59 protein-coding genes (1 of these 59 cut by a window edge) are annotated in these 55,685 nt (G+C 45.3%); 29 read left to right on the forward strand and 30 right to left on the reverse strand.

Features of this window, described 5'->3' with window-relative positions:
• Positions 1-1,001 carry the 5' portion of a microcin C ABC transporter permease YejB gene (locus tag ICN19_RS09820; RefSeq protein WP_205627523.1) on the reverse strand. It extends 64 nt beyond the left edge of the window, so the window shows 1,001 of its 1,065 coding nt (coding positions 1-1,001); it begins with the start codon at positions 999-1,001; the stop codon falls past the left edge of the window.
• 11 nt (positions 1,002-1,012) lie between these two features.
• Positions 1,013-2,881, reverse strand: a complete 1,869-nt coding sequence (locus tag ICN19_RS09825) for an extracellular solute-binding protein (RefSeq protein ID WP_216247524.1) — start codon at positions 2,879-2,881, stop codon at positions 1,013-1,015.
• A 50-nt stretch (positions 2,882-2,931) separates the two neighbouring features.
• Between ICN19_RS09825 and fabI the strand changes: the two genes are divergently transcribed.
• From fabI to ICN19_RS09855, 6 genes are all read left to right on the forward strand, one after another.
• Complete coding sequence (gene fabI, locus ICN19_RS09830; RefSeq protein WP_216247527.1) at positions 2,932-3,717, forward strand: enoyl-ACP reductase FabI; 786 nt, start codon at positions 2,932-2,934, stop codon at positions 3,715-3,717.
• Positions 3,714-5,042, forward strand: a complete 1,329-nt coding sequence (chrA, locus tag ICN19_RS09835; protein WP_216247529.1) for a chromate efflux transporter — start codon at positions 3,714-3,716, stop codon at positions 5,040-5,042. The genes fabI and chrA overlap by 4 nt, the downstream gene beginning before the upstream one ends.
• Positions 5,043-5,062: 20 nt before the next feature.
• On the forward strand, positions 5,063-5,947 hold the full coding sequence (locus ICN19_RS09840; protein WP_216247531.1) for a MaoC family dehydratase N-terminal domain-containing protein: 885 nt from the start codon (positions 5,063-5,065) through the stop codon (positions 5,945-5,947).
• A 17-nt stretch (positions 5,948-5,964) separates the two neighbouring features.
• A complete protein-coding gene (locus ICN19_RS09845; RefSeq protein WP_216247533.1) occupies positions 5,965-7,341 on the forward strand; it encodes an MmgE/PrpD family protein in 1,377 nt (458 codons plus the stop codon).
• A gap of 14 nt (positions 7,342-7,355) precedes the next feature.
• Entirely contained in the window at positions 7,356-8,201 is an 846-nt protein-coding gene (locus ICN19_RS09850; RefSeq protein ID WP_216247536.1) for a CoA ester lyase, read from the forward strand.
• A 68-nt stretch (positions 8,202-8,269) separates the two neighbouring features.
• Positions 8,270-9,259, forward strand: coding sequence for a tripartite tricarboxylate transporter substrate binding protein BugD (locus tag ICN19_RS09855; protein WP_216247538.1), 990 nt, complete (start codon positions 8,270-8,272; stop codon positions 9,257-9,259).
• A gap of 60 nt (positions 9,260-9,319) precedes the next feature.
• Here ICN19_RS09855 and ICN19_RS09860 read toward each other — a convergent pair whose 3' ends face one another.
• The 5 genes from ICN19_RS09860 to ICN19_RS09880 form a co-directional block, all read right to left on the reverse strand.
• Positions 9,320-9,688: a Rap1a/Tai family immunity protein gene (locus ICN19_RS09860; RefSeq protein WP_216247540.1), complete on the reverse strand. Its 369-nt coding sequence runs from the start codon at positions 9,686-9,688 to the stop codon at positions 9,320-9,322.
• A 22-nt stretch (positions 9,689-9,710) separates the two neighbouring features.
• Positions 9,711-10,937 (reverse strand): DUF3300 domain-containing protein, encoded by a 1,227-nt coding sequence (locus ICN19_RS09865; protein ID WP_216247541.1) that lies wholly within the window; start codon positions 10,935-10,937, stop codon positions 9,711-9,713.
• Positions 10,938-11,012: 75 nt separating this feature from the next.
• Positions 11,013-11,633 (reverse strand): hypothetical protein, encoded by a 621-nt coding sequence (locus ICN19_RS09870; RefSeq protein ID WP_216247543.1) that lies wholly within the window; start codon positions 11,631-11,633, stop codon positions 11,013-11,015.
• Positions 11,633-12,877, reverse strand: coding sequence for an exo-alpha-sialidase (locus ICN19_RS09875; RefSeq protein ID WP_216247544.1), 1,245 nt, complete (start codon positions 12,875-12,877; stop codon positions 11,633-11,635). The genes ICN19_RS09870 and ICN19_RS09875 overlap by 1 nt, the downstream gene beginning before the upstream one ends.
• Positions 12,874-14,595, reverse strand: a complete 1,722-nt coding sequence (locus ICN19_RS09880) for a glycosyltransferase family 39 protein (RefSeq protein ID WP_216247546.1) — start codon at positions 14,593-14,595, stop codon at positions 12,874-12,876. The genes ICN19_RS09875 and ICN19_RS09880 overlap by 4 nt, the downstream gene beginning before the upstream one ends.
• 181 nt (positions 14,596-14,776) lie before the next feature.
• Here ICN19_RS09880 and ICN19_RS09885 point away from each other — a divergent pair, with 181 nt between their 5' ends.
• Both ICN19_RS09885 and ICN19_RS09890 read left to right on the forward strand, forming a co-directional pair.
• On the forward strand, positions 14,777-15,109 hold the full coding sequence (locus ICN19_RS09885) for a c-type cytochrome (RefSeq protein WP_216247549.1): 333 nt from the start codon (positions 14,777-14,779) through the stop codon (positions 15,107-15,109).
• A gap of 14 nt (positions 15,110-15,123) precedes the next feature.
• Positions 15,124-16,398, forward strand: a complete 1,275-nt coding sequence (locus ICN19_RS09890) for an NAD(P)/FAD-dependent oxidoreductase (RefSeq protein WP_216247552.1) — start codon at positions 15,124-15,126, stop codon at positions 16,396-16,398.
• 70 nt (positions 16,399-16,468) lie between these two features.
• Here ICN19_RS09890 and ICN19_RS09895 read toward each other — a convergent pair whose 3' ends face one another.
• Positions 16,469-17,803: a DUF3422 domain-containing protein gene (locus tag ICN19_RS09895; RefSeq protein ID WP_216247554.1), complete on the reverse strand. Its 1,335-nt coding sequence runs from the start codon at positions 17,801-17,803 to the stop codon at positions 16,469-16,471.
• Between the two features lie 64 nt (positions 17,804-17,867).
• Complete coding sequence (locus ICN19_RS09900) at positions 17,868-19,283, reverse strand: TAXI family TRAP transporter solute-binding subunit (protein WP_216247556.1); 1,416 nt, start codon at positions 19,281-19,283, stop codon at positions 17,868-17,870.
• Between the two features lie 86 nt (positions 19,284-19,369).
• On the opposite strand from ICN19_RS09900, the gene ICN19_RS09905 reads away from it, so the two are divergent.
• The 4 genes from ICN19_RS09905 (at position 19,370) to ICN19_RS09920 (ending at position 23,023) form a co-directional block, all read left to right on the forward strand.
• A complete protein-coding gene (locus ICN19_RS09905) occupies positions 19,370-20,071 on the forward strand; it encodes a pirin family protein (protein ID WP_216247558.1) in 702 nt (233 codons plus the stop codon).
• Between the two features lie 54 nt (positions 20,072-20,125).
• Positions 20,126-21,673: a UxaA family hydrolase gene (locus ICN19_RS09910; RefSeq protein ID WP_216247559.1), complete on the forward strand. Its 1,548-nt coding sequence runs from the start codon at positions 20,126-20,128 to the stop codon at positions 21,671-21,673.
• A 61-nt stretch (positions 21,674-21,734) separates the two neighbouring features.
• The gene (locus tag ICN19_RS09915; RefSeq protein WP_216247560.1) at positions 21,735-22,715 is read left to right on the forward strand and encodes a DnaJ C-terminal domain-containing protein; all 981 of its coding nucleotides are present in this window, start codon (positions 21,735-21,737) and stop codon (positions 22,713-22,715) included.
• Between the two features lie 5 nt (positions 22,716-22,720).
• Positions 22,721-23,023, forward strand: a complete 303-nt coding sequence (locus ICN19_RS09920; RefSeq protein WP_216247561.1) for a chaperone modulator CbpM — start codon at positions 22,721-22,723, stop codon at positions 23,021-23,023.
• Between the two features lie 21 nt (positions 23,024-23,044).
• Here ICN19_RS09920 and ICN19_RS09925 read toward each other — a convergent pair whose 3' ends face one another.
• Positions 23,045-24,973: an ATP-binding cassette domain-containing protein gene (locus ICN19_RS09925; protein WP_216247562.1), complete on the reverse strand. Its 1,929-nt coding sequence runs from the start codon at positions 24,971-24,973 to the stop codon at positions 23,045-23,047.
• A gap of 67 nt (positions 24,974-25,040) precedes the next feature.
• On the opposite strand from ICN19_RS09925, the gene ICN19_RS09930 reads away from it, so the two are divergent.
• The gene (locus tag ICN19_RS09930; RefSeq protein WP_216247563.1) at positions 25,041-25,637 is read left to right on the forward strand and encodes an AAA family ATPase; all 597 of its coding nucleotides are present in this window, start codon (positions 25,041-25,043) and stop codon (positions 25,635-25,637) included.
• Between the two features lie 62 nt (positions 25,638-25,699).
• Here ICN19_RS09930 and ICN19_RS09935 read toward each other — a convergent pair whose 3' ends face one another.
• The 3 genes from ICN19_RS09935 to ICN19_RS09945 all read right to left on the reverse strand — a co-directional run bounded on the left by ICN19_RS09935 (position 25,700) and on the right by ICN19_RS09945 (position 29,541).
• The gene (locus tag ICN19_RS09935) at positions 25,700-26,326 is read right to left on the reverse strand and encodes an OmpW family protein (protein WP_216247565.1); all 627 of its coding nucleotides are present in this window, start codon (positions 26,324-26,326) and stop codon (positions 25,700-25,702) included.
• Between the two features lie 168 nt (positions 26,327-26,494).
• Positions 26,495-27,910, reverse strand: a complete 1,416-nt coding sequence (gene hemN / locus ICN19_RS09940) for an oxygen-independent coproporphyrinogen III oxidase (RefSeq protein WP_216247566.1) — start codon at positions 27,908-27,910, stop codon at positions 26,495-26,497.
• A gap of 17 nt (positions 27,911-27,927) precedes the next feature.
• Positions 27,928-29,541, reverse strand: coding sequence for an NAD(P)/FAD-dependent oxidoreductase (locus ICN19_RS09945; RefSeq protein ID WP_216247568.1), 1,614 nt, complete (start codon positions 29,539-29,541; stop codon positions 27,928-27,930).
• Between the two features lie 121 nt (positions 29,542-29,662).
• Between ICN19_RS09945 and ICN19_RS09950 the strand changes: the two genes are divergently transcribed.
• Both ICN19_RS09950 and ICN19_RS09955 read left to right on the forward strand, forming a co-directional pair.
• A complete protein-coding gene (locus tag ICN19_RS09950) occupies positions 29,663-30,208 on the forward strand; it encodes a YaeQ family protein (protein ID WP_216247570.1) in 546 nt (181 codons plus the stop codon).
• 9 nt (positions 30,209-30,217) lie between these two features.
• Positions 30,218-30,634 carry a putative toxin-antitoxin system toxin component, PIN family gene (locus tag ICN19_RS09955; protein ID WP_216247572.1) on the forward strand — a complete coding sequence of 139 codons (417 nt, stop codon included), beginning with the start codon at positions 30,218-30,220 and terminating at the stop codon, positions 30,632-30,634.
• Here the strand turns inward: ICN19_RS09955 and ICN19_RS09960 are convergent.
• A complete protein-coding gene (locus ICN19_RS09960) occupies positions 30,629-31,627 on the reverse strand; it encodes an LLM class flavin-dependent oxidoreductase (RefSeq protein ID WP_216247574.1) in 999 nt (332 codons plus the stop codon). The two genes, ICN19_RS09955 and ICN19_RS09960, sit on opposite strands and share 6 nt — an antisense overlap.
• 33 nt (positions 31,628-31,660) lie before the next feature.
• On the opposite strand from ICN19_RS09960, the gene ICN19_RS09965 reads away from it, so the two are divergent.
• Genes ICN19_RS09965 through ICN19_RS09975 form a run of 3 tightly spaced genes read left to right on the forward strand, consistent with a single transcriptional unit; the run spans position 31,661 to position 32,506 of the window.
• A complete protein-coding gene (locus tag ICN19_RS09965) occupies positions 31,661-31,882 on the forward strand; it encodes a hypothetical protein (protein ID WP_216247575.1) in 222 nt (73 codons plus the stop codon).
• Between the two features lie 15 nt (positions 31,883-31,897).
• Positions 31,898-32,098: a SlyX family protein gene (locus ICN19_RS09970; protein WP_216153793.1), complete on the forward strand. Its 201-nt coding sequence runs from the start codon at positions 31,898-31,900 to the stop codon at positions 32,096-32,098.
• 60 nt (positions 32,099-32,158) lie between these two features.
• Positions 32,159-32,506 carry a phage holin family protein gene (locus ICN19_RS09975; protein WP_068323482.1) on the forward strand — a complete coding sequence of 116 codons (348 nt, stop codon included), beginning with the start codon at positions 32,159-32,161 and terminating at the stop codon, positions 32,504-32,506.
• Between the two features lie 27 nt (positions 32,507-32,533).
• Here ICN19_RS09975 and ICN19_RS09980 read toward each other — a convergent pair whose 3' ends face one another.
• Positions 32,534-34,345: an AsmA family protein gene (locus tag ICN19_RS09980; RefSeq protein WP_216247577.1), complete on the reverse strand. Its 1,812-nt coding sequence runs from the start codon at positions 34,343-34,345 to the stop codon at positions 32,534-32,536.
• Between the two features lie 66 nt (positions 34,346-34,411).
• Here ICN19_RS09980 and ICN19_RS09985 point away from each other — a divergent pair, with 66 nt between their 5' ends.
• A complete protein-coding gene (locus ICN19_RS09985) occupies positions 34,412-34,756 on the forward strand; it encodes a zinc ribbon domain-containing protein YjdM (protein ID WP_216247579.1) in 345 nt (114 codons plus the stop codon).
• Between the two features lie 36 nt (positions 34,757-34,792).
• Here ICN19_RS09985 and ICN19_RS09990 read toward each other — a convergent pair whose 3' ends face one another.
• Positions 34,793-35,008, reverse strand: coding sequence for a YdcH family protein (locus ICN19_RS09990; protein ID WP_216247581.1), 216 nt, complete (start codon positions 35,006-35,008; stop codon positions 34,793-34,795).
• 218 nt (positions 35,009-35,226) lie between these two features.
• On the opposite strand from ICN19_RS09990, the gene ICN19_RS09995 reads away from it, so the two are divergent.
• On the forward strand, positions 35,227-36,105 hold the full coding sequence (locus tag ICN19_RS09995; protein WP_216247584.1) for a hypothetical protein: 879 nt from the start codon (positions 35,227-35,229) through the stop codon (positions 36,103-36,105).
• 36 nt (positions 36,106-36,141) lie between these two features.
• On the opposite strand, the gene ICN19_RS10000 is transcribed toward ICN19_RS09995, so the two are convergent.
• Positions 36,142-36,396 carry a hypothetical protein gene (locus ICN19_RS10000; protein WP_216247586.1) on the reverse strand — a complete coding sequence of 85 codons (255 nt, stop codon included), beginning with the start codon at positions 36,394-36,396 and terminating at the stop codon, positions 36,142-36,144.
• A gap of 174 nt (positions 36,397-36,570) precedes the next feature.
• Here ICN19_RS10000 and ICN19_RS10005 point away from each other — a divergent pair, with 174 nt between their 5' ends.
• Positions 36,571-36,846, forward strand: a complete 276-nt coding sequence (locus ICN19_RS10005) for a serine/threonine protein kinase (RefSeq protein WP_216247588.1) — start codon at positions 36,571-36,573, stop codon at positions 36,844-36,846.
• Positions 36,846-37,619, forward strand: coding sequence for a polyphosphate kinase 2 (ppk2, locus tag ICN19_RS10010; RefSeq protein WP_216247590.1), 774 nt, complete (start codon positions 36,846-36,848; stop codon positions 37,617-37,619). Before ICN19_RS10005 ends, ppk2 (ICN19_RS10010) begins: the two co-directional genes overlap by 1 nt.
• A gap of 5 nt (positions 37,620-37,624) precedes the next feature.
• Here the strand turns inward: ppk2 (ICN19_RS10010) and ppk2 (ICN19_RS10015) are convergent, their stop codons facing one another.
• Positions 37,625-38,530: a polyphosphate kinase 2 gene (ppk2, locus tag ICN19_RS10015; protein ID WP_216247592.1), complete on the reverse strand. Its 906-nt coding sequence runs from the start codon at positions 38,528-38,530 to the stop codon at positions 37,625-37,627.
• A gap of 51 nt (positions 38,531-38,581) precedes the next feature.
• Positions 38,582-39,370 (reverse strand): 1-acyl-sn-glycerol-3-phosphate acyltransferase, encoded by a 789-nt coding sequence (locus ICN19_RS10020; RefSeq protein WP_216247594.1) that lies wholly within the window; start codon positions 39,368-39,370, stop codon positions 38,582-38,584.
• A 104-nt stretch (positions 39,371-39,474) separates the two neighbouring features.
• Between ICN19_RS10020 and ICN19_RS10025 the strand changes: the two genes are divergently transcribed.
• The 4 genes from ICN19_RS10025 to ICN19_RS10040 are packed head-to-tail and all read left to right on the forward strand — an operon-like array spanning position 39,475 to position 42,687.
• Complete coding sequence (locus ICN19_RS10025) at positions 39,475-40,284, forward strand: UDP-2,3-diacylglucosamine diphosphatase (RefSeq protein ID WP_370625203.1); 810 nt, start codon at positions 39,475-39,477, stop codon at positions 40,282-40,284.
• Entirely contained in the window at positions 40,281-41,309 is a 1,029-nt protein-coding gene (locus tag ICN19_RS10030) for a glycosyltransferase family 1 protein (protein WP_216247596.1), read from the forward strand. Before ICN19_RS10025 ends, ICN19_RS10030 begins: the two co-directional genes overlap by 4 nt.
• A gap of 12 nt (positions 41,310-41,321) precedes the next feature.
• Positions 41,322-41,726 (forward strand): diacylglycerol kinase, encoded by a 405-nt coding sequence (locus ICN19_RS10035; protein ID WP_216247598.1) that lies wholly within the window; start codon positions 41,322-41,324, stop codon positions 41,724-41,726.
• Between the two features lie 40 nt (positions 41,727-41,766).
• The gene (locus tag ICN19_RS10040) at positions 41,767-42,687 is read left to right on the forward strand and encodes a GNAT family N-acyltransferase (protein ID WP_216247600.1); all 921 of its coding nucleotides are present in this window, start codon (positions 41,767-41,769) and stop codon (positions 42,685-42,687) included.
• 68 nt (positions 42,688-42,755) lie between these two features.
• Here the strand turns inward: ICN19_RS10040 and ppx are convergent, their stop codons facing one another.
• Both ppx and ICN19_RS10290 read right to left on the reverse strand, forming a co-directional pair.
• On the reverse strand, positions 42,756-44,318 hold the full coding sequence (ppx, locus tag ICN19_RS10045; protein WP_216247602.1) for an exopolyphosphatase: 1,563 nt from the start codon (positions 44,316-44,318) through the stop codon (positions 42,756-42,758).
• A 112-nt stretch (positions 44,319-44,430) separates the two neighbouring features.
• Entirely contained in the window at positions 44,431-44,640 is a 210-nt protein-coding gene (locus ICN19_RS10290; RefSeq protein WP_370625204.1) for a GDCCVxC domain-containing (seleno)protein, read from the reverse strand.
• 144 nt (positions 44,641-44,784) lie between these two features.
• Here ICN19_RS10290 and ICN19_RS10050 point away from each other — a divergent pair, with 144 nt between their 5' ends.
• Entirely contained in the window at positions 44,785-44,985 is a 201-nt protein-coding gene (locus tag ICN19_RS10050; RefSeq protein ID WP_216247604.1) for a hypothetical protein, read from the forward strand.
• A gap of 3 nt (positions 44,986-44,988) precedes the next feature.
• On the opposite strand, the gene phoR is transcribed toward ICN19_RS10050, so the two are convergent.
• The 9 genes from phoR to ICN19_RS10095 form a co-directional block, all read right to left on the reverse strand.
• Entirely contained in the window at positions 44,989-46,287 is a 1,299-nt protein-coding gene (gene phoR / locus ICN19_RS10055; RefSeq protein WP_216247606.1) for a phosphate regulon sensor histidine kinase PhoR, read from the reverse strand.
• A 62-nt stretch (positions 46,288-46,349) separates the two neighbouring features.
• Positions 46,350-47,063, reverse strand: a complete 714-nt coding sequence (phoB, locus tag ICN19_RS10060) for a phosphate regulon transcriptional regulator PhoB (protein WP_216247608.1) — start codon at positions 47,061-47,063, stop codon at positions 46,350-46,352.
• Between the two features lie 15 nt (positions 47,064-47,078).
• Positions 47,079-47,786 (reverse strand): phosphate signaling complex protein PhoU, encoded by a 708-nt coding sequence (phoU, locus tag ICN19_RS10065; protein WP_216247610.1) that lies wholly within the window; start codon positions 47,784-47,786, stop codon positions 47,079-47,081.
• Positions 47,787-47,798: 12 nt separating this feature from the next.
• Positions 47,799-48,635 (reverse strand): phosphate ABC transporter ATP-binding protein PstB, encoded by an 837-nt coding sequence (gene pstB / locus ICN19_RS10070; protein ID WP_255537002.1) that lies wholly within the window; start codon positions 48,633-48,635, stop codon positions 47,799-47,801.
• Positions 48,636-48,643: 8 nt separating this feature from the next.
• Positions 48,644-49,510 carry a phosphate ABC transporter permease PstA gene (pstA, locus tag ICN19_RS10075; RefSeq protein ID WP_216247634.1) on the reverse strand — a complete coding sequence of 289 codons (867 nt, stop codon included), beginning with the start codon at positions 49,508-49,510 and terminating at the stop codon, positions 48,644-48,646.
• A complete protein-coding gene (gene pstC / locus ICN19_RS10080) occupies positions 49,507-50,496 on the reverse strand; it encodes a phosphate ABC transporter permease subunit PstC (RefSeq protein WP_216247612.1) in 990 nt (329 codons plus the stop codon). The genes pstA and pstC overlap by 4 nt, the downstream gene beginning before the upstream one ends.
• An 83-nt stretch (positions 50,497-50,579) precedes the next feature.
• On the reverse strand, positions 50,580-51,602 hold the full coding sequence (pstS, locus tag ICN19_RS10085) for a phosphate ABC transporter substrate-binding protein PstS (protein WP_216247614.1): 1,023 nt from the start codon (positions 51,600-51,602) through the stop codon (positions 50,580-50,582).
• A 246-nt stretch (positions 51,603-51,848) separates the two neighbouring features.
• A complete protein-coding gene (locus ICN19_RS10090; protein ID WP_216247616.1) occupies positions 51,849-54,179 on the reverse strand; it encodes an autotransporter domain-containing protein in 2,331 nt (776 codons plus the stop codon).
• A 3-nt stretch (positions 54,180-54,182) separates the two neighbouring features.
• Positions 54,183-54,560: a hypothetical protein gene (locus ICN19_RS10095; protein WP_216247618.1), complete on the reverse strand. Its 378-nt coding sequence runs from the start codon at positions 54,558-54,560 to the stop codon at positions 54,183-54,185.
• Positions 54,561-54,624: 64 nt separating this feature from the next.
• On the opposite strand from ICN19_RS10095, the gene ICN19_RS10100 reads away from it, so the two are divergent.
• Together ICN19_RS10100 and ICN19_RS10105 are read left to right on the forward strand one after the other, a co-directional pair.
• Positions 54,625-55,206, forward strand: coding sequence for a TetR/AcrR family transcriptional regulator (locus ICN19_RS10100; protein ID WP_216247620.1), 582 nt, complete (start codon positions 54,625-54,627; stop codon positions 55,204-55,206).
• 4 nt (positions 55,207-55,210) lie between these two features.
• Entirely contained in the window at positions 55,211-55,555 is a 345-nt protein-coding gene (locus ICN19_RS10105) for a hypothetical protein (protein ID WP_216247622.1), read from the forward strand.
• Positions 55,556-55,685 lie beyond the last annotated feature (130 nt).

The following is a 55,685-nucleotide window of genomic DNA, read 5'->3' on the forward strand; positions in this document are numbered from 1 at the left end:
ATCAACTTCGTAAATAAACCAATTAAGGTGAATAAGTACAGGGTGCCAAATACGACTGGATAGTCTCGGCGCATCACTGACTCGTAAGAAAGCAAGCCAAGCCCATCCAAAGAGAACAAAGTCTCTATCAATAAGGAGCCTGTAAAGAATGCGCCAATAAACGCTGCAGGGAAACCTGTTACCAATGGCAAGAGCGCATTACGGAAGACGTGCTTCCAGAGAACTTGTTTTTCTGTAAGTCCTTTTGCTCGTGCAGTCAGAACGTATTGTTTACGAATCTCTTCTAGAAATGAATTCTTGGTCAACATGGTCACTACTGCAAAGCTTCCCAGAACGGATGCGGTAATTGGCAATACCAAATGCCACAAGTAATCCATGACCTTACCAATGAGGCTGAGATCACTCCAGTTATCAGAAGTTAAGCCTCGTAGCGGGAAGATCTGTAAGAAACTTCCTCCACCAAAGACCACTAGCAATAGGACGCCCAACACAAATCCCGGAATCGCATAACCCACAAGGATCATGCTGCTAGTGATGGCGTCAAAGCGTGAGCCGTCTCGTACCGCTTTAGCAATACCCAAAGGAATAGAAACTAGATAGGTAATAAAGAAAGTCCACAAACCGATGCTGATCGATACCGGTAATTTAGAAACCACTAAACGCCAAACACTTTCGTGCTGGTAATAACTTTGACCTAAATCGAATCTGGCAAAGCGGCCCAACATCATGAAATAACGCTCAAGAGGCGGCTTATCAAAACCATATAAAGCTTTTACTTCCTCTAGGCGTTGCGCATCCACGCCTTGACGACCACGATAGGTTGCACCAGAGCCCGATGACTCTGAGCCCCCTGTGGCTGCACTACCTTTGCCTTTTAACTCCAACACCATCTGCTCTACTGGACCACCAGGAACAAATTGCACTACGGCAAAGGTCAGAGTTAATACACCCAAGATCGTTGGGATCATCAGAAGCAAACGCTTGAAGATGTAGGCGCGCATTTGACCCTGCATTATTTAGACTCCTCTTTCCACCAATTTTGCATGATCCACAGTTCTGCCGAATAGTACAAAGGTGGTTCTGGATAGCGCATCTCGTGACGGAAGGCAACGCGATGGGTTGGGTTGTACCACTGAGGAACTACGTAATAACTATTCCACAAGACACGATCAAGTGCTCTAGTCGCGGTTCTTAACTGCTCACGATTTTGCGCCTTGGTAATTTCATCAATTAAGGCATCGACTACAGGTGACTGCACACCAATCACGTTATCGGAACCCTTTTCTTTGGCGGCTTGGCTACCAAAGCGATCCCAGAGCTCGTTACCTGGATTTTGAGAATCCTGGAATCGTACGGTGGTCATATCAAAGTCATATTCATTCATACGCTTTTGGTGCAAGGCAAAGTCGCTCGTACGAATATCGACCTGCACCCCTAACTTTTCCAAGTTACGGACATACGCAGAAATCACTCTTAAGAAAAAGCCGCCATCTTCCACAATCTCAAACCGAAATGGCTCGCCCTTTTCATTGCGTAATGCGCCATCACGATATTGCCAGCCAGCATGCATGAGGAGTTCACGCGCTTTTTTTAAGTTCTGACGCAAACTTCCAGGAGACTTAGTTGAGGGAGCTGCTGGCATTGGGCCAAAGACAGCGTCTGGAACCCACTGTGGATATTTTGCTTTCAAAGGCTTAAGTAATTTCAACTCCGCTTCAGTGGGTTTGCGGGGGCCATCAAAATTAGCACTTAAGTCGCTATTCGTAAAATAGCTATTTATGCGACTGTATTGATCAAAAAATATCTGGCGATTGAGCCACTCAAAATCTAGCGCATATCCCAATGCTTCACGAACACGCGCATCGTTAAAAATTGGGCGGCGTACATTCATTGCAAAACCTTGCATCCCAGCACCGTTGTGATTGAGGAATGCCTTTTTCAGCAAAATACCTTTATCAAACTTTGAGCCGACATAACCCTTAGCCCAAATCTTGGCGCGATACTCGACTAAAGCATCAAACTCCCCTGCTTTAAAGGCCTCCAACCTGACAGCATCATCACTGTAGAGCTTGTACAGCACTCGATCAAAGTTATAAAAACCAACGCGCACGTTGAGTGGCTTACTGAGTTGGTCAGCCCAATAGTTTGGGTTCTTTTTATAGACAATCGACTTGCCAGCTTTAAAAGACTCAATCAAATAAGGGCCACTTGCAATCGGCGCCTCAAAGGCAAGCTTCTCAAATGGGATCATTGACCCATCAGGTCGCTTACCCCAGTTACGTGAGAACACCGGAAAGGTTCCCGCCAAGATTGGTAACTCTGCATTGTCATTTTTAAAGTCAAAGCGAATGGAGCGATCAGATAAAACCACCGCTTCTTTAATATCGGCAAAAGTTGTCTTGTAACGTGGGTGAGCCTTACCACTCATTAAAGTATCAAAGCTGTATTTAACATCAGCCGCCAATACGGGACTACCATCAGAAAACTTCGCTTCTGAACGAATATGGAATGTCACTGACTTGTGATCTTTAGCGACCTGAATATCATCAGCTAATAACCCGTAAATACTAGATACCTCATCAGCACTTCCCTCGGCCAAAGATTCAAACATCAAATCGATACCCGGGGCTGTAATTCCGCGTAGGGTAAAAGGATTAAATTTATCGAAACTGGTTCTTTGGCCTGGATTTGGCAAGACCAGGGTTCCCCCACGGGGAGCATTTGGATTCACATAATCAAAATGGGTAAATCCGTCGGGATACTTAGGCTTGCCGTATTGCGCAATACCCTGTCCTGCCATAGCCGTATCGGCGCCCAGCACCACTAGCAGCGCTAGCAGCAGGAAATGGGCAATTTGGCGAATGGGTTTTAGGGTGGGCATATATGCAACAATTGTAGATAGCTAATCATATTTGAAGCAAAGGACACAACATGGGCTTTCTCTCCGGCAAAAAAATCCTCATTACCGGCCTCCTCTCAAACCGCTCTATCGCCTATGGCATTGCCAAGGCCTGCCACCGCGAAGGCGCTGAACTTGCCTTTACCTACGTGGGTGAACGCTTTAAGGGTCGCATCGTTGATTTTGCAAAAGAATTCAATACCGACCTGATATTTGACTGTGATGTAGGCAGTGACGAGCAAATTAGCGCCCTTTTTAAGGATTTGGCTAAATCCTGGCCTCAGTTTGATGGTTTTGTTCATGCTATTGGCTTTGCACCGCGCGAAGCCATTGCCGGTGATTTCTTGGATGGCCTCTCTCGTGAAGGCTTCAAGATTGCCCATGATATTTCTGCGTATAGCTTCCCAGCAATGGCAAAAGAAGCTTTGCCAATGTTACGTGACAAATCCTCTTTGCTCACCCTGACTTATTTGGGTTCGATGAAGAATGTTCCCAACTACAACACCATGGGTTTAGCTAAAGCATCTCTTGAAGCTTCCGTACGCTACCTCGCCGGCTCAGTTGGTCCTAAAGGCATTCGTGCCAATGGAATTTCTGCTGGCCCTATTAAAACTTTGGCAGCATCTGGCATCAAAGGCTTTGGCAAGATTTTGGAAGCGGTTGAACAAACTGCGCCACTACGTCGCAACGTCACCATTGATGATGTGGGTAACACTGCAGCCTTCTTGTTGTCTGATTTAGCAAACGGCATTACTGCTGAAATCATTTATGTCGATAACGGCTTTAGCCAAGTAGTTGGCGGAATGGATGAAGTTTGAGCGTTCCACTACGCGAGGCCCTGAAGTTTTGGGCTAAGCTGGGCTTCATTAGTTTTGGAGGCCCTGCAGGACAAATCGCTGTTCTGCACCAAGAGTTAGTTGAAAAGCGTCGCTGGATTTCTGAGCGGCGCTTTTTACATGCGCTCAACTATTGCATGCTCCTTCCCGGGCCTGAGGCTCAACAGCTGGTGACCTATATAGGCTGGCTGATGCACCGCAGTTGGGGCGGCATTCTAGCAGGAACACTCTTTGTACTACCTTCTTTATTCATATTGATTGGCCTATCCTGGGTCTACCTCACCTATGGACAAGTTCCTTGGATTGCCGCAATCTTTTTTGGCATCAAGCCCGCTGTTACGGCAATAGTCTTGCACGCTGCAGTACGTATTGGTAAACGCACCATTCATAACCAAGCGTTGCAATGGATTGCTTTGGGCTCTTTCTTGGCTATCTTCATTCTGAATCTTGCCTTTCCGATCATCGTGGCGATTGCTGCAGCGATTGGCTATTGGGGTGGCAAAAAATATCCAGAATATTTTCAACAAAAAAATACGCATGGCAGCAAAGAATCTGGTGCTTATGGCAGTGCAATCATTGATGATCACACCCCCACTCCTTTGCACGCTCAATTTGGCCATCAAAAAACAATTCGCCACTCTTTGATTGCCCTGAGTTTTTGGTTGCTGCCGATGGGTGCATTGATTGCGCTCTTTGGTTGGAAGAATTTGTATCCACAGATTGCCTGGTTTTTTTCTAAAGCTGCCTTCCTCACCTTTGGTGGTGCGTATGCAGTACTTCCTTACGTTTATCAAGGCGCCGTTGATCACTTCCATTGGCTCAGCGCCAATCAAATGATTGATGGTTTGGCGCTTGGTGAAACTACGCCTGGCCCACTCATCATGGTGGTCGCTTTTGTGGGCTACCTTGCTGGTCATATTCAGCACTTGATTGGTGCTAGCAATCCATTTTGGTTTGGCGTGCTCGGCGCATGTGTTGCAACTTGGTTTACTTTCTTGCCTTCCTTCTTTTTCATCCTGGTTGGCGGGCCGCTGATTGAATCGACTCACGGCAAACTTGGCTTTACAGCGCCACTGACCGCTATCACCGCAGCCGTTGTTGGTGTCATTGCCAATCTAGGCCTCTTTTTTGCTTATCACGTCTTTTTGCCGAGGGGCTTTGGTGGGTCGATTTCTTGGATCTCGATCTTGATCTGTGCCTTGGCTGGATTGGCCTTATTTAAATTCCAAAAGAGTGTTCTTACGGTCTTGGGTGGGTCAGCCTTAGCTGGATTGCTCTTCCATTACATCTCCATCCTGATAGGGTGAGTTTTCCCAAGATTGGCATAATGGAAGTTATGCGAATCGAACCTCAAACCATCACCCATCTTCAAGAATGGCTCGGCAAAACAGAGTCATTACAGGACACAGTTACAGCTGCGCCAGTCCGCGCCCTCTCAGCCACTTTGGATCATGAAGATCCGGCGCCAAGTAAGGGTACTTTTTTGCCAGAGTTGTGGCACTGGCTGTACTTTCTACCTCATGCCCGCGAATCTGAAATTGGTCCTGATGGCCATCCAAAACGCGGCGGCTTTTTACCCCCGGTTCCCTTGCCACGCCGCATGTGGGCAGGCAGTCGTATTGAATGGATAAAACCATTAGCTGTTGGCGATGAAATTGAAAGAGTTTCCACAATTGAGTCTGTCACTCATAAAGCGGGTCGCACTGGTGATTTGATTTTTGTTTTGGTTAATCACAAGATCTCTAATCAAAATGGCTTAGCAATCATTGAAGAACATGACATCGTGTATCGCGATGCTCCTGGACCGGACGACAAGCCTGTAGCCCCTACTCCAGCACCGACAGACGCACAGTGGAGTAAAACGATTACGCCAGATGATGTATTGCTGTTTCGCTACTCAGCGCTGACTTTTAACGGTCATCGCATTCACTACGATCGTAAATATGTCACTGAGGTTGAAGGCTATCCAGGTTTAATCGTGCACGGCCCTTTAATTGCAACGTTACTGGTTGATCTGGTGCGCCAGAGTATTCCAGACTGCAAGCTCAAGAGTTTTGAATTCCGCGCCATTCGCCCTACTTTTGATATCAATATTTTTAAAGTGAATGCCAAGCCTGATTTGGAAAAAGATCCTAGTGGAAAAACGATTTCGATTTGGGCGCAAGATCATGAAGGTTGGCTCACGATGCAAGCCACTGCCGTACTAGCTTAATCAAACACTATTTATTTATGACCACTCAACACCTCTCCCGTGAGCTCGCCAGCTTTGCAGCCAACCTCAAGGCTGCAGACATCCCCAACGATGTCATGAACCGTGCCGAAGATTTATTCGTAGATTGGTTTGGCTCAGCAATTGCGGGTAAGGGTTCGCGCCCGGTTGAATTGATTACCCAATTTACACAGAATATGGGTGGGTTTGATGCAAGCAACGCTGGTCCATCAGAGGTTCTTGTCTCCCGCAAAACCTCTAGCCCCTTTTTGGCAGCAATGGCAAATGCTGCAGCATCCCATGTTGCAGAGCAAGACGATGTTCATAATGGTTCAGTCTTTCATCCGGCAACGGTAGTATTTCCGCCAGTGCTTGCTTGCGCACAAGCACTTGGTGCATCTGGCGAAGAATTATTGGTAGCTGCAGTAGCGGGCTATGAAGTAGGCATCCGTGTTGGTGAATTTTTAGGTCGCTCTCATTACAAAGTGTTTCACACCACTGGTACTGCTGGCACTCTAGCGGCGGCTGCAGCAGTTGGGAGACTTCTGAAGCTTTCTCCAGAGCAAATGCTTAACGCCTTTGGTTCTGCGGGCACACAGTCAGCCGGTCTTTGGGAATTTCTGCGTGATGCCGCTGACTCTAAACAACTCCATACAGCGCATGCTGCATCTACCGGACTGATGTCTGCGTATATTGCACAAGCTGGATTTACTGGTGCGCAGCATATTCTGGAGGGTAAGCAAGGTCTTGCAGCTGGCATGTCTAGCGATAGCGATCCAAGCAAGCTGGTAGATCGTTTGGGCAGTCGCTGGGCTTTAGCAGAAACCAGTTTTAAGTATTACGCCTCATGCCGCCATACCCACCCTGCTGCTGACGCCTTGCTGCAAGTGATGCTGGCTCATAAGTTATCTCCTAACGATATTTCAAAGGTAGAGACTTTGGTTCATCAGGGTGCCATCGATGTTTTGGGGCCGGTAACTGATCCGGTCACCGTGCATCAATCTAAGTTTTCTATGGGCACGGTATTAGCATTAGTTGCTCACTACCAATTTGCTGGCCTTCAAGAGTTTGACAAGCACTTTCATGATGATGAAATCTGCGCATTCCGCGAGCGCGTTTCGATGACGCTGGATCCTGAAGTAGATGGCGCCTACCCACAGCGCTGGATTGGTAAAGTCAAAGTGCATTTAAAGAATGGGCAAATATTGGATGGTCGTGTAGATGAGCCTAAGGGCGATCCTGGCAATACCCTGTCTCGCGCAGAAATTACAGACAAAGCGATGCGTCTAGCTGCCTTCAGCGGTGGCGCCAACCCAGCCGAGATGAATACAGCAATTGATCTCTTGTGGAATATCCGCAAACAAGCCAAGATAGGCTTTCTACTTCCATCGAATTAAGCACATACCCATCTATGAACCCACTTGATACACCTTTAGGATTTAGCACCAACTTTTTATTTGTTCCAGGCACTCGCCCTGAGCGTTTTGTAAAAGCCCTTGACAGTGGTGCCAGTGGTGTTGTGTTGGATCTTGAGGATGCTGTTGCTGAGGAAGATAAAGTCAGCGCACGCGATGCCATTCGCACTGCTTGGCCAAGCTTTAGCGCTGAGCAAAAGAAACGTTTGGTAATACGTACGAACTCACCAGGTAGCAAGTTTTATGCAGCTGATCTCATCCTTGCGCAAGAATTACAGGTAGCCTGTCTACTGATTCCAAAAAGCGAATCGCTCGATCAAATTAATGGCGCCGCTCTGATATTGCCCAATACCGCAATCATTCCGATGATTGAGACTGCAATCGGCTTGGATCAACTTAAAGAAATTGCTAACTCCAATCAGGTGATTCGCCTTGCTTTAGGTAACTTGGATTTACAAGCTGACCTTGGTATGGTTTGCGATCGTCAAGAAACTGAACTGCAAACTGCTCGATATCAAATTGTTTTAGCCTCTCGCCTCGCACAGATTGCCCCTCCTATTGATGGGGTTACACCCTCTACCGATGATATTGAGCGCATTGCTGACGATGCTGAGCGCGCAAAGCGCATGGGCTTTGGCGGAAAGCTGTGCATTCATCCTAAACAAGTGAGCATTGTTGTTGCCGCATTTACGCCAACCGAAGAAGAGCTAGCATGGGCCCAGCGAGTGATTGATGCAGACAAGGCATCTAAAGGCGGCGCTGTAAAACTCGATGGCAGGATGATTGATAGGCCAGTAGTGTTATTAGCTCAAAGAACACTGGCAATTACTGGTAAACACTAGGGTTATTCAAGACAAAATAGTTTTAAAACTGGCAAAATCGATCCACATAACAACAACATGGAGATCAAATGAAAGTGAAGAAATTTTTATTTTCAGGAATTGCAGCAGCATTAACAGCTGGCGCACTTCTAAGTACTAGCGCTCTTGCGCAAAAAGACTGGCCTACTAAATCGATCAACCTGATTGTTCCATTTGCAGCTGGCGGTCCAACTGACTCTGTGGCACGTTTGATTGCAGTGCCAATGGGTCAAGCGCTTGGCCAAACTGTGGTTGTTGAGAACGTACCTGGTGCAGGCGGAACGATTGCTAGCACTAAAGTAGCGCGTGCAGCTCCAGATGGCTATACCATCTACTTGCATCACATGGGTATGGCAACAGCAAATGCCCTGTACGACAAGCTCCCATATGATCCAATGACCAGCTTTGAATATATCGGTCAAGTTGCTGACGTACCAATGGTGTTGTTGGGTAAGAAAGATTTACCAGCAAATAACTTTAAAGAGCTTGAGGCTTATATTCGCGCCAATGGATCCAAAATCACTATGGCGAATGCTGGCCCAGGTGCGGTATCCCAGTTATGTGGATTGTTATTTCAGAGCCGTATGGGTGTGAAGTTAACTAACATTCCCTACAAAGGAACTGGTCCTGCCCTCACTGATTTATTAGGCGGTCAAGTAGATCTTCTATGCGATCAGACCACTCAAACTATTCCCTATATTAAAGATGGTCGTGTAAAAGCTTACGGCACAACTACCCTTAAGCGTTTACCAGCTATTCCGAACGTTCCAACTTTGGATGAACAAGGCCTCAAAGGCTTCGAAGTGAAAGTTTGGCACGGTATGTACACACCAAAAGGCGTTCCTAAGCCTATCTTGGATAAGTTAAATGCTGCTTTGAAAAAAGCGCTCAACACTCCCGATGTACAAAAACGTCTAGCAGATGCCAATATCGACATTGTCTCTCAAGAGAAGATGACTCCTAATGGCCTCAAGACACATCTTGATGCAGAAATTAATAAATGGGGTCCAATCATTCGCAAGTCTAATATTCCAGACTAAGCATTAATTGCAACAAACAAAAAGCCAGCACAATGCTGGCTTTTTGTTTGTGCTAAATACTTATTTACATGGGTACTTATCGGTAAAGAAGCGCATTAAGGTTTTGGCGGCTCGATCTTGATTGAACTGGGGGTTTGCATTAGTCCACACCAAGAACTTTTGCAGGATCACGTTCCGAGTTTCGCTCTTATCCGCAAAGCAGATGGCCGACTTCGCATCAAGAGGACGATTCGCTAAGTACCCTTGATAGACGCCCTCTCCAAAGCCAAAACAAAAACTGCGGCCTTGCTCATCGTTGGGGTTTTTGCATAGCTCAACAAATGCAGCGGTACTAGCATCATCTGCTGGAAGGTCCTTTTGCGCAAATACACTGGGTGCAAAAGAAAGAGTAGATGCAATTAATAGAAATGTGACTGCCAATGTTTTCATGATTCTCTTCTTTGAATAAAGATTAACGTCTAAACCCGCCCATATGGCCGCCACCAAATCCACCCATATGAGAACCGCCGCCACCGCCAAACCCACCTGAGCGGCTTGCTCCATAGCTGCGTGAGCGATCTTGATTGCTGTCATAGCGCGCTTGATCCCGCAGGGCGTTTTCTTGAGCTGCCTCTCGATACATATTGGGATTTGCTCTGTCCGTCTGAGTATCATTGCGTGCTTCTTGATTTAGGCGTGCCGCTTGATTTCTTTCCTGGGGGGTTGCGTCTCTCTGAAAAGCATTATTAGCGCGCTGACCATCTATTCTTGCCGCCTGTCTTTCCCCTGGGGTTGCATTATTTTTCCAATCGTTCAGCAAACGTTGCTGGTTAGCAATATTTGCTGGCCCAATAATAGGACGGGAAGGTACGCGCCCGGATGGATTGATGGTTGTAGAGTTAATCGTGCCATTACTCCAATTGGAATAGGTCCAAAAATCATCACCAACCATAAAACCTAAACCAAATGTCATCAAACCCCAAGCAGGGTTATAGATGGGGTATGGAGGATAGTCAGGATAAGGCCATGGTCCATAAACCACTGTGGGGTTATAACTGGGGATATAAACCACTTTTGTATTTGCTGGGCCAATCAAAATGTTACCGTCTGCATCGGTGGTGACAGTAATTTGCTGATTAGATTTCAGGGTACCAGCTTTAACAGCCATTTTTCTGAGGACTTGGACTGCTTTCATGGTGTCCGCAGCCTGTAGTTTATAAGCGTTTCCTAGGTTTTGCGTCCACTGTAATTTTCTACCCATCATATTGAATACTTTAGGAAACGACATTAAAGATTTCACACTGTCGTTCCAAGATTGCGCCTTCAATGCATTTTGTAGATCATCGCCCTTTAGCGCAGCATTGTCAGTTCGCCAGTTATATGCTTCCGCAACTTCCAGCGGATAGGTGGAGGCCAAAAGCATCAGCGAGAGTAACGAATCGGGATACAGGGCTATGGTTGAGACTAATGACTGTAATTGCTCTGATGAAAGGGTTTGTGGGCCAGCGTTAGAACTTGCATCTTGAGCATAGCTTTGAGTCTGTCCATAAGCCTGGGGGTAATAACCCCCATTAGATTGATATGGATCTGGATTCATCACACATCCATTAAGCAAGGAGCCGCAAGTGATTGTTACTAAGGCTAGTATTCCTACTTTTTTACTCAATATAGAAATATTTTGTTGGCTTATCTGTTTCATATCTGCCTCGGCATTGATCTTAGTAAATAGATCGCTTTATTTATTTGAAATGACTACTTTCCGTTTAAATGTTCATTAACCCGGTCTAAATAAATATCCAGAGCGAGCTTTATCGCGGCGCCTTCTATAAAGCTTTCCAACAAAAGCAATCAAAGCCCAAATCGCCAAGAAAGGATCGAGCAAGTAATCCCAAAGATTGCTCGACTCATGCCAATGGGCCGCCCAAGCAATGATGGCAATTGCAATAATCCAAACACCCTTAGTCCAATTAGCTAATCCACAAACTAGCGCGCAGACTAGAACTGAGATGAAGAATGAAATAGATCCATATCCCCATGCGTAAGGATCAATCATCCCCAGGCCCAAAGCAAAGGGATAAAAGCAGAATGAAACAATAGCAATAGCGAATTTAAAAGCTAGAGGCGTTGGTTTACTGGATGGCAGCAAAGAACTCCATAAAAATAAGGTTAAGACAATGCTGAGATCGCCAGTAACGCCGCGAACATAAGCCGCTAAGGGCAATTCCATGCCCAAGCCAAGCGGCCAGAAAAATACATTGCCGATCAACAGCACTAAAAAAATCTTTGCGGCAAATGGCAAAGGATTTGGGGAGAATTTTTGCAATGCCCAAACACCAATGACCGAGCATGAGATAGACAGCTCAATTAAAGCTAAGGTTTGCATGAATGAATTCATTATTGAACCTCCTGACGCTGCACTTCTACTTCTTGTGTTTGCAACTTACTAAAAGCATGTTTTAGCCAAGCACCAGAGAAATAACGATGGCGAATTCTTTTACGGTCCCAGGTATATACCAAATGGGCATCATCACCATCTACAGTAATCATGTATGGATAGGAAAACTCTTTACGCTGAGTATCTGGCAATGCCCCATCATCTTCCAACACTTCGATGGGTTGCCATTGGTCTGACTTAGGGCCGTTCATCATTAAGACCAATCGATAGCGACCGTGTTCAATATTATTTAAAGCCAATATACGGGTACCGTTCTTAAGGGTGATGCCTGCTACTGCAGAATTAGGATTGGCAATTTCCAAATCTTCCGACTGCTGCCAGCTTTGGCCTGCGTTCTGAGTGCTACTAACCGGTATTTGCTTTGGCAATCCAGAACTACGCGTTTGTCGAAAATAAGCATTAGCATCCTGAGCATCGCTCACAAATACCAATGGCTGAATTGCACTGCGACCAGAGCTCATGCGACGTTTATCGATGACGCGTCCTGCATCCACCCTCAAAAACTCGCCAAAGCGCCCTATCCACTCGTGATAGGCAGGTAAACCCAATAAGCCATCGGTGTACATGACGCCTGGGGATTTAACAAGGGTACTTAAATTCAATAATGGTGAGCTGATGAGGCGCTGCGGATTACTCCATGTCAACCCTTCATCATCCGATGTAATTGCAGAGATTGAGCTGCCTGCCCAACCGCCAATAGAAACGGTCACGAAAAATAGTTGCAACCCTCCATCGGGCAACCTACTTGGTACGGGGTTGCCTAATTTAGCAATATAGCGCGATAAACCCTTTTCGGCGCTAATACGATCCATAACAACAGTAGGGGCACTCCAGTTAGCGGAATGCGAATCAAATACCGAGCTATAAATCGAGACATCGGCAGCACCCTCGCGACTGCCTGCAAACCAGAATGCCCTCACTGCACCATCTTTTAAGGCAATGAGCGAGGCTGCATGAACCGAGGGAGATCCGGCATCAGGCAACCAATTCGCTTGTGATGCTGGCGCAGCAACCTTAGACGGGGTCTTAGTCTTAGCCGTTGCAGTCACTGTCTCATCCACCGCTTCCTCTGCTTGAAGAAAGGCGGACACTACAAATGGCGCCCAAACAGGACGACTATCAATATGTAGAAAGCCCAATACAGCAGCAAGCAATAAAAAACAGAGTGCAACAATACGACTCATCTACAAACATCCTTCAGGTTTGATAAATCTGGCATAGCAGCTGGAGTAGCAATTAAATACTCATTTACAAATAAGTGTTTGCCAATTTGTCCTGCCAACATCTCCGCAATTTCTTCATTAGAGTGGCGTGCACGCATCTCCATTCTTTGCCCCACAATCCGACAAGATTCACATAAGGTAGGCGCAACACCAAGAGGTGAATGTATTGCCACTAGAGGATAGTTAGCAGTCAAGCCATTGATATCGGCAGCGTCTTTGGATAAATAGCCATGCAACTTTGCCCCCGGCAGCAGTAGACGATACTCCTCATCTTTAGCACGGTAGTCACAAGGAATCCAAATGTCTTTACCTTGCATCCGGGCAATTGTCTCAGTGGAGTAGCGCCCCAAACGTCCCTCCAAGGGCGCTAGACTGCTCGTTAAGGCGCAATAGACCATAAAGCAAGCAGTCAATGCCAGTACTTTGGTTTGGTTAGACCTGAATAAACCGACCAACACTACCAGCAAGCTTGCTGCCATCAATATCCAGTGGTGATAGGAATAAGCCCACTGACCCGCATCGCCCATGAACTGGGAAAACTGCAGATTGCTACCAATCCATGTTAATAGCGATATCACCAGCAGCTGCAGGAGTAGAGCAATTCGGAATCCCCACAAAGGTAGCCTATCCCAATAAAAAGCAATCAATGCGGCAAACGCAGGCATGGCTGGGAGCAAGTAGCGCCCTGATCGCTGACTAGGAAAACTGAAGACAATCAAGAATGCTGCGATCAAAAGCAATAACAACACTTCTTCTAGAGTCAGAAAACGACGTGCACGCCAACATTGCATCAAAGTAGATATCAGTACGAAACTAAATAAACCAGCATTTGTAATCGTGGTTATCAATAACAACCAAATGCTATCGCCACCGCGCAGTAAGTCCATGATGTAACTAGATTGGCGTGCAGCGAATTTGCCGGCATTCTCGCCGAGAACAAACTCCTTCCAAACCGCCTCAGGATAGGGATCCAAGGCAAACCATAAAGCAAATACGCCCAAGGCAAGCACGGCAATGAGGATTAACTTATAGAGATCTTTTATCAATACCTGCGGAATACTCCACTGCCGCCAACGCCAATAAAAAAGACCCAAGGCAAAGGAAGCGGGCACGATATATGCAAAGGATTTTGCAAATAGCGCAAAGCCAAAACAGACTCCGGCAACGAGCGGAAAGAAGAATTTGGATTCAAATGCACTCTTCCCCCAATACAAGATTGCAAAAAAAGGCAGCGATATGCAGAAGACCTCAGGAGGGTCAGCCAAGAATGGACGACCATAGCGATACGTCGCAAAAAAAGATAGCCAGACTAACGCAGCTAATAATCCCGTTTGCGTTTTGCCACTAAACCGACGTACCGCTAAAAATAAGAAGAAAGCAGTTAAAGCGGTATATAAAACACTGGGCCAGCGCAAATTCGCTAAAGTCCAATCAGATGCCCAATAAGTACTGGCAATACCCTGCCAAAAAATAAGCGGGGGCTTGGTGTTTTTGATGCCATCCATCTCAGACTGCAAAGGCAGCCACTGCCCTGAATCTGCCGTCATGCGCACGATATGCATGTAGGGATACTCGTCACCGTTTTTAGGGGCAAAACGACTATCCAGACCGTAAAGATAGGTAAATACACCTAAAAGGAGGATTAATACGGCAGAACGGTAAGAAAATGAGCCACGCATAGCTATAGTTTATAGGGCTTATAAGAATTCCCTGGAAAACGGCTGATGGCTATATTTTTGAATGAGCTTATGAAAAATGAGTCTAATGTGAATATCCATTTTCTAGATTTTCTTGATTAAGATATCAATGAACTAATTTTCAATTTATTACCAAGAAGTAATCCGAACGGAGACCCAACATATGCGAGCAAGGTATTTAAAACCCGCAATCCTAGCAACTATTTATATTGGTATTAGCTACTGGAGTGGCACTGCCCTTGCCCAAAATGCAGACGCTAGCAATCTATACAAACGTGGCTTAGCAGCCACTTGCGCAAATTGTCACGGAACCGATGGCAAGGGTGTAGTTGATGGCGGGATGCCCCTTATTAACACCCTCACTAGCGAACAAATTCTGACCCAAATGAAAGCATTTAAGTCAGGCGCACGTGAAGGCACCATCATGCCGCAGCTAGCCAAAGGCTACTCTGACGAGCAACTCGAAACCATCGCCAATCAACTTGGCAAGAAATAATAAGGAAGCCCATCATGGATCGTCGACACTTTATTGGCCAAGGCGCAGCAGCAATTGGCTTACTGGCTGGCTTCTCTGGACAAGCTAACGCTAATTTACAAAAAGCAGAAATTTTGGTGATTGGTGGCGGATATGGCGGCGCTACTGCCGCTAAATATTTACGCTTGTTTTCCAATAACACGGCCAAGGTCACTTTGATCGAGCCTAATACCTCTTTCATTTCTTGCCCAATGTCTAACCTAGTGATTGGTGGTTCTCGCACTCTGGCTGAAATCACCTCACCTTATGACACGCTCAGCAAACGTCATGGCATCAAGATTATTCAAGATAGCGTGAGCAGTATTGATCCAGACAAGAAAATCGTAAAACTAGCCTCAGGCAAAACTTTGCGCTACGACAAAGCCGTTGTATCTCCAGGCGTATCACTCAACTTCAAGAGCATTGAAGGTCTTGCACAGGCCAATAAAGATGGTGTGACTCTGCAAGCTTGGAAGGCTGGACCAGAAACTGTTGCACTCCATAAGCAAATTGCTGCAATGCGTGAAGGTGGTACTTTTGCGATCAGTATTCCAGAAGCTCCTTATCGCTGCCCTCCTGGACCTTACGAACGCGCCTGCCAGGTAGCCAACTACTTAAAACAAAACAATCCTCGAGGTAAGGTGCTGATCTTGGATGCGAACCAAGACGTTACTTCTAAGGGCGCTTTGTTCAAGAAAGTTTGGGCTGAGCAGTACGCCGGAATTATCGAATACCGACCAAAGAGCAATGTGATTGGAGTAGATGCCAAAACTAAAACGCTCAAACTCGAAGTTGAAGATGATGTGAAGGCAGATGTGCTCAACGTGTTGCCACAAATGGCCGCAGGTGAAATTGCCATCAAGACTGGTTTAGCAAATTCTAATGGTCGCTGGGCGAATGTGAACTTCCTCAATTTTGAATCTACTGCACGCAAAGATATTCACGTCTTAGGCGATGCGATTCAAATTGCGCCAGCAATGCCTAAGTCTGGACATATGGCCAACCAACATGCCAAAGTAGCTGCTGCAGCGATCGTCGCGGAACTCAGCGGCTGGGAAGTGAACCCAGCACCGGTATTAACAAATACTTGCTATAGCTTTGTTAATTCCAAGGAAGTTGTTCACGTCGCTAGCGTCCACCAATACAACGCAGCAGAAAAGACTTTTAAAACGGTTCCTGGATCTGGCGGTCTATCCCCTGCTCCATCTACCCTTGAAGGGGTCTATGCTTGGGGCTGGGCTCATAATATCTGGGCTGATAGCCTGGGTTAATACCTTTAATACCTTCGCTGTTAATAAAAAAGAGACCTTTGGGTCTCTTTTTTATTTCATTGGCCCGCTATTACTGCTGCCTGCGCCGCCTACGCCTACTGATGACCAAGAAGGTAATAGCAATGATTGGGGCGGCAATTGCAGCAATGATCTCGGGATGTATGGCAAGTCCAGCTTCTTTGCCGCCCTTAACGATATAAGCCAATAAACCAACTGCGTAATACGTCAGCACCAACACTGACAAACTTTCCACCGTTTCTTGAAGTCTGAGTTGCAGTCTTGCGCGCTGATCCATACTAGCCAATAATTTTTGCGTTTGCTGCTCATTTACAAACTCAATACGAGTTCTCAGGGTTTGCGTTGTCCTAGCAATACGGTCAGATAATTCGCGCAAGCGACGTTGAGTCCAGATACAAGTGCCCATGGCCGGCTGAAAACGTCGATCCATAAACTCTGACAACGTTTGCACTCCTGGAAGAGATGTTTCGTTTAATTCCAGTAAATTTTTTGATAGCAGCTGGCTATAGGCTTCGGCTGCAGTAAAGCGAAGTCCATACCCGGAGATCCATTGCTCAATACGAGAGGCTAAACGAGAAAGTTCCTCCAGAAAAATTCCATCGTTTTCGGTATTTACACCCGACTCTGCTTGCAGTTTGGAGATTTTTTCAGATATCGCAGCAAGCTCCGACTCCGCCTCTCTTAAAGGGAGTGACAGGCTTTTGGCCACTGGAAAAGAGACCATAGCAACCATACGGTAAGTTTCAGCTTCTGCTAAACCCCTTGCTATGCGACCTAGCTGTCTAGAGCCCAATACATCATGTGGAATAAAGAAAGAAATAAATCCATCTTGATCAAGCTGTAAGTCGGTCCACAGCTGCGCTTTTTTACTTGAGAGAATAAAACTGCCCAGCACAGTATTGCCACTAAAGATTTCGGATACTTCTAGCGCCTCAGCAAACAAAGGGCGATGTTCGAATACTAAATCTAAGGCGGAAATTCTTTGTCCGCCAGACTCAGAAATAGTTGGGCAACCCAACCCCTTAAAAAGCAAATCTAGATCGCGCTCAATTTCCAGTCTTGACTTGAGTAAAGGCTCTTTCACCTTAGTCTTATTGTGAACAATGACCGCAATGGTCGCAAATTCACCATGCAACTCCCACTTCACTAAAACTCTTTCAGGCTCTGGCGCCAAATGCAGCGTCATAAACGAGTGATCATCCCTACTGGGGGCGCACCCTAAAGCATGGCTTAGCTTTTGTACCCAAGCTATCTGTTGTTGGCGAGAGGCTGCATCCAGCAAGAAGGATTGTGAAATCACTCTCTCGTTTGGCCACAATGGAATAGGAGGTCGAGCATGTACCTCTTCATGCAACAGCGCTCTAGATGGGTGATCGTATGCTCTCATAGCTTATGTAATTTTTTATTTCTTTAGATCATATACCCAAGCTATATCAAACATACCTTTGCATCTATATGGGCTGACTATTGCTATCAAAATCCTCATACCCATAGGGATGCTCACCCCTATTTAAGCAATTGCGGACGTAATCGATGCTAGTTCGCAAGGTGTAGTAATCGCTCGACAGCCGCTTAGAGACTTTGATTCTGAGCGCTTGATACTCCAGTAAATTTAACCTCTTCAGATACTCGTCGCGCTGCTCATCATTAAAGCCATTCAGTAGCTCTTGCTCCAAGGCTTTCAATGAACCATACAAACGATTGATCTTATTTTGCATCCGCTTAGCGCGGTACCCAGGCAGGGCTTGTAAAAGTGGGTAACCTAAAACGCAGAAAGGCAACAAAACAAAAATGAGACGGTTAATAAGCTCAGCAATCCAAAACGGAAAATAAGCCATCAATAAAGGGTAATTATTTTTCTCGTAATGAACTGCAACGGGACTTTCGGGCAACATTGAGTCCTTGAACGATGGAAACTCTCCGCGTTCAGAGAAGAAAGATTCCTTTCCGTTAATCTCTCTAGCAGCCTCTAAAAATAAAAATTGAATTGCTGGATGCATGCGATCATCAATGAGAAGATTAGTTGTTGTAGCCAACAGCTTCATATCAGACGGTGGAAAGTTACGCGATAAATCAAAGGATCCCTGGGGTACATTCAATATATGAAGGTGCGGAATAACTTTGACGTATGCCTCAGCACGCGTAAAGGTGACTAAATGCAAGCTAGGATCATTTAGCAGCTCCTGAACATTCGGAGCCTCAAAGGAATCTACAATAAAAGCGCCATCAATTTTCCCTGCTTTTAAAGCCTTGACAGCATCTTCACCAGATAAATAAACAAACTTTGGAAGGTGCTCGAACCCTGAAACCTGAAGAATCTTAGAGGCTTGTGCATAAGTCCCGCCACCTTTAACTCCAATAGAAATCGTTTTGGAGGAAAAATATTTGAAATGTCCGGTATGGGCCTCTAAGTCACCATTCTTAATTTCTGATCCACGATAAAAAAACCATATTGGATCGTAGGCAATTGCACCAAGTGATTCAATTCCTTTGACATCTTTTGCATGCGCTACACCTGCCTGAACAAAGCCAGCCTGTATGGGATCATCACGGTCAGCTAAGCGATCAATATTTTCCTGTGCGCCTAAGGTGGGCACTAGCTCAAGAGTAATTCCCTTCTTGGCAAAAAAATCAGCATACTTTTTGCCAAGGTCTTCATATGACCCACCCGGAGATCCGGTAGCCATGAGGACGTGTCTTGGGGGTGGAGGATCTGCATACCACCAAACACCCATCAAGATGACGAGCAGCAGAATTAGCAAGGGCCAAGTCTCTTGCAGAAATTGGGTGAAGTCACCCCATTTCTCCTGAAGGCTCTCAGAAAGACCTAAGTAGGTATCTTTTATGTCTTGTTTAAAACTTCCCATGAGCTACCAATCTGCAAAATTCATTAAAGCTAATGATAATGTTCTTATACAGATTCTTTCAATTTGCTTTTGAATACCCTAAAACTATGATAAAAATCAGAAAATCCCAAGATCGTGGCTACGCCGACCATGGCTGGCTAAAGAGCTTTCACTCCTTTTCATTTGCTGGCTACCATGACCCTCAATTTATGGGCTGGGGAAACCTGCGTGTGATTAACGAAGATCGTGTTGCTGCCGGCATGGGCTTTGGCAAACATGGTCATCGCAATATGGAGATTATTAGCTACGTTCTCTCTGGCGAATTAGCCCATCAAGACAGTATGGGAAACATCGAATCTATACCCCCAGGTGATGTGCAGCGCATGAGTGCCGGTAGCGGCGTGACCCATAGCGAGTTCAATCATGCCAAAGATCAAACTACCCACTTTCTACAAATCTGGATAGAGCCCAATGTTTCAGAGATTGAGCCTAGTTATGAACAAAAAACCATTCCAGCAATTGAAAAAGATGGCAAGCTGCGCATCATCGCCTCCCCTACAGGAAATGATGGTGCCGTTAAAATTCATGCTGATGCCACGATATATGCTGGACTTTTCAACAGCCCTCAATCAGCAACCCTCAAGCTAGACCCTAAGAGAAAAGCTTATGTTCATCTCATCCGTGGAATGCTCACCATTAGCGGCCAAAAATTAGTCAGTGGCGATGCCCTATTTATTGAGGATGAATCTTCCCTGGTAATCAGCGATGGTGTTGATGCAGAAGTGCTGATATTTGACTTGAGTCATTAAATATTTGGCTTGCTGGATATACGATCAGCTCAATACCTGGAAAACTAAAAGATCATGATTGAAACCTCTGGAAAGAAACTGGCTGGCCCAATTATTCGCCTGCATCCCAATGATAATATTGTGGTTGCACGAGTAGATGTTGGGATTGGCACCGAAGTACCGAGCGAGTATTTCACAAGTCGTAGCCAAGTGCCCGCAGGTTACAAAATCGCGTCCCAGAAAATACTTAAGGGCGAGCCCATTCTCAAGTACAACGTCACCGTAGGGTTTGCTAATACTGATATTGAAGCCGGTACGATGGTCCATAGCCACAATACTGAGTTTCGGGAGTTTGATCGTGACTATGCTTACGCAAGCGAATACAAGCCTACAACCCTCTTGCCAGAATCTGAACGTGCTACTTTTCAGGGTTATGTCAGACCCAATGGCAAAGTAGGAACACGTAACTTCATCGGCATCCTTTCTACGGTAAATTGCTCTGCAACAGTAGTTAATAAGATTGCAGATTGGTTTACGCCGGAGCGACTCAAAGAATTTCCTAATGTAGATGGCGTAGTCGCATTTAGCCATGACATTGGCTGCGGAATGGAGATGAGCGGCGAACCAATGGAGTTACTACGCCGCACGATGGCTGGCTATGCGCGCCACCCTAACCTCGCGGCTGCACTCATTGTGGGTCTTGGTTGTGAGCGTAATCAGCTCAAGGGCTTGATGGAACAGGAAGACCTGACTGAGAATGCCAACTTGCACACATTCATCATGCAAGAAACCGGTGGCACTCGTAAAACGATCGAAGCAGGAATTGAAGCAGTGAAAGCCTTATTACCAGAAGCAAATAAAGCGAAACGTGAAACTGTTTCAGCAAGTCATTTGTGCGTAGGTCTGCAATGTGGCGGATCAGATGGCTTCTCCTCCATCACGGCCAATCCAGCCCTAGGCGCAGCAATTGACATCTTGTCTCGTCACGGTGGCACCGGCATTCTTTCAGAGACACCAGAGATTTATGGTGTTGAACACACTCTCACCCGTCGCGCAGCAAGTAAAGAGGTAGGCGAAAAACTGATTCGACGCATTCGTTGGTGGAAAGATGAATACTCGGTTGGTAGAGATGTACAAATTAACGGGCAAGTAAGCCCCGGTAATCAAATTGGTGGCCTAGCCAATATCTTTGAAAAATCACTAGGCTCCTCCATGAAAGGTGGAGCGGGTCCGCTGATGGAAGTCTATAAGTACGCCGAGCCAGTCACAGCCAAAGGCTTCGTATTTATGGACACCCCTGGATTTGATCCAGTTTCCGCGACTGGGCAAATTGCTGGCGGTGCCAACCTAATTGCCTTCACCACGGGCCGCGGCTCAATGTTTGGCTCTAAGCCAGCCCCCTGTATCAAATTGGCTACGAATACTCCAATGTATCAGCGCCTTACCGAGGATATGGACATTAACTGCGGTGAGATTTTAGATGGCACCGTCTCCGTCCAAGAGATGGGGCAACAGATATTTGAGTTATTTCTGAAGACCGCCTCTGGTGAGGCCTCCAAGAGCGAGTTGCTCGGTTTAGGCGACTATGAATTTGTCCCATGGCAAATTGGGGTAATGAGCTAAGAGAACTGTAGAATTAATCCTATTAGCTCAACCCAGATAGAAACGAAACTGAAACAGGCTTATGAAATTTAGGGATTACTATGAAACTCTTGGCGTTGCTCGCAGCGCCACCGAGGCTGAAATCAAATCAGCCTATCGCAAACTAGCACGCAAGTACCATCCAGACGTCAATAAAGAGGCTGGCGCTGAGGAACAGTTCAAGCAAATCGGTGAAGCCTATGCTGTTTTAAAAGACACCGAAAAACGTGCAGCCTATGATCGCTTTGGTGAAAACTGGAAGAATGGTCAAGACTTCACACCTCCCCCCAATTGGAACGAAGGGTTTGAATATTCTGATGCCGGATTTGGCGGAGGTCATCCCGGATATGGCGGTGGTTTTGAAGGCGATCAAAGTGAATTCTTTGAATCTCTATTTGGTAGAGGCAAACATCGTCAAGGCGGACGCAGCGGCAATAGTCGTCAGGGCATGAACTTCAAAGGCCAAGATCACCACGCCAAAATCTTGATTGATCTCGCAGACGCTTACAACGGCGCCAAACGTACCATTGCTTTGCATATGCCCACACAAGATGCGAGTGGTCATGTGAGTACACAAGAGCGCAAGTTAGACGTCAGTATTCCTAAAGGCATTAAAGCCGGACAAAACCTACGGCTTTCTGGCCAAGGTGGCCCTGGCATGGGCGAAGGCCCTGCCGGTGACTTGTATCTCGAGATCGACTTTCATCCAAACCCAATCTATCGTGTAGATGGTAAGGATGTATTGATTGACATTCCTTTGGCGCCATGGGAGACGGCCTTGGGCACAACAGTCAATGTGCCCACTCCAGCAGGCAGCACTCTGGAATTAAAAATTCCAGCCGGAACAGTTGCAGGACGCAAGATGCGCCTTAAAGGCAAAGGCATCCCCAGTTCAGAACCCGGTGATTTATATGTTGTTCCTACGATTGCCTTGCCACCTGCACAAACAGATGCTCAAAAAGAGGCCTATCAAAACTTTGAGAAGGCTTTTGATTTCAACCCTAGATCTCACTTGAAGGGATGATAGATATGACACAAACTAATATCACTTGGATTGAAGGCGAAGTCGTTGAGAACGAAGTTCATATGACGATTGTTGAGCTCTCACATGCCTCACGCACACCAGAAGATCTCATCATGACTTGGGTTTCTGAAGGCGTACTCAGCCCAATAGGATCCTCGCCGGAGGATTGGCGCTTCAGCGGTGACTCATTAAGAAGAGCTAAAACTGCAGCTCATCTCACACACGATCTTGAGTTGAATGTACCTGGGGTTGCCCTAGCACTTGACCTGCTTGACGAAATCGCCAAGCTGCGTGCACGCTTAAAATAAGACAGCTAAGTTCGCAGTAACTTACGATTCCGAGCGACTTAAGAGTTGCTCCCAACGCTGCAGCTTTTGATCTAAATCAGCAGTAATTTCACTCAGACGAGCTTGCATGCTGGCTGCCAGCTCAGGTTCGTTCTTATACAAATCTGGATTACTCATAGCAACGCCTATATCTGCCTGCTCAGTTTCCAATGTTTCGATCAGCAATGGCAATGACTCCAACTCTTGGCGTTCTTTGCCATTGAGCTTTTGAACGCCACTTTTGGCTGCCGGCTTAGCCTCTGTCTTGGCCTCCGCCTTTACCTCAGGCTTGGTCTCTGTCTTCTCTACTGATTTCGCATTAACGTTAGAGGCGCGGATCTTGTCTGAACGCGCTTTTTGAATCTTCCAGTCTTCATAGCCGCCTTCGTATTCACGCCAGAAGCCATCGCCTTCATTCGCAATGATGCTTGTCACTACGTTATCCAAAAAATAGCGATCATGACTTACCAAGAAAACGGTGCCCTTGTAATCCTGCAAGAGTTGCTCAAGCAAATCTAGAGTATCAATATCTAAGTCATTGGTTGGCTCGTCCAGAACCAACACATTGGCCGGCCTAGCAAACAGGCGCGCTAGCAATAAGCGGTTACGCTCACCACCAGATAATGTACTCACTGGTGAATTCGTTCTCTCTGGCGCGAATAAGAAATCACTTAAGTAGCTCTTAACGTGTTTTTTATTGCCATTGATTTCAATCCACTCGCTACCTGGGCTGATGTAATCTTCTAGCGAAGCATTGAGATCAAGACCTTCGCGCATTTGATCAAAATAAGCAACCTCAATACGGGTGCCCATCGTTGCGGTACCTGAATCGGGCGCAATAGTTCCTAAAATCAATTTAAGCAAGGTTGTCTTACCCGCTCCATTAGGACCTAATAGACCAACCTTATCGCCGCGCAAAATCGTAGCTGTGAAGTCCTTCACAATCGGACGATCATAGGTCTTGCTAACGTTTTGCAGATCCGCCACAATCTTCCCGCTACGGTCGCCAGAAGAGACGGCTAACTTCACCTGCCCCATAGCATCTCTGCGTTCGGCGCGACTGGTGCGCAACTTTTCCAAGCGGGCGATACGAGCCACACTGCGCGTACGACGTGCTTCCACCCCTTTACGAATCCAAACCTCTTCTTGAGCCAATAATTTATCTGCCCGAGCATTTGCCAAAGACTCTGCGTTCAGTTCCTGCTCTTTTAAAACTTCATATTGCGTGAAGTTGCCAGGGTAGCTGCGCAGAATGCCGCGATCAAGCTCAACAATTTGCGTGCAGACGTTATCCAAGAAGGCGCGATCATGGGTAATCAAGATGACTGAGCCTTGATATTCCCTAAGTAACTCCTCCAACCATGCTATTGAATCTAAATCCAAATGGTTGGTTGGCTCATCTAATAAGAGCACGTCAGGCATCTCTACCAAAGCGCGCGCTAAGGCTACCCGCTTCTTCGTGCCGCCGGAAAGTGTATTGATTTTGAGGTCAGCTTCTAGATGAAGACGATCTAAAGTTTCATGAACGCGCTGCTCCCAATTCCAACCGCTCAGTGCTTCTAATTGAGACTGCACTTCATCTAAGCGGTGATGAGATGCATCATCCCATTCGCCAACGCTCAGTGCCTCATACTCTTCTCGCAGGGCTTTCGCTTGCGCCACACCTTTGGATACCGCATCAAACACCGTTTCTTCAGCCTCAAAAATAGGTTCCTGAGGAACATATGCAATGCGTAGACCCTGTTGATACTGCAGCAGGCCACCATCCATTTTTTCGATGCCAGCCAAGATCTTCAATAGAGAAGATTTGCCGGTGCCATTACGGCCAATTAAGCCAACACGCTCACCAGATTCCAGTGAAAAAGCAGTGTTTGCGAGGAGGTCAACGTGGCCAAAAGCCAGTTTTGCATCAGTAAGTACGATTAAAGCCATGGCGACATTATCGTCACTTCCCCAAAAGACGAGATATTTCCGTCAATTTCTGCGAGACTAGCTCCATATGGTCTGCAAATTAACCCCTTCTGCACCCCGCCTTATCCTGTTCGCCGGTCATGCGGGCACAGGTAAGTCTACTTTGGCAAAAAAAGCTCTGCCTTTGATTATTGAGAAAACTGGGGAAGATTTTTTCTTTCTCGACAAAGACACTGCCTATGGCGCCTTTAGCGCCCATGTCATGCAACTCACCACTCAAAACCCCAATGATCGCGATAGCCCCTACTATCTTGAAAATCTCCGAGATTGGGAATACCAAGGGCTCATTGATATTGCAAGAGAAAATTTACTCCTTGGGGTGAATGTTATTCTAGTTGGGCCATTCTCGAGAGAAATTCAGAGCGGCAGAATGTTTGATCCACAAGCCCTTAGCGTGCCACCACAAACCAGCATTCAGATTGCCTGGATAGATTTAGATGAGGCTGAAGCAGAAAAACGCATGGAGAAACGTGCCGACCCTCGAGATGAGTGGAAGCTAGCACATTGGGAGCAATACGCCAAACGCAGGACAGAGCCGCCTACCCATGCTTTATTACATCGATTCAATAACACTGTTTTTAATGAAGCTTCTTTTGAGAAGCTTATCGATGACATCACTCTGTAAATACAAGATAAAAAAAATAGGGCTCCTAAGGAGCCCCATCTCAAGATCTAAGTACTGAATTATTAGAACTTGTAAGCCACACCTACAGCAGGCATCCATGGGTTTAAGGTCAACTTGCCGAGATTTGCACCGCCAGCTACAGCCTGAACATTGGTTGCCATTGTTGCGTATTTCACGTCAACGTTTAAGCCCCAGTTTTTATCAAGCATGTAGTCCATACCAACCTGACCAACAAAGCCAAAGCTTGATGGCTCAACTTGCAATCCAGCACCAGGGCCGTAGAAGTTTTGACGATTGCCAAAAATAGTGTAGTTAACACCTGCGCCAACATAAGGCTTAAATGCACCTAAGTCTGTGAAGTGATACTGAGCCAAAAGCGATGGTGGAAGCGCGCTAATCTTACCTGCATCAGCGCCGTTAGCAGTAATGTTCACTTGCTGAGGCCAAGTCAGCACCAACTCAGCAGCGATATTTTTGGTAAAGAAATAAGAAACATCAAATTCAGGAATCCATTGGTCCTTCGTCTTAATATTTGCGGATTGGGCGATACCAGTTTGGCCATTCTGCCAAAGTAAATCAACAGCACGCACACGCAGCATCCAAGGATTTTCTTGGGCTTGAGCTTGAGCTACGATTGGAGCTAAGGATGCTACTGCAGCCATTGCTGCTACGAGAGACTTAATACGCATGATGGTTTCCCTTTTTGTTATCAATTTCGATGAAACTATTTTCGAATTGATACCAATGTGAGAATTTGATGTAAATCAAATGAAAAGCACTAGGGAATTTTTTGTTTGCTAAAAAGCAACATGCTTTTAAAGCTTATTTGATCTAGATCAAATGACTAGAAAATTACCCTATAGAACCTTGGAGTAAGTTCCCTTTGCTTGAGACTCTCTGAGATGCCGATCAAAAGTCATAGCTACTCGTCTAGCCAATAAGCGCCCCTTGGTCGGAACCAATATCGTTTCGCCTTCCCAAGCCAGAAGACCAGCTTCGCCGAGATGTTTTAATTCCTCAATCTCGGTTTTAAAGTACGACTGGAAATCAATTTGATGTGATTTCGCAAAAGACTGGGTATCCAACTCAAATTGGCACATAAGTTCACCGATTAACTCGCGCCGCAGTAAGTCATCTTGATCAAGTCTAAGACCACGAAGCACTGGCAAATGTCCATGATCTAGTGCTTCGTAATACTCATCTAAGGTTCGAACGTTTTGAGAATAGCAATCATCCACCTTGCCAATAGAAGAAATACCAAAAGCTAATAGATCGCACTCTGCTTGGGTTGAGTAACCCTGAAAATTACGATGAAGCTTGCCCTCTTTTTGAGCGATCGCTAACTCATCATCAGGCTTAGCAAAATGGTCCATCCCAATAAAGACGTAGCCAGCTTCACCAAGACGCTCAATCGTATTAGAAAGAATGTCTAACTTATCTGCGGCAGGCGGCAAATCTGCTTCAGCAATTCGACGCTGAGGCTTAAAAATGTGTGGCAGATGAGCATAGTTATAGACGGATAGGCGATCAGGATTCATCGCCAATACTGCATCTACGGTTTCTTTAAAGGTCGCAGGCGTTTGCTTAGGAAGTCCATAGATTAAATCCACACTACGCGATTTAAAGCCATACTTTCTGGACCAGTCCATGACTGCTTGAGTTTCTTCAATTGTTTGTACGCGATGAACGGCTTCTTGTACCGCCAAGTTGAAATCCTGCACACCCAAACTAATACGGTTAAAGCCCAACTCAGCCAGAAGTGCGATATCTTTTTCAGTAACGCGCCTTGGATCAATCTCAATAGAATACTCACCGCCAGGCAATAACTCAAAATGCTCGCGAGTGTGTTGCATCAGCTCAATCATTTCTTCATGAGAGAGGAATGTGGGTGTACCACCACCCCAATGTAATTGCGTGATGGGAATCTGCTTTTTTGCACCCATTGCCTTGGTGACCATCGCCATTTCTTTAGCAAGGTACTTAATGTACTTGGCGCTACGCCCATGATCCTTGGTGATGATTTTGTTACAGCCACAGTAGTAACAAATATTAGGACAGAACGGCAAATGGAAATACAGAGAGAGTGGTTCGTCCACTTTCGCTACCCGCTCTAGCGCACCTAAATAATCTGCTTCGGAGAATTCATTATGAAAGCGATCGGCACTAGGATAAGACGTATAGCGTGGTCCATTGATGTCAAACTTTTTCAACAGTTCAGGATGAAATAAAACTTCATTTTCTTGGGCTGAAGAGGGATTTGCTACAGAGGTCATGGAGCGCTTATAGGGGGTTACTTTGATAGATAGTCTAGCGCTACCGCTTCTGCCACTTTAATCCCGTCAACACCCGCAGACAAGATTCCACCAGCATAGCCAGCGCCCTCACCTGCTGGATAAAGCCCTTTGACGTTGAGGCTTTGATAATTAGCGCCACGTGTAATTCGCAAAGGAGAGGAAGTGCGCGTCTCGACCCCTGTCAATACGGCATCCTTCATGGAGAAGCCTTTGATTTGTTTCTCAAATGCCGGTATCGCCTCTCGAATGGCCTCAATGGCATAAGCAGGCAAACTATCAGCAAGATCCGTTAGATGAACACCAGGCTTGTAGGATGGCAAAACACTGCCGAACTCGGTGGATGGTTTGCCTTCTAAAAAATCGCCGATCAATTGACCTGGTGCTTCATAAGTACCACCCCCCAACTCAAAGGCCTTGGACTCAATCGACCTCTGAAACTCAATACCCGCAAGTGGACCACCCGGGTAATCTTCCGGAGTAATGCCCACAACGATGCCAGCATTGGCATTACGTTCATTGCGCGAGTATTGACTCATACCATTGGTAACAACTCTATTAGGCTCTGAGGTTGCAGCAACAACTGTGCCCCCAGGGCACATGCAAAAGCTATAGACCGATCGGCCATTTTTAGCGTGATGCACTAACTTGTAATCCGCGGCGCCAATCAGCTCATTACCTGCATGAGGACCAAGGCGCGCCCGATCAATCAGTGACTGCGGATGCTCAATTCGAAAGCCTACCGAGAATGGTTTAGCTTCCATATAGACACCAGCATGATGCAAGGCTTCAAAAGTATCGCGCGCACTATGCCCTAAAGCCAAAATCACATGGCTCGCAGGCAGATCTGGCTGCCCTTCTATCTTGACCCCAGTAATCTGTTCATTCTGAATGTCAAAACCAATCACCTTTTGGGTAAACCGTATCTCACCGCCTAGCCCAATAATTTCTTGGCGCATTTTTTCTACTACGCCAACTAAACGGAAGGTGCCAATGTGCGGTTTGGCTACATAAGTAATTTCTTCTGGCGCCCCCGCTTTCACAAACTCATGAATGACTTTGCGTCCGTAAAACTTGGGGTCTTTGATTTGGCTATACAACTTACCGTCTGAGAACGTACCAGCCCCACCCTCACCAAATTGGACATTGGACTCTGGATTAAGTTTATTTTTGCGCCATAAGCCCCATGTATCTTGGGTGCGTTCACGCACTTTTTTGCCGCGCTCCAAAACAATGGGTTTAAAGCCCATTTGCGCCAGCAGCAAAGCGGCAAAAATTCCACAGGGTCCAAAACCGATTACTACTGGGCGCAGTACTTTTCCGGAGTCGATCGATTCAGGCGCTTTTGCTACAAAGTGGTAGCTCGTATCTGGGGATGGCCTAATATGAATATCACCTGCAAATTTTTTCAGCAGGGCATCTTCATTCTTTACGGATAAATCTACGGTGTAGATAAAAGATAAGGCAACGTTTTTTCGAGCATCGTAACTTCGCTTAAAAACCTCAAAGCTTATTAAGTCTTTAGCATTCAAATCCAAGCGTTTTAGAATCGCCTGCTCCACGGCTTCAGGAGCATGGTCAATAGGTAAACGCAATTCAGTAATATGGATCATGGAGTTTTACGATACACAGTGATTTAAGGCCTTTTTAGCCCCCGAAGAAGCCATAGACCAAATAATACTGGTTATGGACTCACTGCGGCCAGGAGATCGTACATAAAGGCGATAATGCGTTATGGCCCTACGCGCAACTATCCACAAAGCCGACCTACATGTCGCAGATTCTGACCGTCATTACTACGGCAGTCACTCTTTAACCATCGCTAAGCACCCCTCAGAAACTGAGCAGCGGATGATGATCCGGATCATCGCTTTTGCATTACAGGCACACGAAGACCTTGTTTTTACAAAAGGCTTGAGCGATACCGACGAACCCGATCTCTGGATCAAGGACCTCACTGACGCCATTAAGCTTTGGATTGAGATTGGCCAACCCGACGAGCGACGGATTCTGAAAGCCTGTGGTCGAGCAGATCAAGTCGTGGTCTATTGCTATGGCGGCCAAACGAGCAAAATCTGGTGGGATGGCATCGCTAATAAGTTAACCCGCGCTCGTAACTTACAGGTGATTTCTATTCCAGCTGAACAAGCTGAAGATTTAAATAAATTGGTTGAGCGTAGCATGGTCATCCATGTCAACATTCAAGATGGCGAAGTATATGTTTCTTCTGACCACGGCCAAGTGACCATTACCACAGAGATTTGGCGCAATAACCAATAGGCATCAAAAATGAAGGTAGTGGTTTTTGATACCAATGTCTTATTAGATCTATTTGTCTTTAATGACTTTAGAGCACTGCACTTAAAGCAAGCGCTCATCGAGGGCAAGATAGATGCTTTAGCAACTTCAGCAACCTTGGAGGAATTTGAAGACGTCATTGCACGTCCTTTATTTTCCCTAGACCAGGCACAGCAAGAGCAAATCTCTCTTGAATGGCGGAATTTCGCAAGGGTGATTGACGGCAAGGACCTGATAAAGTCACCCTGGGTGTGCCAAGACCCAGATGATCAAGTCTTTTTAGATCTTGCCTTTACCGCAAAGCCCTGCACCCTTATTAGCAAGGACAATGAAGTGCTTCGATTTGCAAATAAAGCGGTTGTAGAGCAGATCCTGATTACCGCAGACTACACGGCAATCGACCTATAGACTTTGCGCTGCCTGAGCGGCGATCTCAAATGACTTGAGGCGAGCCTGATGATCAAATATTTGCCCAGTACAAACAATTTCATCTGCACCGCTGGCATCCAACCAATGACGCATACCCTTCTTCACAGTTTCTAGCGACCCCACAACCGAGACTTGTAGGGCTTGGTCTGCAGCAGCTCTCTCATGAGGCTCGCAAAATTCATTCATATCTGCAATTGGGGGTGGCAACTGACCTCTGGTATTCCTACGCATCCTCACGACATTCTGTTGCAAAGTAGTAAATAGATGCCGAGCTTCTTCATCGGTATCTGCAGCCACTACATTCATTACAAAAGCGCTATAAGGTTTGGCCTGTTGGACCGATGGTTTAAAAAGCTCACGATAAATCTTCATAGCTTCTAGCAGTTGCTCAGGGGCAAAGTGAGAAGCAAAGGCATAAGGCAAACCAAAGTGTGCAGCCAATTGGGCGCCATACAGACTGGATCCCAAAATCCAAATGGGCACGTTGGTATTCATACCGGGGATCGCTTTCACTGATTGGCCTTCCTGCAGTGGGCCAAAGTAATGCTGAAGCTCTCTCACGTCTTGTGGAAAGCGATCATCGCTGCCCAATAAATCCCGTCTCAACGCCCTGGCAGTCAATTGATCAGTTCCAGGCGCCCTACCCAAGCCAAGCTCAATCCTGCCTGGATACAAAGACTCTAGCGTGCCAAATTGCTCAGCAATCACTAGCGGGGCATGATTCGGTAGCATCACCCCTCCAGAGCCCACACGAATATGCTTGGTGCCACCAGCGATATAGCTAACCAGAACCGCAGTTGCTGAACTCGCATTACCGGTCATGTTGTGATGTTCTGCAACCCAATAGCGGGTATAGCCCCATTTTTCGGCATGTTGCGCCACATCTAGCGAGTTTCGAAGCGCATCCGCAGCAGTAAACCCCTGTGGAATCGGAGATATATCTAGAATGGAGTATGGGATGGAATTTGCCATCGCTAGATCATACCGAGAAAGTGCATTATTGACATGAGCAAACCAAAAATGGCTGATCCTGATGACGGCCTATTTAAACCAGGCAGCAAACTTCGGCATATTAAGACCGGTGGCTTTTATAGAGTTGTCTTTCTTGCCAATGTAGAAGCTACTCTCGAGCCCGCCTATGTTTATGAATCGATGCAATCTCATGATTTCTGGATTAGACCTAAAACAGAAATGGAAGATGGGCGCTTTGAACTCATCTCCAAATAAGAAAGTCACATACACATGTCTGAAGAACGAATCACCAATCTCGAGATCAAGCTGAGCTTTACCGAGGATCTCATCGAAAAACTCAATGAGACGGTTTATAAACAGCAGCAGCAAATTGAATTTCTGTATCGCGAACTCAAAGCCATTAAGGAGCAGGCTAGCAGCAGTGGTGGTGGGGGCGGCAGCTTGAAGGATGAAATTCCTCCACACTATTAATCAGCTGCTAATATAGTCATTAGGCGCAAACCCCTTACAACATCGATAAAGGAACCCTCCGTGAGTAACTTAACACTATTTTTAGTCCAATGGGGCTTAACTTCTTTATCTTTATGGGTTGCTAGCTATATTTTTAGTGGCTTACGCTTTGCAGATGGTGGCTCTTTAATCATTGCCGCCCTACTTCTGGGTTTTGCCAACGCAATTGTTAAGCCATTATTGGTTCTTTTCACACTTCCGTTAACCGTAGTCACGATGGGCCTCTTCCTACTCGTGATTAATGCCTTAGTGTTGATGCTTGTCTCTGCTGTAGTGAGTGGCTTTACGATTTCCAGTTTCTGGACTGCGTTTTTTGCCAGCATCTTTATTTCTTTATTTAGCCTCTTTGTTAGCGGCTTAGTTTTCTAAGAAATATTTTTCCGAGCTTCGTTTCTCTTATTTGCTCACCGAATAAATATCAGACCAAGAATGCAGCGCCGTCTTACAGGGCTGCGACTTGGTCGCTAAGGATTTCGCATTCTCAGCAGCAATGCTGATGCCACCAGTCAAAAAGCCTAATCCAATCGATACGGCACTATTTACTACCCCTGCCTTATTGACTCCAGCTTTTGGATTTTGCAAGGTGCCCTCAATTTTTACCAAGCCCCCAAGATCCAAGCCAGTTGTAAGACCCGATTTTTCTCTTGGATTAATGCTGATATTCAGAGCTTCATTAGCGAGATTGACTGATCCAGCTAGCGTAATGTCCAAACGATCTGTTTCCGCACCTACGGAATCCTGAATATTAATCATGCCATTGTTTACTGGTAAATAGGCAACCGCACATTCCAAAATAGTTTGACTAGATTGTTTTCGCATTGGATTGATTGCATCGAACACCGTAACAATAAAGTCTCCACCCTTGTTAATAAACTTCGAATCTAATTTTCCCTGCCCAACTGAAATCTGAATGGCGCCATTGGCGCGACTAGCTAGTTGATGTGGGCTTACTCCGCTTCCTTGAAGACTCCAGGCTATACGAGTAGCGCCGCCAGAAACTTTGGCATTCGAGTCAGCACTTGCGACTATTTGCTCCAAGCTGAAGTCTTTAGCAAAACCCTTGATAGATACTTTGGGAGCTGGCCCATCAAAACTGGTAACAGAAATTTGCGCCTGCGCGCTTCCTTTGCCAACATTAAAACTCAAATCATTTGCATCAATATTATTTTTCTTAAATTGCAGTGTCGTTTTGAAGTTAGCAAATGGAGCCTGCCCTGGAACACCCAGCTCAGCAACGTTGACGCTAATTACTCCATCTGCCAAAGGTAATAAATCGAAAGGCAATTTCTCGTCTGAAAAGAAATAATTCCCTTGAGGTTTATGGGAAGTTGCAGCTGGAACACTGCCAGCCTTGCCGGCAATGGCGGCGGAACCAGCCAATGGCGCCAAATCAAAGGATTTGGAATTCAACTGAATATTGAATGTCGGCAAAACCTGGGGCTTCTTGTCAATGTCACCCTTAATGGCAAGTGATTTTCCATTTAAGGTGAGATCCAAATCCAGATTCATGTTTACTGGAGACTGATTCCAGGCGAAGTAAGCATTACGCAAGGATCCTGTTGAACCTTTTAGATTCAGGCTATATTTTTCGTACTGAACATCCAACAGAATCGTCGATCTTCCTTCTCTACTACCCAAAGTTAGCCTCGGAAGATGAATGACTTTTGCAGCTTGATTACCGTCTTGATAGCTGATGATGGCATCAATAATGTCCATCGTCTTAATAGAAACAAATGTACTATCTGAAGAATCATTACTGGCTGCATTGGCTGGAGTTGTGGTTGTCGAACCATTTCTAGCCAAGACTGGCGGAGTCAGATTCCAATTACCCTCACCACTCTTATTGGTTTGCAGATTGGCTTCTAAGCCGGTTATACCTATTCTGCTAATTTCAACACTACCCTTGAGTAATGGGAACAACCGAATATCCAACTCAATTTGTTTGAATGTCAGCATGTTGGGGTTACTTGCCCAAGAGGCATTACTCAAAGAAACCTGTTCGGCCTTCACGCTGATGGATGGGAAAAGATTTAGGCTGACTGGCCCAGCAATCTTAAGATCCCTGCCTGTAGCATCCTTGACTGATGAACTCAGGAGTTTAGTTAATTGCGTCGGATTAATAAAAGAAGCCGCATACCATGCACCTAAGCCCGCCACCAAAAGGAAAGCAACAAAAGCAAGCAGGGAAATCTTCAGGACTTTGTTCACCCAACCATTCTAAAGCGATACCTGGCAATTAGACGCCGCCAACTACCCCTAGACTAAAATATGCCTATGAGTACAGATAATTTACCGAAGTGCCCCGCCTGCCAGGAAGATATGACCTACCCCGATGGGGATAATTATGTTTGCGCCCAATGTGGCCATGAATGGCCTATGGCTGCAGCCGCAGAAGAAATAGAGGCGGGATTGATCGTCAAAGACGCCAACGGCAATCTATTGGCAGATGGCGATACCGTGACCCTCATTAAAGATTTAAAGGTGAAGGGCTCATCTACAACCCTCAAGGTTGGCACCAAGATTAAAGGCATTCGACTGGTCCCGGGCGACCACGAGGTAGATTGCAAAACAGAAGCTGGCAATATGCTCCTCAAAGCCTGCTTTTTGAAGAAAGCCTAGATCCAATCAAATTCTAGGCTTGCTCCGCTAACAGACTTAAGTACTCGCCTTTTTAAGGACTGCGTAGATCTGGTCCTTTAGCAAAAGCTTCTCCTTCTTCAAAACCTCAATCTCTTCTTGGGTGCTTGGCTCCGTATGAGCCTCCATTCTTTGGATCTTCTGATCCAAATTATTGTGTTTATCAAATAGATGCAAGAAGTGACGATCTGACGTTTTCAACTTGGTAATGAGTTCACGATATTCAGGAAACATAGATCCTCTTGATATAAGGGTTATGGAAAACTGCTTGAGATTAGTTTAGCAATCCCGTATTACAAGAACAATGCCCAAGGCGATCTTTTTGTTTTGCCCCCTCCCCTTGTAATCTGCCAGAAAAACCCCATATAGGAAAGGCAAATTCCCCAAGGAAATTGCAGTAATATCAGCTAGTGCACTAAGCACAATAACTACCAAAAGAAGGGTAATAGACCATGGCTACAAAGAAGTCTCCAGCAAAAAAGAAAGTAGCTACCAAGGTGGTAACAAAAGCCCCTGCAAAAAAAGCTGTCCAGAAAGTTGCCGCTAAAAAAGTAGCAGCCAAAAAGACAGTGAAAAAGGTAGTGAAAAAACCAGCAGCAAAGAAAGTTGCTGCAAAGAAACCTGCGGCCAAAAAGCCAGCAGCTAAGAAAACAACGGCAAAGAAACCTGCGGCCAAAAAGCCAGCAGCAAAAAAAGTTGCCAAGAAAGCTGTAAAACAAGCTTCATCTAAAGCATCTAAGGTAGATCAATATGGTCTGGAGCAAGATGATGAGTTTTACGGCTTGTATTTTGCGAAGTCTACAAAAAAGGGTTTGGTTGAAGTAAAACCTTGTACCTTCTCATTGATGTACTGGTGGAAAGGCTTGCTTGGCTACCCTGACATGATCGAGATCTCCAAAGGGAGCAATACTGCGATGCTGCAGTTTGAATCTACTTTTGGCGGTGGTGACTCTGGTGAAACTGAATTAACCGAAAAAGATGTATTGGATATTGATCACATCATTGAAGTGGATGAAGAAGAAATGATGATCTCCCTTTACTCTTATGTACCTATTCCGGTTCCTGAGAAATTAGTCGGCGCTGTAAGTCTAGCTATCCTGAATATCAACCCAGAAACCCGCTATGGCAGCTTAGAGCTCTGCTCCACCGAGAACGAAGAAGGCGAAACAGAGCATTTCTTGCGCTATCGTGCGGCAACCTATTTGCGTGGCATTAAGTCAGGCAAAGTGGAGGCTATTGAAAGCATGGTTACTAATGGATCCGAGTTCTTCGGTCTTGCTTTAGATGCCATGTGTGTGAATAAGTCGATTAAGAAATGGCTTCTTAGCTAATTGAGCGACAGCAAATGGCGGACTAACTATCCGCCACTATCTGCAAAGATAGATGTAAGTTATGGGAAAACGGTCATTGACCGTTTTTCTGCTTTCTAGAATCGTCACTGTTCTTTTGCCCTGCTTTTTGCACTCCACAAGAGCCGCTTCCTGAGCCTCAGTCTCTTTCGCTGTCTTGGGGGCATGCACTCCAATCGTTCCATCTGATTGTTGATAGACGCCGAATTCACTCTGAGGCGTTGAGCAAGCCGCCAATAGGAGGCCAAGAAGAGCAACTAAGTAACGATTCATTTTAAAGAATGTCTAAGGGTTTAAAGGTAACCCTATTCTAGGACACTCCAAAGTAAAGATTCGGTAATCGTCACAAAAGTGTCATATACGCTTGAAATTGATAGATTTAAAACGTAGGATGGTCCAAAGAGTAAAAATTTACCTATAACCTATGAATAAAAAATAAGGAAAATCATGAGCCAAAAGAAACTAGTGAAGCAGCTGTTAAAAAAGCTCGATAAATTAGAGTCCGATAGAGAAAAGCTCATCAATAAGCTGGCAAAAGCATTAGATAAGCTAGAAAAAAAGGTGACGGATAAGAAGGTCCCCACGAAAAAAGTAGCGGCTAAAAAAGCACCTGCTAAAAAGGTCCCAGTAAAGAAAGTTGCTGTAAAAAAGACCCCTACTAAAAAGGCGCCTGCAAAAAAGACGGCCGCCAAGAAAGCTGTCAGCGCCAACGAAGTAAGCTAATGAGTCATAAAAACAAAGATAAGCTGGAGGAATCTAGTTACGACGCTGCACTTCGCTTATTACAAATTGAGTTGGTGAAGCTCCAAAATAGCCTCATCAAAAATGGTGATCAGATCCTGGTCATATTAGAGGGTCGAGATACTGCAGGCAAAGACGGAACCATTAAAGCTATCACGGAACATCTAAGTCCACGTGAAACACGTATTGTTGCACTTGGCAAACCCTCAGATACCGAATCTACAGAGTGGTACTTTCAGAGGTATGTTGCGCAGCTACCCAAGCAAGGTGAGTTCGTCCTATTCAATCGTAGTTGGTATAACCGAGCTGGCGTTGAACGCGTCATGAATTTCTGCACTAAAGCTCAATACGTTAATTTCATGGAAACCGTAAATGACTTTGAATCCATCCTAGTGCGCTCAGACATTACTATCTTGAAATACTATTTAGACATTTCCAAGAAAGAGCAGGCGTTGCGTCTTGAAGATAGGGAGAATGATCCACTAAAGCAGTGGAAGATCAGCCCTATTGATCAGCAAGCGCAGAAAAATTGGAATGCGTATAGTAAATGTAGAAATGAAATGCTAGAAAGAACCAGCCCTAAAGATGCGCCTTGGACAATTGTTATGGCTAACGACAAGAAGCTGGCTCACTTAAATTTAATTCGAGATTTACTCTCTAGAGTGTCCTACCCAGGAAAAGATAAGTCACTACTCAGGGCGGATAAAGATATTGCCTTTAAGTGGGATGGCAAACTATCTAAACTCGAGAAATAAAATCTTTAGAAGACTTCAGGGACGTACATCTTCTGCGGCACTGGACCACGAAGATAGTCTGGGTTATGCACACGCTTAGGCAAAGTAATTACCGGATGATCGATTTCTTGATATGGGATTTGACTGAGTAAATGGGTGATGCAGTTGAGACGAGCTTTTTTCTTATCATTGGCAGCAACTACCCACCACGGCGCCTCTGGAATATGAGTACGCTCCAGCATCGTTTCTTTTGCCTTGGTATAGGCCTCCCAGAGTCTTCTGGCTTCAAGATCCATTGGACTTAATTTCCACTGCTTGAGTGGATCATGAATGCGCATCATGAAGCGGTTGTACTGTTCATCATCAGAAATAGAGAACCAATACTTAATTAAGATAATGCCCGAGCTAATCATCATTCGCTCAAGATCAGGAACTGTTCTTAGGAACTCTTCGTATTCTTCATCATTACAAAACCCCATCACCCTCTCTACGCCGGCACGGTTGTACCAGCTACGATCAAATAGAGCGATCTCACCACCAGCAGGCAAATGGGAAATATATCTTTGAAAATACCATTGAGTCTTTTCGCGTTCGTTGGGTGCCGGTAAAGCGACTACTTTACAAACACGAGGATTGAGGCGCTGGGTAATACGCTTAATAGCACCACCCTTACCCGCTGAATCACGACCCTCAAATAGAACTGCAACCTTAAGCTTATTTGCCACTACCCAATCTTGGAGCTTTACTAGCTCGCCCTGCAGTCTAAATAATTCGCGGAAATAAACATTGCGTGGAATCTGAGATTTGCTATCGCCATCAGGGGAAAGACGATCATCATCAAGCTCCATCTCAAGCTCTTCATCCATGCTATCAAGAATTTCTTCTTGAGCACGTCGATACCACTCGGCCATCTCTTTATGCTTCGATGTCATTTTCATTCCACTCCTAGAATACCTTTATAGCCAGGAAAGATGACACTTTTATTACATAAAGGGCTGATGACCGTTTAAGCGATTAGAAATAACCTCCTGGCTATGCAAGGCTAACCACTTGCGATCTCTAGAGGCTTCTGGAGTAGCACCAGAAGGGGATAAAAAGGTTAATTCGACGATCAATTGACGATCATGCAATATCTTAGCCATAGATTCAAGCAATCCCATCTCGCCAACAAAGGCAGCAACATCACTTCTCTCGCCAGACGCAGCAGACTGATAGGAAATTGCTAGGGAGTAGACCGATACGCCAGCAATCACGGCAGATTCAAACAAATTAGGTTTGAACGGCAGTACAGTCTCTCCTAGCGTGGAGGTGCCCTCAGGAAAGATACAGACAGAATGAGATGCAAGAACTCTGCCTACATCTTCAGCAACCTTCTTCCCATGGCGAATTTTGTCTCGCTTAATAAAAACGGTGCCCAATTGCTTTGCCATCCAGCCAAATATTGGCCACCCCTCTACATCCGACTTTGCAACAAAGAGAATGGGGTTAAAAGCATTGATAGCGTGGATATCCATCCAAGAAATATGGTTTGAAGCAAGAAGGAATGGAGTGCTTGGAAGAATTTCTTGATTCTTCAACCTTAATTCAATTCCAAAAATATTTAGCAATCTTTTTGACCAAGCCTGAATCAGTTGATTTTTCTTTTTTTGATCCGCAAAAGGAAATTGAAAAGATAAAGTAGCCAAACCAGCGATCACGTGAACCCATACGAGAACCCAGCACCAAGCTACTGATGTGTTTCTCGATAGATTTAGGGAATGTTTCTTACTCATATGGATTAGCAATATAAATCAAATTCAGAAAATATTTGCATAGTCACAAAACTGCCTCAGAACTGTCACGCTGCTTTCATACTTTGTTGGCTTAATACTGTTTCATGATGCATTACAAAGCCATCTGGATTTCAGACGTACACCTGGGGACATCAGGGTGTCAGGCAAACTACCTTCTCGATTTTCTAAAGCATAACGAAGCTGAGAAATTCTATCTGGTGGGCGACATTATTGACGGTTGGAGACTAAAGAAATCTTTCTACTGGCCACAATCACATAATGACGTAGTGCAAAAACTATTGCGCAAGGCTCGTAAAGGCAGCGAAGTCATCTATGTTCCCGGCAATCATGATGAAAGCGCTAGACAATTCTTTGGCCTTTCGTTTGGTGATGTCAAGGTTGTTGAAGAGGTAATCCATACAACCGTAGATGGCAGAAAACTATGGGTAACCCATGGCGATCAATTTGATGGGGTAATGCAATACGCTAAGTGGCTTGCCTATGTTGGCGACACCATGTATTCGTTCATTCTTTACGTGAACCGCTACTTCAATATGCTCCGCGCCAAGATGGGCTTGCAATATTGGTCTCTATCTCAATACCTCAAGCACCAGGTAAAAAACGCCGTCAGCTATATCGCAGATTTTGAACACATTATGGCCAGGGAAGCGCGTCTAAGAGGTTGTGATGGGGTTGTTTGCGGGCATATTCACAAGGCAGAAATCCGTGAGATCGATGGCTTGCTGTATTGCAACGATGGCGATTGGGTCGAAAGCCTGACCGCCTTGGTTGAAACACAAACCGGTGAACTCAAAATTATTCACTGGACAAATATTAAGGGCGAGCCCGTTGAAGCCACTCAAGCCTCCCTTCCACCCGCTATTGAATCACTTATTAAAGAGGTTGCTCTATGAAAATTATGATCATTACCGATGCATGGGACCCACAGGTGAACGGCGTTGTCCGCACCCTCAAACAAACCCGTGCAGAATTAATTGCCTTGGGTCATGAGGTGGAGATGATCACCCCCACTGGTTTTAAATCAATTCCATGTCCAACCTATCCTGATATCGCCTTATCCCTGTTCCCGGCCAAAGAAGTAGCACGTCGAATTAAAGAGTTTGCACCTGATGCCATGCATATCGCTACCGAGGGTCCATTGGGGCTATCTGCTCGCGCCTATGCAGTAAAAAATCGCCTACCCTTTTCTACCGCATATCACACACGCTTCCCAGAGTACGTCAAGGCACGTACCGGCATTCCATTGGGCATTACCTATGCATTTATTCGGTGGTTTCATGGTCCATCTATGGCAGTCATGGCGCCAACCATTGTGGTTAAGGACGATCTAGAAAAATTTGGCCTGAAGAATGTGGTTCTGTGGTCAAGAGGTGTAGATCTCGACATTTTTAAGATGCAGGATTCAAAGGCACTGAATACCGCTCATCCCATCTTTTTATATGTAGGGCGTGTGGCTGTTGAAAAAAATATCAATGCTTTTTTAGAGATTGATCTGCCAGGTTCCAAGTGGGTGGTAGGAGACGGTCCGGCCTTGGCTGGAATAAAAGAAAAATATCCAGAAGTGAACTATCTGGGTGTATTACAGCAACATGAGTTGGCTAAAGTGTATGCAGCTGCAGATGTATTTGTATTTCCAAGTAAGACCGACACATTTGGACTAGTTTTATTGGAAGCAATGGCATGCGGCACCCCCGTAGCAGCGTATCCAGTAACTGGTCCTATTGATGTACTGGGGAATTCAAACTCAGGGGCAATGAATGAGGATCTGCGAGAAGCCTGTATGCAAGCACTTAAAATTCCTCGTGAAATTGCACGTGCCCATGCTGAGAAATTTTCTTGGCGTGCAGCTACAGAGCAGTTTGCTCAACATTTGAAGCCTGTGCCAACGACAGAAGTTCACGTCGCTGCATTAGCTTAAGGCAAGATACTCGTGAGCTTCCCTTACCATGTTGACCAGAACCCACATAAGGGCAACCGAGGCCTTACTAGGGCATGGCATGCGACCAAGAACTCCTGGTGTGGATTGGTATATGCCTTTCGAGAAGAAAGCGCTTTTCGACAAGAGCTTACCCTGCTTGTATTGTTAGCACCTACAGCACTTGCATTACCTATAACACCTTTAGAAAAGGTGCTACTAGTCTCGTCTCTGGTAATGGTGCTCGTCATTGAACTACTGAATTCTAGTGTAGAGGCAGCAATTGATCGAATTTCATTTGAGCATCACGATCTCTCCAAGCGCGCAAAAGATTTTGGCAGTGCCGCCGTCATGCTAGCCCTCGTTATAGCAGTACTACTTTGGGCCGCAGTCTGCGCCCCCTTGATTCTCACACTCTAAATAAGCCATTTACCCAACCATTCACTTACGAAGGCTAACCATGTCTGACATTCCCAATCCAATTGGTTCATTTGAAATTTTTTCCCCTAAAAAAGTAAAGCCGCTGAAAAAGAAGCAGTCAAATACCTTTCAAAAGCTCTCTAAAAAGTTAGCTAAAAAACTATTTGGAAAGAAATTTGTTACAAAAACAAGAGCTGAACTTAGGGAAGTGGAGATAACTCCTTCCGTTCAAATAAAACCCAAAAAACCGGCCTTTCAGATTGTTTGGGCAAGTACTCCAGGTGAAATTAAAGAAGCTCAGAGATTGCGATACAAAGTATTTGCCGAGGAGATGGGGGCGAAGCTACCGATGAATGCAGAAGGTCTTGATATTGATGAATTCGATGCCTATTGCGACCACTTATTAATTCGTGATCAAGACAGCCTCAAGGTCGTGGGCACCTATCGCGTTCTCCCCCCTCATAGAGCTAAAGAAATCGGACGCCTTTATTCTGATTCTGAGTTTGACTTATCCCGCCTTGACCACCTGCGCCCTAAATTAGTTGAATTGGGTAGATCTTGCGTTCACCAAGACTATCGCTCAGGCGCGGTGATCATGGCGCTGTGGAGTGGCCTGGCACAGTATATGCAAAAGAATGGCTATGAAATCATGTTGGGATGCGCCAGCATCCCTATGGCTGATGGCGGACACTTTGCAGCGAGCCTTTATAACTCACTTGGCAATGATCAAATGGCGCCTACAGAGTTCCACGCCTTCCCACGCTTGCCATTGCCATTGGATAAGCTGAATGGTGGCCTGGATGTACAGCCTCCCCCTTTGATTAAGGGCTACTTAAAGCTTGGAGCCAAAATTTGCAGCGCTCCAGCGTGGGATCCAGACTTTAATACTGCTGACTTATTAACAATGATGAGACTATCAGAAATTAATCCGCGTTACGCAAAGCATTTCTTGGGTCTCTAATTTTAAGGAATGAATTTCTTAGTAAAAAGCCGCTTCAGTATGAGGTGGATTTTTATATTTAGCTTGAGTTACTTAAAGCTGATTTGATAAGAGCGGCCAACTCTTTCCCACTCTGCGGCCTCTTTTAAAAGACTAAATTCTGTCAAAGGGTGTTCGGTGGCCCATTCTTTAGATAGGCTCACCAGGTAGGAGCCTTCATGCTCTGAAACTTTTACCTTTGGAATGCTATTGTCATTTCGACCGCGACAAAGAACTTGAGCAAGCCTCAAACAAAAGAGCATACGCCAGTCTTCAAAGCCGTGGTTATTGGCTAACTTACCAAGTTTTCCGGTATGGCCAATCAATAAAGCAGCAAGTCTTGCCTGGTCATTCTTAGAGAATCCCGGCATATCGGCATTACCAGCAATATAAGCTGAATGCTTGTGATACCCATTATGGGAAATAGATAAACCAATTTCATGAAGGTTAGCAGCCCACTGCAATAATGCGACGTTATCTGCCCTACTCTCTGACTCAGGCTTAGGAAGTTGCTGTAAAAAATCTGCCGCCAATTTACCTACCCTAGCAGCCTGATCACGATCCACGGCATAACGTTGCATGAATTGCTCTACGGTGACATAGCGCATATCGTGATGCTGAGATCGACCAAGTAAGTCATAAAGAACGCCGCTACGTAATGCGGCATCCGTCACTTCCATTTCCTCAATACCCAATTCATCGAATGCAGCCAGCATAATCGCTAAGCCTCCAGGCCATACAGCCCTTCTATCATCCTTGAGACCAATCAACTCAACTTGATTGACGTGATCATATTTGAGAAGATGCTTTTTGAGATTCTTTAGGCCTTCACGGGTAATGAGGCCACTTGCCCCATTGACGCGACCCATTGTTAATCCATCGCTATTCCCATTGAAATTATTGCTAGCGATTAATTCAGCCAAGGCTCTAGCAGTTCCAGAGGAACCGATGACTTGTTTCCATCCACTTTTTAAATAAACCCCGGAGATTACCTGTATTTCACGGCGGGCAGCTAGCTCGGCCTCCTTAAAAGCGTGAGCATCAATATTTCCTTTGGGGAAAAAACGCAAACTATGTGAGACGCAGCCTATGTAAAGACTTTCCATCAACTTTGGCTCGTAACCTTTGCCAATAATGAATTCGGTAGAACCGCCACCAATATCAATGACAAGCCTATTACCTTGAATAGCCTGCACCTCATGCGCCGCCCCAATGTAAATGAGACGGGCCTCTTCTACGCCAGCAATAACCTCAATCGGAAAACCTAAAGCCTCTTGCGCATCCTCAACAAACTGCTGTGCATTTTTAGCAACACGTAATGTATTGGTAGCAACCGCGCGAACATTGGCAGGATCAAATCCACGAATGCGTTCACCAAAACGTCTAATAGCAATTAAGCCTCGTTGATAGGCATCATTACCAAGTAATTTATTTTCCGTTAGTCCTGCAGCCAAACGAACTGTCTCGCGCAAGGTATCTATAGGACGAAGCTGCGTTCCTGAAGGAGTATTGACGACCTGAGCCACCAGCATGCGAAAACTATTAGAGCCTAAGTCAACCGCAGCTACGAGGTCTGCTGATATCGCTAAAGGATCTACCGGATTGCTGGACAAAATGTTCCCCAAAAATGGAATGCAGCATCAATTATGTCTATTTTATGTACAAACCATGACATATTGATGAAATCAATGCCAAGCCTATCTGGCTAGGGGAGTAAAGGGAATTTTAGGCGGCTAAGTTCTGCTCAGAGCTAAAGCAATCTCGATTACCAAAGCTACACAAAATACAGCAATCACCAGACTTTGGCTTCAAAATTGCACTACAAGAACGGCAGCGATAAAAATGTTGAGAACCTTCGTCCGAGCTAACGATCTCAGAGTTCTGACAATGGGGGCAAGTAACAATGGCTTGCGGGTATTGGATGGTTTTATTCACAATGCCATACTGAACCAGAATTATGACAAGAATATGTCAGTTGACTATAAAGGGGCGGAAACTAAACCCATTAAAACAATGAATTATGACTGTCATATTACTTTGCTAGGATTAGACCTTACTTAATCCATGGATTGAATGATTATGAGTAAATATCAATATGAAGATGCTGTAAAGCAATTGCAAGAGTCTGGCTGCATTGGACTGGCAGACCTAAAAAATCTTCCGCACGAAGATCTTGTAGAGCTACTGGAAGAGATTAAGGTTTGGTGCCTTTATGCCAACGGCAAAGCTGAAAAGCTACCTAAAGAATCTAAAAAGAAGAAAAAGAAAAAGAAGGAGTGAGGACTAAACCGCGACTCGGTCTTTAGGGAAGCGAAGCATGAATTTACTACCTCTACCGGGCGTACTTTCAATCACGAGCTGAGCTTGATGGCGGTTGGCGATATGCTTAACAATAGCGAGCCCCAGTCCGGTTCCGCCAGTATCCCTTGATCGACTCCGGTCAACACGATAAAAGCGCTCCGTTAATCGAGAGAGATGCTCAGATGCAATGCCTGGGCCAGTATCCGTTACTGAAAATTCACCCTGCCCCTGTTCGTTAACCTTCCACTCCACAGAAATAGCGCCCACATCTGGGGTATAACGAATTGCATTGGACACTAAATTGCTAAAAGCAGAGAGGATCTCCCTTTCATCACCCAATAAGTTTTGCGTTGAGTTCACATCAAAACTTATTGAATGCTTTCCTTGTGAAAGCGCTTCGGCATCATTTTTAATTAGCGCCATTAAGGTTTCGATCTTCACCACAGTAGTTGTAGCTGGCAATGCATTAGACTCTAGATTGGCTAAGGTTAATAGATCCTCAACTAAGCTCTTCATTCTTTGTGCCTGCGACATCATCATGTCTAAGTACTGATCCTGCTGATCCTTTTTAAGCTCCAAGGATTGAACGGTCTCCAGAAAGCCCATTAAGACGGTGATTGGCGTCCGCATTTCATGAGAAACATTGGCCACGAAATCACGCCGCATGGCATCCGCTTTTTGCAAGTCAGTAACGTCCTGAATCAAAAGAAGATGGCGTTTTTGACCAAATGGGAAGGCCTGCAGCATCAAACTGAGACTGCCATCTGGCCCCATGCGCTCCATCAATAGGGGCTCTTCAAAAATACGCCTATTCAGATACTGTATGAATTCAGGTCGTCTAATTAAAAAATTTACGCGCTGCATCACATCGCGCTTAAAGATCAACCCAAAAAATCTCTCGGCAATACTGTTACACCATTCAATTTGATCATTTTCATCAAGCATAACAATGCCATTAGGTGAGGCCTGAAATGCCTCAATAAAATGATCGTGTTGTTGCTCAATACTGCGAATGCGCTGCTTTAGATTTCTGACAAGTCGTTGAAGCCTAAAAAATACCTCCTCCCAAAAACCACTTGGCAAGGGCATATTTTCAACAGAATCAGCAAGGATGTATTTCCTCAGACGCGCTAAATTAATATACGCATAAACAAGGGGGATAGAAAGTACTGCAACTCCTGCAGCAATAGCCCACTCTGCGCCCCAGAAAGGCAGAACGATAAATGCCGCAATAAATGCGACACAAATGATGACAAAGAAACGGGTTAATACAGAGAGCATGCTGCAATATTAGAGCATCTCTAGAGGCCCCTAGAAAATTCTAGAAAAATACTTAAAAAGCCTTAAGTTTCAGTTGGAGTCTTGGTAATGCGGTAACCACTACCCCGGACAGTCTCAACATAGCGGTCGCAATCAAATGGCACCAGAGCTGCTCTTAGGCGCTTGATGTGGACGTCAACCGTTCTTTCCTCAATATAGACTTCACTACCCCAAACCTTATCCAGCAAGCTAGCACGGGAGTGAACCCGCTCAGGATTGGCCATAAAAAACTGCAGCAAGCGAAACTCTGTTGGACCCAAAGCAATTGACTTAGGCTCTTGATTTGGCCAGACTGCTAATACGCGGTGAGAGCTTGGATCCAGCTTTAATGGACCTACAGTCAATGGGCCCGTGTCTTCAATAGGCGTCTGCCTTCTTAATATTGCCCTTACTCTTGCCACCAGCTCTTTAGGAGAAAATGGCTTGGTCACATAGTCATCCGCACCAGAATCCAGTCCAAGAACCTTATCCGACTCCTCGCTTTTGGCGGTGAGCATCAGGATAGGCAAGCCTTTAGTGCGCTCAGTGGCACGGAGCTCCTTAGCAAACTGCACCCCAGACTTTCCTGGCATCATCCAATCCAAGATAATCAGACTAGGCAATTGATCTTTCATCATCGCCAACGCAAGATCTGTTTGCATGGCTTTTTCCACTTCATATCCAGCATGTGACAGATTAATCGCAATCAATTCTGCAATTGATGGCTCATCCTCAACTATGAGTATGCGGTGAGTCATTATTCGAGGTCCTAATTATTGTCTATTTGCTTCGCGAACTAAATCTTCATGGGGAATATGACGAACGTCAGATCCCTTGGCAATGTAAATTACGAACTCTGCGATATTTTTAGCGTGGTCGCCAATACGCTCGATTGCCTTAGCAATAGTCAGCATATCTAGGCCAGTGCTAATCATATGAGGGTCTTCAGACATGTAAGTAATGAGCTTACGAACAAAGCCTCTAAATTCTTCATCAATCTGTCGATCCTCTTGCACTACCTCAGCTGCCGCAATAGTATCTAGGCGGGCAAATGCATCAAGACTGCGGCGTAGTAGAGAGATAGCCATCTGGCCTGATAACCGAATCTCAGCAACGTTAATGTTATGCGGTAGGCCAGACTCAATTAAACGCTTAGTGCGCTTAGCAACGCGCTCTGCTTCATCGCCCGCACGCTCTAAATTGGTTATCGCTTTGGATACCGCCATCACGAGACGTAAGTCGCGTGCTGTAGGCTGTCTACGTGCAATCAATTCTGTACAGGCTAAGTCGATCTGGATCTCAAGATCATTTACTAGCTTTTCATTTTCGATCACAACATTGCAGGTTTCAGCATCCATTTGCGTAAAAGCGCGCATGGCTGTTGCAATTTGTGACTCCACTAACCCACCCATTTCAAGCAAGCGGCTTGAGAGCGAATTAAGATCTGCGTCGAATTGTGATGATAGATGTTTATCTGGCATATATGTCTCCAATTAACCGAAGCGGCCGGTTATGTAATCTTCTGTTTCTTTGCGCTTAGGCTTAATAAATATTTCGTCTGTTTTACCGTACTCAATAAGGCTACCCAAATACATATAGGCTGTGTAGTCGGATACACGGGCTGCTTGTTGCATATTATGGGTCACAATCGCGATGGTGTAATCCTTCTTCAATTCATGAATTAACTCTTCCACCTTGCCGGTTGAGATAGGATCCAAAGCTGAAGTTGGCTCATCCAACAAAATGACTGAAGGCTTGACTGCAACTCCGCGAGCAATACACAAACGCTGTTGCTGGCCGCCAGAGAGAGATAAACCACTTTGATTTAATTTATCCTTTACTTCATTCCACAGGGCCGCTTTATTTAATGCCCACTCTACGCGCTCATCCATCTCAGAGCGAGAAAGTTTTTCGTAAAGACGCACGCCAAAGGCGATATTTTCATAGATCGACATTGGGAATGGCGTTGGCTTCTGGAAAACCATACCAATTCTTGAACGGAGCAGATTCAAATCCTGGCCCGGCTCAAGAATATTTTGTCCATAAAAGTTAATCTCACCCTCTGCACGCTGGCCTGGATATAGATCATACATACGGTTTAACGTTCTCAGAAGTGTCGATTTACCACAGCCAGATGGGCCAATAAAGGCTGTAACCTTACCCTGCTCAATATCTAAATTGATTTTCTTTAAGCCCTGGAATGCGCCGTAGTAAAAATTCAAATTGCGCACTTCAATAGCGTTAATGGCCGCTTGTTGCGGTTCCTGGTTTAACGTATCCACTCTACCCCCTTGACCATCAACCTGATTTAAGTCAAACATAGTTTTCATATTACTCATCATCCCTGCACCTTGTCTCGGAACACCACGCGAGCCAGGATATTTAACCCAAGCACTGCAAATGTAATCAGTAAAGCGCCGCCCCAGGCAAGATCAACCCAGTTGTCATAGGGGCTCATCGCAAACTGGAAAATAACAACCGGCAAATTTGCCATTGGCGCATTCATATTCGTTGAGAAGAATTGGTTATTCAGCGCCGTAAAGAGTAAAGGTGCCGTCTCACCACTCACACGAGCAAGCGCAAGCAAGATACCCGTCATCACGCCGCTCTGAGCTGCGCGCAACGTAATCATGAATGCCACTTTCCATTTTGGCGTACCAAGCGCATAAGCTGCTTCACGCAAGCTACCCGGAACCAAACGCAGCATATTTTCCGTGGTTCTAACGACCACAGGAATAGCAATTAAAGCCAACGCAATCGTGCCAGCCCAACCAGAGAAGTGACGAACTTGCGCAACTACGAATGCGTATACAAACAGACCAATGACAATAGATGGTGCGGACAACATAATGTCAGTTACAAAGCGAGTGACTGCGGCAACCTTGCTGCGATCGCCGTATTCTGAAAGATACAAGCCAGCCAATACACCTACTGGCGTGCTGATGAGTGTGCAGCAACCAATCAACATCAAACTACCCACAATCGCGTTAGCAAGACCGCCACCATCAGAGCCTGGCGCCGGAGTGCTATGAGTAAAGAGGTCTAAGTTAATTGAAGAAAAACCTTTGATGACCAAAACACTAAGGATCCAAAATAAAAAAACCATCCCCAAGGCCATCGCAGCCATCGACAAAGTTAAGCCAATTTTGTTTGCACGTTTTCGACGGGCAAAAATTTCTGGATTGATATTGGTTGCCTTGTTCATGATTTCAGGCCCTGCTTCTTCTCCATATTGCTTAGCATCCACTTAGCACAGGCCAAAACAATGAAGGTGATGATGAATAGCGCAAGACCGAGGGCAAATAAAGATGAAAGATGATTACCTGCTTCAGCTTCACCGAATTCGTTTGCTAATGTAGATGCAATCGATGTGCCCGGAGCGAATAAAGATGGTGACAGGCGCTGTGCATTGCCGATAACAAAGGTCACAGCCATGGTTTCACCCAGGGCACGACCCAAACCCAGCATTACGCCACCAATAACCCCTGCCTTGGTATATGGCAATACAACATTCTTAACGACTTCCCAGGTTGTACAACCAATCCCGTATGCAGACTCCTTTAGAACCGGCGGGACAATCTCAAACACGTCGCGCATCACTGAAGCGATGAATGGAAGAATCATCATTGCCAAAATGAGTCCGGCACAGAGGACACCAATACCATTGAACGCGCCAGAGAATAGGATTCCCAATCCAGGAACCTTACCCAAAGTAGCTGCAAGTGCTGGCTGAACATAGTCAGCAAACAACGGTGCAAAAATAAATAGGCCAAACATTCCATAAATAATAGAAGGCACTGCAGCCAACAACTCTACCGCTGTACCAAGGGGTCTGCGTAAAGGACCCGGGCAAAGTTCGGTCAAAAAGACGGCAATACCAAAGCTTAAGGGAACGGCAATGACCAAAGCGATGATGGATGTAACCAAGGTTCCGTAGATCGCAATCAAGCCACCAAACTCACCATTTACGATATCCCACTCTTGGGTAAAGAAAAAACCAATACCAAAAGTATGTAGGGCTGGCCACGCATTAATCACGAGAGAGATGATGATTCCCAAGAGGGCAATTAAGACGCTGCAAGCAAAAAACTGGGTAATGCCATGAAACAAGAAATCCTGCACACGCTGGATCTTGGCGATCCTGAGCGCCTGAGGCGTTGGGGCGGAATGAGACTGGGCGTTATCTATCATAATTCGCACATATTTAAACAGCCAAACAGCCCCACCTTAGTGGAGCTGTTTGTTTTTGGTAAAAACTGGCAGATTAGCAAAATTTACTTAGTTGCAATCTTGGTAAACACATTCTTACGAATGAAGTCAGTAGTTTTGTCTGGCATTGGAACGTAGTCTAAATCTTCAGCCATCTTCTTGCCATCTTTAAAGGCAAAGTCAAAGAACTTAATAACTTCCGCTACGTTAGCTTTATTTTCTGGGTTCTTGTAGATCAAGATAAAAGAGGCGCCTGTGATTGGCCATGATTTAGCACCAGGAGCATTCGTAATAAATGTACCCATTCCTGGAATCGCAGCCCAATCTGTACTTGCAGCAGCCGCAGCAAAGGTCAGGTCATCTGGAGCCACAAATTGACCATCTTTGTTCTTCATGGAAATGAAGGTCATTTTGTTTTTCTTTGCGTAGGCATACTCAACATATCCAACTGAGTTTTTTACACGGGTTACGTTTGCTGCTACACCTTCGTTACCTTTGCCACCTACCGTAGAAGCGGCAGGCCACTTAACAGAAGCGCCGGCACCCACTGAGTCTTTAAATAAAGAGCTTGTTTTAGCCAAGTAATCAGTAAAGATTGCTGTTGTACCTGAACCGTCAGCACGTACAACTACAGTAATGGGACCGCTAGGAATCTTGACACCAGGATTCATGATAGCGATACGCTTATCACCCCAATCAGAAATTACACCCTGGAAGATGTCTGCCAAAGTTGGGCCATCTAACTTGATCTCGCCTGGCTTTACACCGTCAACGTTAATCACTGGCACTACACCGCCAATAATTACTGGGAACTGAACTAAACCATCTTTTTCTAAGTCGTCAAACTTCACTGGATTATCGGTCGCGCCAAAATCTACTGTTTTAGCTTTGATCTGTTTGATGCCACCGGAAGATCCAATGGATTGGTAATTTAAATTAGAGCCTGTCTTAGCTTTATAAGCTTCTGCCCATTTTGCATAAATTGGATATGGGAAGGTTGCGCCAGCACCGGTCATATCCACTGCAAATGCCGCTGGTGCAAGTGAAATTGCGCCTATTACTAGGGCTTTTTTTAGAAAAGATTTCATTTGGTCAGTCCTTACATTAAATATGCGCAACGGCGCGATATAAGAACGATACGGCGGGAATATGACGGTTATATGACAGTCCTAAAACCCCCATTTTTCGAGGTCTATGGCAATCTAAACTGCATTGGGATGCAAAAACACCCGGAGAAATCATGCAAAATGCCCAGCAACCAGGAGCAAGAAAAATAGGCGCTCAGAGCAATCCTAAGCGCTCAAATTTAACCCCTAATACTTAAGACTTAAGACTTAAAACTTAAATCTAAGCTCTGCACCGCCACCGTATTCTTGACCGTAGGTATTAAAAGAAGCAACAGCACCAATACGGGCAGAGACATCCTTGGTAATGCCACCCTGAATACCCAAACCCACCATATTGGAAACCGGGCCCATATTGGCGCCAACTTGAGAAAAGGAGCCAGTTGGGCCAGTAGCGGTAATCGAATGAGCGGCATTGCTGTTGGCAAACCAATCGTAGCCCAGCTTATAGAAACCAATTAGGGAGAGTGGGTCATTGGCACCCTTGAGTAAGGGGTAAATAAAATCCAATCCAGCAAAAGTCACTGCTGTGTATGCAGTTGCTGAAGAAATGCCGTAATTAAAAATTGAGTTTCCGTTTTGTTCTGTTGCTCCACCCATCCATAACTGAGAATAAGATACGCCAACAAATGGAGAGAGCGTGAAATCTTGCGCCTGATAAGCCTTAGCCAACTTCGCAGCACCATATACACCATTTGATTTATAGGAGCTCGTAGCATTACTACCTGCAATCACCCCTACATCAGGCATGCTACGGTTTGCATTGGTATCGCCATACATATAACCTAAGGCACCGGAGAGCTTAACTTGCGCATCAAAATTTCTAGCGCCGTACAGACCGGCATAAAAGTTGGTGGTGTTGAAATTTTGAGTGACCTGCTGACTCTCGGTCATTGAGGTTGTGCCAGTTCCAGCAAAGACACCATAACCCCCTTCTTTGCTACGACTAATATCGCCGCCAATAATCAGATCATAAAGGTTGTAACCAAAACCAGAGAGGTTGTTATTGTTATTTACAGTGCCCTTTACTGCCGCCGCATCTGCCCAGACGTATCTGCCTTCATCATCCTGATAAACCTTAGTTGAAGGAGAGGCACTCACCGGCGCATGAATCCGATCCATCACTGTATTGATGATGTGTGCCATCTGCTCAAGACCAATGGTCATATTGGAGGAGTAACCCTCGGCATGAACTTGCGCAAGGGTTGCAGCCTGTTCTGGTGTAAGGGTTGGAATAATTTGACTGAATAGTGCCTGATTTGCGCCAAACATTGCAGCTCCAGCCGCACTGAGATTCACCATAAAATCTTTGGAGCCTGTATAGGCCGCAGTAATAGATTTGGCTAAATTTTGACCGGAACTGCCATTAACTACAGGCGTAGCTACTGCCGAGGTTCTGGCTAACAAGTCCCACTTGTCTACACCCGCCTGCTTTCCTAAATTCCAACTAGTTGTAACAAATGCCCCTCCATAAGTACCGCTTTTTTTGGAAATATTTGCAGTTGGAATACCACTTAAAACATCGACATAGATTTTTGTTGTGGACGGAGCAAGAGATGATCTAGGATCAATGCCGAAGTTTGTTACACCACTCCCTAGACTGGCAACTGATAACTTGCCATAGGAAGTGGCATCAGTAATGATAATGTTGTAATTAGTTGGCAGTGCGCCAACATAAGTCAGGTTTGACTGCGCATTATTGAGCGTCTTAATGAGGCCATTATTTTCAATTCCATAACCTGTAAATCCAAAGCCTGTGCTGCCAGCAATATTTCCTAAGTTGTTAATAGTCGATATCGTGCCCCAGTTACGAATTGAGTTATAGCAAGTAAGTCCATTACAGGCGCCAGTCCGAATATCTCCACCAGAATTATTGTTAATAACATTGACAGTACTGCCTGTGCCAACAAGGATGCCGGCATCCTGTCCGCCATTTATCGAGCCGCTATTGCTAATAGTTCCTATCGATGCAGTATTTGAACCAGATGCCGTATCAAGATAAATTGCGCCAGCGGAACCATTAATAGCACCAGAATTATTGATAGTGCCAATGGATGTCGATCCGCCGGCCGTTGACATAAAGATACCTTGGGCGATCGCATTATTCCCATTGTTGTAAATGGAGCCGGTGTTATTTATTGTTGTAATACTTCCAGAGCCGGTAAGTTGAATGGCATATAGAGCTCCATTGATTTGAGACGCATTATTGAGATTTTTTACAACTGCTGTTCCATCCACCTGAATACCGCTTGTATTAGTGGTTTGACCCTGAATTAGGCTTGAGTTGTTTAGATTTTCAACTGTCGCATTCTGAATTAATAGCGCAGGGTTTGTCAGCCAAGCAGTAGTTCCGACATAAGCTCCAGACTGAATAGCTACCTCAGATTTATTGGAAGAAATGACTACGTTTGGGCAATTTGTTCCTGTGATAGAAACCGGGTCACCACTGGTAGAGCATTGTGCAAAGGCAGCATTAAATGCACCTACCCCTACAAGAAAAATACAAAACTTAATAACAAATGGGGTAATTTTTGATGGCATTGATTACTCGTTTTTAAATACATTAACCGTTCCACCACAAGCGGCAAAACACTGTCTATAGGATTCGTCGCACTGCCAATTATTGGCATGCGCTTGACAATACATGCCGTTGGGATTGCACTTCTTTACATCATCATGACTTTGCGCTCGATTGACGCAAGCCTGATAGTTCAAATGGTTCTGCTGTTGGCAGCTATTTACACTGTTCTGAGCTTGTTGCTGCATGCTGTTGTAACAAACCTGCTTAGTGGACATACATTGCATTGCGCAGGTTTTGCCATGCTCTGTTGGTGGTGCAATGTATTCGTAGCGATAGGTGGTACAGGAAGCTAAGGCGATCAATGCCGCCAGGCCAAAGAATATGCTCTTCAAGTTCTTCATTTTGTTAACATGTTATCAATTATAGGCATAATTATGACATACCAACCTTACTCTTTTAGGTGAAATGACAGACTCCAGCACTTCGAGAAGCGAAAAGAATCAGCTACGACTTAAACAAGTGGTAGGTGTAGCTCATCGCCTGTTTGAAAGCCGCGGCTTCGAAAAAGTTGGGATGCGTGAAATAGCTGAAGCGGCCTCCATGAGTCCGATGCAGGTATATCGACTTGGTCTAGATAAACAAGATCTATTGGCTGAAGTGATTTACCAAGTCAACGAGGAAGTCATTAGCAAGATAAAGCCATTTACAGCTACAAAACATAAGGACCCAGTAACTTTTATCGAGAGCTATTTATTGGATCTATACAAACAAGATGTAGCCATTAAGACTATTCGCAAAGAAGGTGCTGCATTTGGTTGGCTTTGGTCAGGGAAGTATGAAGCGTTGATCTTTGGACAAGTGATGCAAATGATTCAACCCATTGCGGATGCCTTAACTCACTTTGAATATGATGAAATCGAGGCGCGTTGTTATGCAATTTGGTCGCTCTACTATGTGGGATATCGAAATGCCGTCATGAATAACGCCAATGCGCAAGCATGCTTAGATGGCATTAAGCCCAGCTTACAAATTAATCTTAGGAAATAGATTGATGAAGAATTTAATGTATCTGTACGTAGCGCTATTACTTGCACTTCAGCCTAGTCTGAGTAGCGCTTTAGAGAAGCCTGAAGGTGTTGTGTACTGCCACGGTAAGACTGTGGTGGAATATCGCCTAATTAATCCAGAGAAGAATGGCACTGCATCTGATGTTGATTTAACGGTCAATGGCAAGACAGCGCGCTATATGACTGCTTATTCATGGTTTGGCTCAAACCAAGCAATACCTAAGGGTTTTCTATTTGCCATTTTGGGCGAAAAACAATTTGATCCATTGTTGGTATTTGATGGGCACCTTCTGGATGCAAAGAAGAACAAATACCTCAAATGTAATTAATGATTGAACTGACCTGATTTTTAGTACCACTCCCAAAGAGAGGATTTTTGATAATCTTCACCTTAAAGGAGTGCTAAATATGGCAAAAGGCCAACGTCTTAAACCCGAGCAAATCGTCACCTTATTGCGT

Source organism: Polynucleobacter sp. AP-Capit-er-40B-B4, assembly GCF_018882245.1.
GTDB lineage: Bacteria > Pseudomonadota > Gammaproteobacteria > Burkholderiales > Burkholderiaceae > Polynucleobacter.

What these genes read in the sequence shown, in the direction of transcription:
- ICN19_RS09825 (WP_216247524.1), bottom strand. Translation starts at nt 2,881, where the DNA reads ATGCCCACCCTAAAACCCATTCGCCAAATTGCCCATTTCCTGCTGCTA.
- fabI (WP_216247527.1), top strand. Translation starts at nt 2,932, where the DNA reads ATGGGCTTTCTCTCCGGCAAAAAAATCCTCATTACCGGCCTCCTCTCA.
- ICN19_RS09840 (WP_216247531.1), top strand. Translation starts at nt 5,063, where the DNA reads ATGGAAGTTATGCGAATCGAACCTCAAACCATCACCCATCTTCAAGAA.
- ICN19_RS09845 (WP_216247533.1), top strand. Translation starts at nt 5,965, where the DNA reads ATGACCACTCAACACCTCTCCCGTGAGCTCGCCAGCTTTGCAGCCAAC.
- ICN19_RS09850 (WP_216247536.1), top strand. Translation starts at nt 7,356, where the DNA reads ATGAACCCACTTGATACACCTTTAGGATTTAGCACCAACTTTTTATTT.
- ICN19_RS09855 (WP_216247538.1), top strand. Translation starts at nt 8,270, where the DNA reads ATGAAAGTGAAGAAATTTTTATTTTCAGGAATTGCAGCAGCATTAACA.
- ICN19_RS09860 (WP_216247540.1), bottom strand. Translation starts at nt 9,688, where the DNA reads ATGAAAACATTGGCAGTCACATTTCTATTAATTGCATCTACTCTTTCT.
- ICN19_RS09865 (WP_216247541.1), bottom strand. Translation starts at nt 10,937, where the DNA reads ATGAAACAGATAAGCCAACAAAATATTTCTATATTGAGTAAAAAAGTA.
- ICN19_RS09870 (WP_216247543.1), bottom strand. Translation starts at nt 11,633, where the DNA reads ATGAATTCATTCATGCAAACCTTAGCTTTAATTGAGCTGTCTATCTCA.
- ICN19_RS09875 (WP_216247544.1), bottom strand. Translation starts at nt 12,877, where the DNA reads ATGAGTCGTATTGTTGCACTCTGTTTTTTATTGCTTGCTGCTGTATTG.
- ICN19_RS09880 (WP_216247546.1), bottom strand. Translation starts at nt 14,595, where the DNA reads ATGCGTGGCTCATTTTCTTACCGTTCTGCCGTATTAATCCTCCTTTTA.
- ICN19_RS09885 (WP_216247549.1), top strand. Translation starts at nt 14,777, where the DNA reads ATGCGAGCAAGGTATTTAAAACCCGCAATCCTAGCAACTATTTATATT.
- ICN19_RS09890 (WP_216247552.1), top strand. Translation starts at nt 15,124, where the DNA reads ATGGATCGTCGACACTTTATTGGCCAAGGCGCAGCAGCAATTGGCTTA.
- ICN19_RS09895 (WP_216247554.1), bottom strand. Translation starts at nt 17,803, where the DNA reads ATGAGAGCATACGATCACCCATCTAGAGCGCTGTTGCATGAAGAGGTA.
- ICN19_RS09900 (WP_216247556.1), bottom strand. Translation starts at nt 19,283, where the DNA reads ATGGGAAGTTTTAAACAAGACATAAAAGATACCTACTTAGGTCTTTCT.
- ICN19_RS09905 (WP_216247558.1), top strand. Translation starts at nt 19,370, where the DNA reads ATGATAAAAATCAGAAAATCCCAAGATCGTGGCTACGCCGACCATGGC.
- ICN19_RS09910 (WP_216247559.1), top strand. Translation starts at nt 20,126, where the DNA reads ATGATTGAAACCTCTGGAAAGAAACTGGCTGGCCCAATTATTCGCCTG.
- ICN19_RS09915 (WP_216247560.1), top strand. Translation starts at nt 21,735, where the DNA reads ATGAAATTTAGGGATTACTATGAAACTCTTGGCGTTGCTCGCAGCGCC.
- ICN19_RS09920 (WP_216247561.1), top strand. Translation starts at nt 22,721, where the DNA reads ATGACACAAACTAATATCACTTGGATTGAAGGCGAAGTCGTTGAGAAC.
- ICN19_RS09925 (WP_216247562.1), bottom strand. Translation starts at nt 24,973, where the DNA reads ATGGCTTTAATCGTACTTACTGATGCAAAACTGGCTTTTGGCCACGTT.
- ICN19_RS09930 (WP_216247563.1), top strand. Translation starts at nt 25,041, where the DNA reads ATGGTCTGCAAATTAACCCCTTCTGCACCCCGCCTTATCCTGTTCGCC.
- ICN19_RS09935 (WP_216247565.1), bottom strand. Translation starts at nt 26,326, where the DNA reads ATGCGTATTAAGTCTCTCGTAGCAGCAATGGCTGCAGTAGCATCCTTA.
- hemN (WP_216247566.1), bottom strand. Translation starts at nt 27,910, where the DNA reads ATGACCTCTGTAGCAAATCCCTCTTCAGCCCAAGAAAATGAAGTTTTA.
- ICN19_RS09945 (WP_216247568.1), bottom strand. Translation starts at nt 29,541, where the DNA reads ATGATCCATATTACTGAATTGCGTTTACCTATTGACCATGCTCCTGAA.
- ICN19_RS09950 (WP_216247570.1), top strand. Translation starts at nt 29,663, where the DNA reads ATGGCCCTACGCGCAACTATCCACAAAGCCGACCTACATGTCGCAGAT.
- ICN19_RS09955 (WP_216247572.1), top strand. Translation starts at nt 30,218, where the DNA reads ATGAAGGTAGTGGTTTTTGATACCAATGTCTTATTAGATCTATTTGTC.
- ICN19_RS09960 (WP_216247574.1), bottom strand. Translation starts at nt 31,627, where the DNA reads ATGGCAAATTCCATCCCATACTCCATTCTAGATATATCTCCGATTCCA.
- ICN19_RS09965 (WP_216247575.1), top strand. Translation starts at nt 31,661, where the DNA reads ATGAGCAAACCAAAAATGGCTGATCCTGATGACGGCCTATTTAAACCA.
- ICN19_RS09970 (WP_216153793.1), top strand. Translation starts at nt 31,898, where the DNA reads ATGTCTGAAGAACGAATCACCAATCTCGAGATCAAGCTGAGCTTTACC.
- ICN19_RS09985 (WP_216247579.1), top strand. Translation starts at nt 34,412, where the DNA reads ATGAGTACAGATAATTTACCGAAGTGCCCCGCCTGCCAGGAAGATATG.
- ICN19_RS09990 (WP_216247581.1), bottom strand. Translation starts at nt 35,008, where the DNA reads ATGTTTCCTGAATATCGTGAACTCATTACCAAGTTGAAAACGTCAGAT.
- ICN19_RS09995 (WP_216247584.1), top strand. Translation starts at nt 35,227, where the DNA reads ATGGCTACAAAGAAGTCTCCAGCAAAAAAGAAAGTAGCTACCAAGGTG.
- ICN19_RS10000 (WP_216247586.1), bottom strand. Translation starts at nt 36,396, where the DNA reads ATGAATCGTTACTTAGTTGCTCTTCTTGGCCTCCTATTGGCGGCTTGC.
- ICN19_RS10005 (WP_216247588.1), top strand. Translation starts at nt 36,571, where the DNA reads ATGAGCCAAAAGAAACTAGTGAAGCAGCTGTTAAAAAAGCTCGATAAA.
- ppk2 (WP_216247590.1), top strand. Translation starts at nt 36,846, where the DNA reads ATGAGTCATAAAAACAAAGATAAGCTGGAGGAATCTAGTTACGACGCT.
- ppk2 (WP_216247592.1), bottom strand. Translation starts at nt 38,530, where the DNA reads ATGACATCGAAGCATAAAGAGATGGCCGAGTGGTATCGACGTGCTCAA.
- ICN19_RS10020 (WP_216247594.1), bottom strand. Translation starts at nt 39,370, where the DNA reads ATGAGTAAGAAACATTCCCTAAATCTATCGAGAAACACATCAGTAGCT.
- ICN19_RS10025 (WP_370625203.1), top strand. Translation starts at nt 39,475, where the DNA reads ATGATGCATTACAAAGCCATCTGGATTTCAGACGTACACCTGGGGACA.
- ICN19_RS10030 (WP_216247596.1), top strand. Translation starts at nt 40,281, where the DNA reads ATGAAAATTATGATCATTACCGATGCATGGGACCCACAGGTGAACGGC.
- ICN19_RS10040 (WP_216247600.1), top strand. Translation starts at nt 41,767, where the DNA reads ATGTCTGACATTCCCAATCCAATTGGTTCATTTGAAATTTTTTCCCCT.
- ICN19_RS10050 (WP_216247604.1), top strand. Translation starts at nt 44,785, where the DNA reads ATGAGTAAATATCAATATGAAGATGCTGTAAAGCAATTGCAAGAGTCT.
- phoR (WP_216247606.1), bottom strand. Translation starts at nt 46,287, where the DNA reads ATGCTCTCTGTATTAACCCGTTTCTTTGTCATCATTTGTGTCGCATTT.
- phoB (WP_216247608.1), bottom strand. Translation starts at nt 47,063, where the DNA reads ATGACTCACCGCATACTCATAGTTGAGGATGAGCCATCAATTGCAGAA.
- phoU (WP_216247610.1), bottom strand. Translation starts at nt 47,786, where the DNA reads ATGCCAGATAAACATCTATCATCACAATTCGACGCAGATCTTAATTCG.
- pstB (WP_255537002.1), bottom strand. Translation starts at nt 48,635, where the DNA reads ATGAAAACTATGTTTGACTTAAATCAGGTTGATGGTCAAGGGGGTAGA.
- pstA (WP_216247634.1), bottom strand. Translation starts at nt 49,510, where the DNA reads ATGAACAAGGCAACCAATATCAATCCAGAAATTTTTGCCCGTCGAAAA.
- pstC (WP_216247612.1), bottom strand. Translation starts at nt 50,496, where the DNA reads ATGATAGATAACGCCCAGTCTCATTCCGCCCCAACGCCTCAGGCGCTC.
- pstS (WP_216247614.1), bottom strand. Translation starts at nt 51,602, where the DNA reads ATGAAATCTTTTCTAAAAAAAGCCCTAGTAATAGGCGCAATTTCACTT.
- ICN19_RS10090 (WP_216247616.1), bottom strand. Translation starts at nt 54,179, where the DNA reads ATGCCATCAAAAATTACCCCATTTGTTATTAAGTTTTGTATTTTTCTT.
- ICN19_RS10095 (WP_216247618.1), bottom strand. Translation starts at nt 54,560, where the DNA reads ATGAAGAACTTGAAGAGCATATTCTTTGGCCTGGCGGCATTGATCGCC.
- ICN19_RS10100 (WP_216247620.1), top strand. Translation starts at nt 54,625, where the DNA reads ATGACAGACTCCAGCACTTCGAGAAGCGAAAAGAATCAGCTACGACTT.
- ICN19_RS10105 (WP_216247622.1), top strand. Translation starts at nt 55,211, where the DNA reads ATGAAGAATTTAATGTATCTGTACGTAGCGCTATTACTTGCACTTCAG.